General features: G+C 42.8%; 54 protein-coding genes (1 of these 54 running past the window's edge). 25 read left to right on the forward strand and 29 right to left on the reverse strand.

The genetic code is table 11. The features are described 5' to 3' along the window. From AS141_RS27130 to argJ, 5 genes are all read left to right on the forward strand, one after another. Positions 1-249: hypothetical protein (locus AS141_RS27130; RefSeq protein ID WP_232424956.1), on the forward strand; the 249-nt coding region annotated here is incomplete at its 5' end. A gap of 293 nt (positions 250-542) precedes the next feature. Next, positions 543-1,355: an acetylglutamate kinase gene (gene argB, locus AS141_RS17570; RefSeq protein ID WP_057939005.1), complete on the forward strand. Its 813-nt coding sequence runs from the start codon at positions 543-545 to the stop codon at positions 1,353-1,355. A 5-nt stretch (positions 1,356-1,360) separates the two neighbouring features. After that, positions 1,361-2,554 carry an aspartate aminotransferase family protein gene (locus tag AS141_RS17575; RefSeq protein WP_057939006.1) on the forward strand — a complete coding sequence of 398 codons (1,194 nt, stop codon included), beginning with the start codon at positions 1,361-1,363 and terminating at the stop codon, positions 2,552-2,554. Position 2,555: 1 nt separating this feature from the next. Next, positions 2,556-3,599, forward strand: coding sequence for an N-acetyl-gamma-glutamyl-phosphate reductase (argC, locus tag AS141_RS17580; protein ID WP_057939007.1), 1,044 nt, complete (start codon positions 2,556-2,558; stop codon positions 3,597-3,599). Between the two features lie 10 nt (positions 3,600-3,609). Next, positions 3,610-4,821 carry a bifunctional glutamate N-acetyltransferase/amino-acid acetyltransferase ArgJ gene (gene argJ / locus AS141_RS17585; RefSeq protein WP_057939008.1) on the forward strand — a complete coding sequence of 404 codons (1,212 nt, stop codon included), beginning with the start codon at positions 3,610-3,612 and terminating at the stop codon, positions 4,819-4,821. Between the two features lie 107 nt (positions 4,822-4,928). Here the strand turns inward: argJ and AS141_RS17590 are convergent, their stop codons facing one another. The 5 genes from AS141_RS17590 to AS141_RS17610 form a co-directional block, all read right to left on the reverse strand. Beyond that, on the reverse strand, positions 4,929-5,537 hold the full coding sequence (locus tag AS141_RS17590; protein ID WP_057939009.1) for a Uma2 family endonuclease: 609 nt from the start codon (positions 5,535-5,537) through the stop codon (positions 4,929-4,931). A 70-nt stretch (positions 5,538-5,607) separates the two neighbouring features. Beyond that, positions 5,608-6,855, reverse strand: coding sequence for an NAD(P)/FAD-dependent oxidoreductase (locus AS141_RS17595; RefSeq protein WP_057939010.1), 1,248 nt, complete (start codon positions 6,853-6,855; stop codon positions 5,608-5,610). Positions 6,856-6,937: 82 nt separating this feature from the next. After that, a complete protein-coding gene (locus tag AS141_RS17600) occupies positions 6,938-7,942 on the reverse strand; it encodes a 4-hydroxyproline epimerase (protein WP_057939011.1) in 1,005 nt (334 codons plus the stop codon). Between the two features lie 167 nt (positions 7,943-8,109). Next, positions 8,110-9,564 carry an aldehyde dehydrogenase (NADP(+)) gene (locus AS141_RS17605; protein ID WP_057939012.1) on the reverse strand — a complete coding sequence of 485 codons (1,455 nt, stop codon included), beginning with the start codon at positions 9,562-9,564 and terminating at the stop codon, positions 8,110-8,112. 75 nt (positions 9,565-9,639) lie between these two features. Beyond that, positions 9,640-10,530: a dihydrodipicolinate synthase family protein gene (locus tag AS141_RS17610; protein ID WP_057939013.1), complete on the reverse strand. Its 891-nt coding sequence runs from the start codon at positions 10,528-10,530 to the stop codon at positions 9,640-9,642. 131 nt (positions 10,531-10,661) lie between these two features. Here AS141_RS17610 and AS141_RS17615 point away from each other — a divergent pair, with 131 nt between their 5' ends. The 4 genes from AS141_RS17615 (at position 10,662) to AS141_RS17630 (ending at position 14,511) form a co-directional block, all read left to right on the forward strand. Then, on the forward strand, positions 10,662-11,528 hold the full coding sequence (locus tag AS141_RS17615) for an AraC family transcriptional regulator (RefSeq protein ID WP_057939014.1): 867 nt from the start codon (positions 10,662-10,664) through the stop codon (positions 11,526-11,528). Positions 11,529-11,728: 200 nt separating this feature from the next. Beyond that, positions 11,729-12,262 carry a hypothetical protein gene (locus AS141_RS17620; RefSeq protein ID WP_057939179.1) on the forward strand — a complete coding sequence of 178 codons (534 nt, stop codon included), beginning with the start codon at positions 11,729-11,731 and terminating at the stop codon, positions 12,260-12,262. Between the two features lie 111 nt (positions 12,263-12,373). Beyond that, positions 12,374-12,583, forward strand: coding sequence for a hypothetical protein (locus tag AS141_RS17625; protein WP_057939015.1), 210 nt, complete (start codon positions 12,374-12,376; stop codon positions 12,581-12,583). A gap of 245 nt (positions 12,584-12,828) precedes the next feature. Further along, positions 12,829-14,511: a DUF885 family protein gene (locus AS141_RS17630; RefSeq protein WP_057939016.1), complete on the forward strand. Its 1,683-nt coding sequence runs from the start codon at positions 12,829-12,831 to the stop codon at positions 14,509-14,511. A 114-nt stretch (positions 14,512-14,625) separates the two neighbouring features. Here the strand turns inward: AS141_RS17630 and AS141_RS17635 are convergent, their stop codons facing one another. From AS141_RS17635 to gltX, 6 genes are all read right to left on the reverse strand, one after another. Next, on the reverse strand, positions 14,626-15,393 hold the full coding sequence (locus AS141_RS17635; protein WP_057939017.1) for a Spy/CpxP family protein refolding chaperone: 768 nt from the start codon (positions 15,391-15,393) through the stop codon (positions 14,626-14,628). A gap of 13 nt (positions 15,394-15,406) precedes the next feature. Further along, positions 15,407-15,718 carry a hypothetical protein gene (locus tag AS141_RS17640; protein WP_057939018.1) on the reverse strand — a complete coding sequence of 104 codons (312 nt, stop codon included), beginning with the start codon at positions 15,716-15,718 and terminating at the stop codon, positions 15,407-15,409. Further along, entirely contained in the window at positions 15,705-16,202 is a 498-nt protein-coding gene (locus tag AS141_RS17645; RefSeq protein WP_057939019.1) for an RNA polymerase sigma factor, read from the reverse strand. Before AS141_RS17645 ends, AS141_RS17640 begins: the two co-directional genes overlap by 14 nt. A gap of 90 nt (positions 16,203-16,292) precedes the next feature. Next, a complete protein-coding gene (locus AS141_RS17650; protein ID WP_057939020.1) occupies positions 16,293-16,967 on the reverse strand; it encodes an outer membrane beta-barrel protein in 675 nt (224 codons plus the stop codon). Between the two features lie 127 nt (positions 16,968-17,094). Next, positions 17,095-17,298 (reverse strand): hypothetical protein, encoded by a 204-nt coding sequence (locus AS141_RS17655; RefSeq protein WP_057939021.1) that lies wholly within the window; start codon positions 17,296-17,298, stop codon positions 17,095-17,097. An 11-nt stretch (positions 17,299-17,309) separates the two neighbouring features. Further along, positions 17,310-18,851, reverse strand: coding sequence for a glutamate--tRNA ligase (gltX, locus tag AS141_RS17660; protein ID WP_057939180.1), 1,542 nt, complete (start codon positions 18,849-18,851; stop codon positions 17,310-17,312). Between the two features lie 365 nt (positions 18,852-19,216). Between gltX and mfd the strand changes: the two genes are divergently transcribed. Both mfd and gldJ read left to right on the forward strand, forming a co-directional pair. After that, positions 19,217-22,570, forward strand: coding sequence for a transcription-repair coupling factor (gene mfd, locus AS141_RS17665; protein WP_057939022.1), 3,354 nt, complete (start codon positions 19,217-19,219; stop codon positions 22,568-22,570). 176 nt (positions 22,571-22,746) lie between these two features. Further along, positions 22,747-23,973, forward strand: a complete 1,227-nt coding sequence (gldJ, locus tag AS141_RS17670) for a gliding motility lipoprotein GldJ (RefSeq protein WP_057939023.1) — start codon at positions 22,747-22,749, stop codon at positions 23,971-23,973. Between the two features lie 124 nt (positions 23,974-24,097). Here the strand turns inward: gldJ and AS141_RS26660 are convergent, their stop codons facing one another. Further along, positions 24,098-24,313 (reverse strand): hypothetical protein, encoded by a 216-nt coding sequence (locus AS141_RS26660; RefSeq protein WP_157243523.1) that lies wholly within the window; start codon positions 24,311-24,313, stop codon positions 24,098-24,100. A 76-nt stretch (positions 24,314-24,389) separates the two neighbouring features. Here AS141_RS26660 and AS141_RS17675 point away from each other — a divergent pair, with 76 nt between their 5' ends. Next, positions 24,390-24,833 carry a DoxX family protein gene (locus AS141_RS17675; protein WP_057939024.1) on the forward strand — a complete coding sequence of 148 codons (444 nt, stop codon included), beginning with the start codon at positions 24,390-24,392 and terminating at the stop codon, positions 24,831-24,833. A 149-nt stretch (positions 24,834-24,982) separates the two neighbouring features. Here the strand turns inward: AS141_RS17675 and AS141_RS17680 are convergent, their stop codons facing one another. After that, on the reverse strand, positions 24,983-25,585 hold the full coding sequence (locus tag AS141_RS17680) for a DUF1684 domain-containing protein (RefSeq protein ID WP_057939025.1): 603 nt from the start codon (positions 25,583-25,585) through the stop codon (positions 24,983-24,985). 206 nt (positions 25,586-25,791) lie between these two features. On the opposite strand from AS141_RS17680, the gene AS141_RS17685 reads away from it, so the two are divergent. Together AS141_RS17685 and AS141_RS17690 are read left to right on the forward strand one after the other, a co-directional pair. Then, on the forward strand, positions 25,792-26,781 hold the full coding sequence (locus tag AS141_RS17685) for an SH3 domain-containing protein (protein WP_057939026.1): 990 nt from the start codon (positions 25,792-25,794) through the stop codon (positions 26,779-26,781). A 212-nt stretch (positions 26,782-26,993) separates the two neighbouring features. After that, entirely contained in the window at positions 26,994-27,554 is a 561-nt protein-coding gene (locus tag AS141_RS17690; RefSeq protein ID WP_057939027.1) for a type 1 glutamine amidotransferase domain-containing protein, read from the forward strand. A gap of 73 nt (positions 27,555-27,627) precedes the next feature. Here the strand turns inward: AS141_RS17690 and AS141_RS17695 are convergent, their stop codons facing one another. Continuing rightward, entirely contained in the window at positions 27,628-28,410 is a 783-nt protein-coding gene (locus AS141_RS17695) for an undecaprenyl-diphosphate phosphatase (RefSeq protein ID WP_057939028.1), read from the reverse strand. Positions 28,411-28,679: 269 nt separating this feature from the next. Between AS141_RS17695 and AS141_RS17700 the strand changes: the two genes are divergently transcribed. Next, positions 28,680-30,557 (forward strand): DUF4139 domain-containing protein, encoded by a 1,878-nt coding sequence (locus tag AS141_RS17700; protein ID WP_057939029.1) that lies wholly within the window; start codon positions 28,680-28,682, stop codon positions 30,555-30,557. 145 nt (positions 30,558-30,702) lie between these two features. After that, positions 30,703-31,437 carry a DUF4328 domain-containing protein gene (locus AS141_RS17705; RefSeq protein WP_057939030.1) on the forward strand — a complete coding sequence of 245 codons (735 nt, stop codon included), beginning with the start codon at positions 30,703-30,705 and terminating at the stop codon, positions 31,435-31,437. A 21-nt stretch (positions 31,438-31,458) separates the two neighbouring features. Here AS141_RS17705 and AS141_RS17710 read toward each other — a convergent pair whose 3' ends face one another. The 3 genes from AS141_RS17710 to AS141_RS17720 are packed head-to-tail and all read right to left on the reverse strand — an operon-like array spanning position 31,459 to position 32,861. Next, the gene (locus AS141_RS17710) at positions 31,459-31,968 is read right to left on the reverse strand and encodes a hypothetical protein (RefSeq protein ID WP_057939031.1); all 510 of its coding nucleotides are present in this window, start codon (positions 31,966-31,968) and stop codon (positions 31,459-31,461) included. Between the two features lie 43 nt (positions 31,969-32,011). After that, positions 32,012-32,299, reverse strand: a complete 288-nt coding sequence (locus AS141_RS17715; protein ID WP_157243524.1) for a winged helix-turn-helix domain-containing protein — start codon at positions 32,297-32,299, stop codon at positions 32,012-32,014. After that, positions 32,286-32,861, reverse strand: a complete 576-nt coding sequence (locus AS141_RS17720; RefSeq protein ID WP_157243525.1) for a hypothetical protein — start codon at positions 32,859-32,861, stop codon at positions 32,286-32,288. The genes AS141_RS17715 and AS141_RS17720 overlap by 14 nt, the downstream gene beginning before the upstream one ends. A gap of 117 nt (positions 32,862-32,978) precedes the next feature. On the opposite strand from AS141_RS17720, the gene AS141_RS17725 reads away from it, so the two are divergent. The 4 genes from AS141_RS17725 (at position 32,979) to AS141_RS17740 (ending at position 35,155) form a co-directional block, all read left to right on the forward strand. After that, entirely contained in the window at positions 32,979-33,431 is a 453-nt protein-coding gene (locus AS141_RS17725; protein ID WP_057939034.1) for a hypothetical protein, read from the forward strand. Beyond that, positions 33,428-33,796, forward strand: a complete 369-nt coding sequence (locus AS141_RS17730; protein ID WP_057939035.1) for a VOC family protein — start codon at positions 33,428-33,430, stop codon at positions 33,794-33,796. Before AS141_RS17725 ends, AS141_RS17730 begins: the two co-directional genes overlap by 4 nt. Positions 33,797-33,905: 109 nt before the next feature. Beyond that, positions 33,906-34,520: an energy transducer TonB gene (locus AS141_RS17735; RefSeq protein WP_157243526.1), complete on the forward strand. Its 615-nt coding sequence runs from the start codon at positions 33,906-33,908 to the stop codon at positions 34,518-34,520. 176 nt (positions 34,521-34,696) lie between these two features. After that, positions 34,697-35,155 (forward strand): copper resistance protein NlpE, encoded by a 459-nt coding sequence (locus AS141_RS17740; protein WP_057939037.1) that lies wholly within the window; start codon positions 34,697-34,699, stop codon positions 35,153-35,155. Positions 35,156-35,157: 2 nt separating this feature from the next. Here AS141_RS17740 and AS141_RS17745 read toward each other — a convergent pair whose 3' ends face one another. Further along, positions 35,158-36,090 (reverse strand): hydrogen peroxide-inducible genes activator, encoded by a 933-nt coding sequence (locus AS141_RS17745; protein WP_057939038.1) that lies wholly within the window; start codon positions 36,088-36,090, stop codon positions 35,158-35,160. A 178-nt stretch (positions 36,091-36,268) separates the two neighbouring features. On the opposite strand from AS141_RS17745, the gene AS141_RS17755 reads away from it, so the two are divergent. Genes AS141_RS17755 through AS141_RS17765 form a run of 3 tightly spaced genes read left to right on the forward strand, consistent with a single transcriptional unit; the run spans position 36,269 to position 39,314 of the window. Next, complete coding sequence (locus AS141_RS17755; RefSeq protein WP_057939040.1) at positions 36,269-37,579, forward strand: Gfo/Idh/MocA family protein; 1,311 nt, start codon at positions 36,269-36,271, stop codon at positions 37,577-37,579. Positions 37,580-37,607: 28 nt separating this feature from the next. Beyond that, positions 37,608-38,825, forward strand: a complete 1,218-nt coding sequence (locus AS141_RS17760) for a redoxin domain-containing protein (protein WP_057939041.1) — start codon at positions 37,608-37,610, stop codon at positions 38,823-38,825. A gap of 60 nt (positions 38,826-38,885) precedes the next feature. Next, positions 38,886-39,314 carry a MarR family winged helix-turn-helix transcriptional regulator gene (locus tag AS141_RS17765; RefSeq protein WP_057939042.1) on the forward strand — a complete coding sequence of 143 codons (429 nt, stop codon included), beginning with the start codon at positions 38,886-38,888 and terminating at the stop codon, positions 39,312-39,314. A gap of 73 nt (positions 39,315-39,387) precedes the next feature. Here the strand turns inward: AS141_RS17765 and AS141_RS17770 are convergent, their stop codons facing one another. Further along, positions 39,388-40,026: an energy transducer TonB gene (locus AS141_RS17770; protein WP_057939043.1), complete on the reverse strand. Its 639-nt coding sequence runs from the start codon at positions 40,024-40,026 to the stop codon at positions 39,388-39,390. Positions 40,027-40,251: 225 nt separating this feature from the next. Next, complete coding sequence (locus AS141_RS17775; RefSeq protein ID WP_057939044.1) at positions 40,252-41,229, reverse strand: NADPH:quinone oxidoreductase family protein; 978 nt, start codon at positions 41,227-41,229, stop codon at positions 40,252-40,254. Positions 41,230-41,332: 103 nt separating this feature from the next. On the opposite strand from AS141_RS17775, the gene AS141_RS17780 reads away from it, so the two are divergent. Together AS141_RS17780 and AS141_RS17785 are read left to right on the forward strand one after the other, a co-directional pair. After that, positions 41,333-42,718, forward strand: coding sequence for a dipeptidase (locus AS141_RS17780; protein WP_057939045.1), 1,386 nt, complete (start codon positions 41,333-41,335; stop codon positions 42,716-42,718). Between the two features lie 48 nt (positions 42,719-42,766). Continuing rightward, complete coding sequence (locus AS141_RS17785) at positions 42,767-44,878, forward strand: protein-disulfide reductase DsbD family protein (protein ID WP_057939046.1); 2,112 nt, start codon at positions 42,767-42,769, stop codon at positions 44,876-44,878. A gap of 2 nt (positions 44,879-44,880) precedes the next feature. Here the strand turns inward: AS141_RS17785 and AS141_RS17790 are convergent, their stop codons facing one another. From AS141_RS17790 to nirB, 9 genes are all read right to left on the reverse strand, one after another. Further along, positions 44,881-46,152 (reverse strand): alginate export family protein, encoded by a 1,272-nt coding sequence (locus AS141_RS17790; RefSeq protein WP_057939047.1) that lies wholly within the window; start codon positions 46,150-46,152, stop codon positions 44,881-44,883. Between the two features lie 147 nt (positions 46,153-46,299). After that, positions 46,300-47,742 carry a rubredoxin gene (locus tag AS141_RS17795; RefSeq protein ID WP_057939048.1) on the reverse strand — a complete coding sequence of 481 codons (1,443 nt, stop codon included), beginning with the start codon at positions 47,740-47,742 and terminating at the stop codon, positions 46,300-46,302. 180 nt (positions 47,743-47,922) lie between these two features. Next, complete coding sequence (locus AS141_RS17800) at positions 47,923-51,444, reverse strand: molybdopterin-dependent oxidoreductase (RefSeq protein WP_057939181.1); 3,522 nt, start codon at positions 51,442-51,444, stop codon at positions 47,923-47,925. A 104-nt stretch (positions 51,445-51,548) separates the two neighbouring features. Next, complete coding sequence (locus tag AS141_RS17805) at positions 51,549-52,973, reverse strand: MFS transporter (protein WP_057939049.1); 1,425 nt, start codon at positions 52,971-52,973, stop codon at positions 51,549-51,551. Between the two features lie 147 nt (positions 52,974-53,120). Beyond that, positions 53,121-53,783: a response regulator gene (locus AS141_RS17810; RefSeq protein ID WP_057939050.1), complete on the reverse strand. Its 663-nt coding sequence runs from the start codon at positions 53,781-53,783 to the stop codon at positions 53,121-53,123. 59 nt (positions 53,784-53,842) lie between these two features. Continuing rightward, positions 53,843-55,654: an ATP-binding protein gene (locus tag AS141_RS17815; protein ID WP_057939051.1), complete on the reverse strand. Its 1,812-nt coding sequence runs from the start codon at positions 55,652-55,654 to the stop codon at positions 53,843-53,845. A gap of 4 nt (positions 55,655-55,658) precedes the next feature. Then, on the reverse strand, positions 55,659-56,237 hold the full coding sequence (locus AS141_RS17820; RefSeq protein ID WP_057939052.1) for a DUF4202 domain-containing protein: 579 nt from the start codon (positions 56,235-56,237) through the stop codon (positions 55,659-55,661). Positions 56,238-56,249: 12 nt separating this feature from the next. After that, entirely contained in the window at positions 56,250-56,627 is a 378-nt protein-coding gene (gene nirD / locus AS141_RS17825) for a nitrite reductase small subunit NirD (protein ID WP_057939053.1), read from the reverse strand. An 18-nt stretch (positions 56,628-56,645) separates the two neighbouring features. Beyond that, a protein-coding gene (nirB, locus tag AS141_RS17830) for a nitrite reductase large subunit NirB (RefSeq protein ID WP_057939054.1) crosses the window boundary here: on the reverse strand, positions 56,646-57,671 show its final stretch. The gene runs 1,485 nt beyond the window's last position; 1,026 of the gene's 2,511 nt are visible here — the last part of the coding sequence; its start codon lies off the right edge, out of view; it ends in the stop codon at positions 56,646-56,648.

Below are 57,671 nucleotides of genomic sequence, written 5' to 3' on the forward strand. Positions count from 1 at the left end.
GGGTTTGCCTGGTTAAAAGAGGTGAATAGCCAATCATTACAGGCATCTATCAGAAACTTGGATACTGCTTACAAGAATTTATTAACAAGCAGAATAGGTTCCCAAGACTTAAATCAAAGTACGGTAAGCAAAGGGAGCGAAAAATCTAAAGTCAGGTTTCCATCTACTTTTACTACAGCATACCCAAAAGCTACTCTTGAGATTATCACACCAAAGAATATTGAGGGGGGGATAGAATTTGAGCTATAGATTTTCACACCACGACTGACAGCCTGTCACCCTTAAAAGCCAAATAATTAATTGTCATTTGGCTTTTAAGGGTTTTATGTTTCACTATTCCAACAACATTGTACGAATCAGCGAAATATCCTCTTTCGGTACGAAGGTTGTTTAAAATGTGTCAGGTTAAATAGTTAAACCTGTATTTATCAAGTTTTCAACATTTAAAAACTGTAATTCAATTCTGATTTGTTCTTATTTCTGACAGTCCATAAGGGAAAGTCGGGTTAGGAAAAAATCAATTTATTATAAAAATAACAAAAATGTCTAAGCAAAGAATTCTCATCAAATATGGTGGGAATGCGATGATCAACCCCCGGTTGCAACAGGAAATTGCGACACAGATTTTGAAACTTCAAGAAGTGGGAATTGAAGTTATCATGGTGCACGGAGGTGGGCCGTTTATCAATAAAGCACTAGAAAAAGCAGCCATCAAATCGCAATTTGTAGATGGCCTCAGGGTCACAGAAGCAATAGCTTTTGCAGAAATCCAAAAAGCACTGGTCGGAGAAGTGAATGCCAACTTAATATCCGTGCTTAATCAAAATAAATTAAAGGCCATCGGTCTATCCGGGAAGGATGCAGGGATGGTTCAGGCAAAAAAGTATCTTCACAAACAAGCTGATGGAAGTAGTGTTGATCTAGGTTTGGTAGGAGACATTACGACTATAGATAATCGACTGATCAATTTGCTTTGCGAAGCAGGATATGTGCCTGTGGTCGCATGTGTGGCTGATGGAGCAGACGGAACTTCTTATAATATCAATGCTGACACTTTTGCAGGGAAACTTGCAGCGGCAGTGAATGCCGACCAGCTCATCGTATTGACAGATGTAGATGGCCTTTTTCTCAATTATCCAGATCCTGATTCGATTATTCACGAGCTTAATGAAAGCTCCGTCAAAGGACACATGGATACCACAATTCAAGGAGGGATGATCCCGAAAATCCAGTCCTGTATGCTGGCGTTGAATGAAGGAGTCAAAAAAGCAATCATCCTCAATGGTACAAAACCAGCGCAGATTTCTGAATACGTAATCGAAAACAAAAAAATTGGAACCACTTTGACTTTATAAAAACTATGACAAATCAAGATTTATATACCAAAGACAAAGAGAATTACCTTCCGACTTTTAACCGCTTTCCTTTAGCCTTTATCAAAGGCAAAGGAAGCAGACTCTGGGATGCGGATGGTAAGGAATACATAGATTTATTGGCTGGAATTGCCGTAAACAATGTTGGACACTGCCATCCAAAAGTTGTAAAGGCGCTTCAGGAGCAAGCTGCTCAGTTAATGCATATTTCCAATTTCTTCGTAAGTCCTCAACAGGTGGCACTAAGTGAATTGCTGGTGAAAATCTCTGGTTTAGACCGGGTTTTCCTAACCAATAGCGGTGCTGAATCTGTGGAAGGAGCGATTAAGATTGCCCGACGCTATGCTCATAAACATGGTAAAGGAGGAAAAATTATTTCTATGCACAATTCATTTCACGGAAGGACTTTGGCCACTATAGCAACAGGTCAGGAGAAATATCAGCAGGGATTTGGCCCTATACCAACAGGATTTGCCCAAGTTCCTTTTAATGACCTTACGGCGGTGCAAACTGCAATTGACGAGGATACGGCAGCGGTGATCGTGGAGCCGATCCAAGGGGAAGGAGGAATAGTTCCTGCAGAAAAGGCTTATTTGGAAGGGCTGAGAAAGCTTTGTGACGAGAAAAGTGTTTTGTTGATTTTTGATGAAATACAATGTGGCATTGGCCGTACTGGAAAATGGTTTGCAAAAGATCATTTCGGAGTGCAGCCTGATATTATGACGTTGGCCAAAGGCCTGGGTGGCGGAGCACCGATCGGCGCTGTGCTTTGCAATGAAAAAGTGGCCAGCGCTATTGAGTTTGGTGATCACGGAACGACTTTCGGCGGAAATCCGCTGGTGGCAGCATCGGCGATAGCGACTATTGAAGTAATCAATGAGGAGCAACTCTGCAAAAGAGCAACCGAAACAAGCGAGTGGCTGAGAGGTAAATTGGCAGAGCTGATACTAAAGCATGATGAACTAGAATCCGTAAGAGGCATGGGGTTGATGCTTGGGATAAAAATGAAATCTGAAGCCAAGCCTATTGTATTGCGTTTGCTGGAAGAAGGAATCGTGGCAAATGCAACTGCGGTAAATATTCTGAGACTGGTGCCAGCACTGAATATCAGCAGAGACGAGTTGAATATTTTCCTCGAAAAGCTTGATGAAATCTTGATAGAAACCAAAGTGACCGCCTGATATGAGCAATCAAAAAATAAAAGTAGCCATAGTCGGGGCCTCTGGATTTACAGGTTCTGAATTGGCAAGATTACTTCTCAATCACGAAGAAGTTTCGATAGAAATGATTACTTCTGAGTCGCATGTAGGCAAGCCGTTTTCGGAGTTGCATCCGCAGTTTTTTGATAGGCTGGACATTCCCTTAGTGAGTGCGGATGAAGTGGAGAAGATAAAACCAGCAGTTATTTTCTTGGCTCTTCCACATGGGGTTTCCATGGATTTTGTAGCTAAATGGAAGGATACTGGAGCGAAAATCATCGATTTGTCAGGTGATTTTAGGCTTTCTTCAAAGGAAGTCTATGAAGAATGGTATGACAAAAAGCATTCGTATCCTGAAGGATTTGAAACGGCTATTTATGGGTTACCAGAGCTTTTTGCTGAGCAAATCAAGAAAGCAACTTTAGTTGCAAATCCAGGATGCTATCCTACTGCTTCTATTTTAAGTATGGCACCGCTTTTTGCTAAGCGGCTCGTGCAAGAGAAGTCTTTGATTATAGATGCGAAGTCAGGACTGACTGGAGCAGGCATAAAAGCCAATGCCACAACTCATTTTTCCAATGTAAATGAGAATTTCAAAGCATATGGAATAGCGGGACATCGGCATACCATTGAGATAGAGGAGCAACTTGGTGCTTTGACAGGAAGCCAGGCGATAGTTCAGTTTACCCCGCATCTACTTCCTGTGGACAGGGGGATTTTGGTGACTGCTTATGCCAAGGTAAACCAAGATATGAATCAGGAGAAATTGACTCAGATCTATAAGGATTTTTATCAGAACAAGCCTTTTGTCAGGTTAAGAAATCAAGCTCCGGGAATCAAGGATGTACGCGGAAGTCATTTCTGTGATGTTTTCCCGGTGTGGGATGAAAGGACGGAACGTGTGATTGTGATCTCTGTAATAGATAACTTGCTCAAAGGCGCGGCAAGTCAGGCGGTTCACAATATGAACTTAATGTTCGGTTTGACCGAATCGGAAGGGTTAAGCCAAGTGCCATTAAAACCATAATTAGAAAAAAATGATTAAAAATATTACAAACGTCCGCGGCATCAAATGCTGGGGTGCACATACAGGGGTGAAGTCCATGAAAAGGGATTTGGCCATAATATACTCAGAAGTACCAGCGGCGGCAGCGGGTACATTGACCCAAAATAAAGTGCGTGCCGAGCCGATCAAAATCTCAGAAAGGAATCTTGCTAACAATAGAGCGCAGGTCATTATCTGCAACGCGGGAAATGCGAATGCGTGTACAGGAGATCAAGGCAAAGAGGGCGCTGAAGCGATGGTGAGAACGACCGCGCAGATGTTGGAAATCGCTGAAGATGATGTCATTGTAGCTTCTACTGGTATTATAGGAGTGGAGTTTCCCACAGAAGATGTAGTTGAAGGGTTGAAAGTAAATATTCCCAAGCTAAGTAACGAACTGAAGGCTGGATCATTCGTTGCCAATGCTATTTTGACGACTGACACGTTTGCAAAAGAAGGATTCGTAGAATTTGAGTATGAAGGAGTCAAGGTGAATATGGGTGGAGTGGCCAAAGGCTCAGGAATGATCCATCCAAATATGGCAACCATGCTGGCTTTTGTAGTGACTGATTTCCACATTGATGAGAAATTGTTGCAGGAAGCAGTTAGTTACTGTGTGGATCGTTCATTTAATATGATCACTGTAGATGGTGATACTTCTACCAACGATATGGTGGCCGTGATGGCAAATGGATTGGCTGGAAATAGGAAAGTCAATAGCAAAGAAGATCCTGGGTACGAGGTGTTTCTGGAAAAGCTTTTGGAGATCTTGACTCATCTGGCGAAACTGATCGTTTCGGATGGAGAGGGAGCTTCTAAATTTATAGAATATAAAGTGACCAATGCGCGCACTGAAGCCATCGCCAGAACGCTTGTTCGTGCGATATCGGATTCTACCTTGGTGAAAACAGCCATGTTTGGACGTGATCCCAACTGGGGAAGGATCATTGCTGCGGCCGGAAACGCCGGAGTGCCATTTAACTATAGAAAAGTAAACTTATTTATCGGGGACCAAAATCATTTGGTGCAGGTTCTTGATAAGGGAAATCCTGTGGAATTTGAGAAATCCTACATGAAAAAACTTCTTCGGGAGTCTCATATTAAGGTATTACTCGAACTGAACACCGGCGAGGAAGAAGGCGTAGGTTGGGGGTCTGATCTGACGACGGATTACGTGATGTTCAATTCGGTTTATACGACCTAGCCGACTTGGTTTTTATGTCAAATTATTATCCTGCTTCTCTTGAAGCAGGATTTTTTTTATCCCGATAAATTTATTTTCTGGCTACAACCAATACTATGAAACTGAAATCAATCTATCTTCCCAAAAAACTCCTCCAGATCCAGTTCAAAACCTACAATTACTTCTGATGTAATGATGTCACCGTGTGAAAAAAGTCGGGAAGGCTGATACTTTCCGTCAATCAGTTTATAGATGAGCAACGTTTCTTCGTAAGGATGAATAATCCAATATTCCTGGACAGCGGATTCCTCATAAACTTCATATTTGCTGCTTAGCTCTTTCTTATTATTTCCAGGAGAAAGTACTTCAACAATTAGGTCCGGGGCTCCAACACATCCGGCATCATCCAATTTTGACCGGTCACAAACTACACAGATATCCGGCTGAACTACCGTAAAGATTTCTTCATTCCTTCTTGACTTTACTGGCAATCGCACGTCAAAAGGGGCAATGAATGCTTCACATGATTTACTATCAAGGAAATTTAAAAGTTTTGCTCCTAGTTGTAAAACAATTTGTTGATGCTTTCTTTTAGGAGCTGCAGCTGCAGACCGAAATACCTTTCCCTTGATGAGTTCGACCATTTCATCGATCTCCCAAGTCAGATAATCCGCATAAGAATATTTTCCATATTCTGTAAATGGCTCTTTTACAAGGGGTTTGTCTTCATGATCCATGCTGGTAATTTACTGAAATTGCGCAGGAAAAATATATAAAGTCGTTTGAGATTTTCAAAATTCAACCGGCTCACATGTATCGGTCAACTTCAAAACCCTTCAGTTCCAAAGCTGTATCCTTTTGCTGATGCAATTCACTGATGATTTTACCTGAGGCGGGAGCTAGGCTGATGCCCATCATAGAATGCCCGCTATTTACCAGCAGGTTGGAATATCCCGGGGCAAAACCAATGTAAGGAAGCCCATCAGGGGAGCACGGTCTCAGACCTTTCCAGATTTCGGTTTCTTGTGGGAATTTCGCTTCAAAATCAGGATAATATCTGTTGATTGCTTCAAAAATCCCTTTTACCCGATTCAGGTTTATTTTTTGGTTTGTACCGGCGATTTCCATGGTTCCTCCGAAGCGGATTTGCCTGCCATATGGACTCACGGCAACTTTCATTTCAGTCAAAATCGATGATTGTTTGATTTCAGGCTTATTTTCCTGTAAAAAGGAATATCCTTTTCCACCCATCATCGGAAGATTGAAGCCCAATAGACTTGCCAATTCCCCTGACCAAGAACCCCCGCATAGAATTACTTTGTCTACGTCAATTTTTCCAGCATCAGTAATCGCAGCATTCACCTTCTCTCCTTTTTTTTCAAATCCCATCACCTTCGTATTGGGAAGGAACTTTACACCTTTGTCTTCCAAATAGCTTTTTAGAAAACCATATAACTTCCCCGGATCCAAATGTGCATCACCTGGAAAGCGAACTGCGCCACGTGCTTTCACTTCCAGGTTTGGCTCAAAGGTGCGGATATCATCAGCATTCAGAACATCCGCCTGCAAGCCGTTTGCATTGGCGAGACGGGCAAATTCAATTTCTTCTTTTTCAACTGCTTCAGTCTGGTAGATCATCATCAATCCCTTTTCCTGCAGTCCGATCGCAGATTCAGGATGTTCATCCCTGAATTCCTGGTACAATGCTTTACTGAGTAAACTCAGATTCTTTAATATTGGAACACTTCGCTGTACATGAGTAGGGTTGGCAGCTTTATAGAATTGATAACACCATTTTATAAGTTTGGCATCTACTCGAGGATGGATATAAAATGGGCTTTTCGAAGAGAACATCCAAGAAATTCCCTTGCTGATCATGCCTGGAGCAGCCAAAGGGATAATGTGGCTGGGTACAATCATTCCTGCATTGCCCGTGGAGCAATTTACCAGCATATCACCTTGATCGATTACCTGTACTTCTATTCCTTCTTTCTGAAGGAAGTATGCGGAAAATAAGCCTATTACTCCTCCGCCGATGATGAGAGTTGGTTTCATTTTTAAGAATCAAGATTTTAGCGCCTAAAGACAAGATATAGAGGAAGAACATACTTGGTTCTTGACTCTTTGCTCTTTCTTCTTAGATGACTTGGAATCCATGTACATATGGGTCATCCTCATCAAGGATTATAGTGTTATAGCCATAGACTTTTGCCCAGCCTTCTATACTTGGAATAATTGCAGGACGGCCGGCAATCTCTGCCTCTTCCTCAATTCTTCCTATGAATTTGGAGCCTATAAAGCTTTCGTGAACAAAATCTTGGCCTGGTTTCAAAAGACCTTTGGCATACCATTGCGCCAGCCTGGCAGAAGTTCCAGTACCACATGGTGAACGGTCAATAGCCTTATCACCGTAGAATACTGCATTTCTTGCAGTACTGGTGGGATCCAAAGTTTTGCCCGTCCAAAGTATATGAGAAAGTCCTTTGATAGCGGGATGCTCCGGATGCACAAATTCAAATTTCTCGTTCATCTTCTTGCGAAGAGAACGAGCCATAGAGATTAATTGCTCCGCTTTGAAATGTTCCAATCCGGGGAAATTCTTCTGAGGATCTACAATACAATAGAAGTTCCCACCGTAGGAAACGTCCACCGTCAAAATCCCCAACTCCTCAAATTCGATTTCCAAACCTTCAGCTGCCAGAAAACTTTTGACATTCGTCAGCTTTACGGATTTGACCTTTTTTCCTTCTTGTTTGTATTCTACCAATACTAAGCCGGCTGGAGTTTCCAGTCTGAGTTTTCCGGGGATTTTTGGATAGATCAATCCCTCCTCAATAGCGATGGTCACCGTGCCAATCGTACCATGGCCACACATTGGCAAACATCCGCTGGTCTCGATAAAGAGTACCGCAACGTCATTTTCAGGATTGTGCGGGGGGAAAAGCAGGGAGCCAGACATCATGTCGTGACCCCGGGGTTCAAACATTAACCCCGTCCTGATCCAATCAAAATTTTCTAAGAAATATTGGCGCTTTTCAAGCATATTTTTTCCTTGCAAGAAGGGAACTCCGCCAGAAACCACCCGCACAGGATTGCCGCACGTATGTGCATCGATGCAGGAGAAAGTGTGTCTTGTTGACATGAACTAATTTAAAATTGGAATTACTTGTCCGTCGTGGTGGATTGAACTATTGGAAAATTAAGTTTTAGAGTTGCAAGGTGGTAAGATTTGAAAGTGGCTAAGCACTCACATTTAGCATTGAAAGATGGAGTTCAGCATATCTTAAATTACAAATCTGAAACCTATATTCACTTAATTTTCTCTACAGTAAACTTTCCATTTACCTGTCTGACAATATTCAATGGGTTTTCATTTTTCAACGCATCTGGAAGCAGGTCTGAAGGCATATCCTGAAAGGCTATCGGGCGTGCAAACCGTTTGATAGCTGCTGCACCCACAGAGGTAGACCTAGAATCTGTAGTCGATGGGTAAGGGCCGCCATGCTGCATAGCATAGCCAACTTCCACGCCTGTGGGAACACCGGAAAAGAGCAATCTTCCGCATTTTTCCTCCAAGACATTGATCAGGGCAGCATTTTGCTTAAGCTCCGGAATATCTCCCCAAATTGTGATTGTCAATTGGCCATGAAGTTTTTTGGCAGCTTCCATCAATTCATTGGGAGAGTCATAAACCACCATCAAAGCAAATGCGCCGAAAACTTCTTTTTGAAACACATCATCCACAAGCCAGTCAGCAACTTTGATTTCTGCCAAAGCTGGGCTACCGTTGATCAAATGTTTAGGGTCAGCTACTTTTATCCACTTGAGTTCGTTACGGCTCTGATAGTATTCTATAGAGTCATAATAGGCTTTTGTAATGCCGGGGTGTAGCATCGGCGAGCCGGAGATATCCTTGATTTCTTGCGCCATAGCAGCTTCAAATGCGGTGGCATGCGTGCTTGGCACGAATATCAAGCCTGGATTGGTACAGAACTGTCCAGAGCCAAGGGTAAGGGAGTTTACGTAGGATTGGGCAAGAGGAACCAGCTCATTTTCAAGTTTTTCCGGAAAAGTGAACACAGGGTTCACAGATCCCATTTCTGCATATACAGGAATTGGCTCATCTCGCTTGCTAGCCAGATCGAAAAGCGCTTTTCCTCCAATATGAGAGCCTGTGAATGCAACGGCTTTCGCCAAAGGATGCTGCACCAGTGCCTGGCCGATTTCGATACCGCCTTCTACATGGATGAAAACTCCTTCCGGTAAATGAGCGCTGATTGCAGCTTTATGAATGCATTCTGCGACTAGTTTTGAAGTCTCCGGGTGAGCTGGATGGCCTTTGTATACAACGGGGCAACCTGCTGCCAGGGCTGAAATGGTATCACCGCCGGCTGTAGAAAAAGCCAGAGGGAAATTGCTCGCACCAAATACAACCACAGGGCCTATAGGTGTGAGCATTTTTCGAATATCTGCTTTTGGCATCGGTTCCCGGTTTCTATCTCCTGGGTCTATCGTTGCTTCCAGCCAGCTTCCCTCTCTCACCATAGTGGCGAAAAGCTTGATTTGGCCTGTGGTTCTTCCAAGCTCTCCGTTGATTCTACCTTCCGGAAGGTTGGATTCCTTCACCGCTACAGGTACTATGGCAGATCGATTTGCTTCCAAGATCTCCGCGATGGTATCTAAGAAGTCTGCTTTTTGATTTGCAGGTAGGTTTTTGTACTGTAGGAAAGCCTCGTGTGCTGCATTGAAAATTTGATCGATCATAGGATTGTAGGTTTAAAAGGTTAATAGTTTGAAGATAGGAAAAAGGTGCAAGACAAATGCCATTTGCCTAAGGCTTTATAGCTGGGGTCTGTTGGCAATTCCGTCAGTAATGATTTTCTCAATGCGCGTGCGCTCTTCCCCGACCAAAGTCAGTCTTGGGGCTCTCACGTGCTCGCTTCCGATACCGCAATGTTGTTCGGCAAGTTTGATATACTGAACCAGCTTTGGATGGATGTCCAGTTCCAAAAGCGGTAGGAACCAGCGATAGATTTCTCTTGCTTCTTCGTTTTTTCCTTCGTTTACCAAGTTGAAAATCGTAACCGTTTCCTTCGGGAAAGCACATACCAAACCCGCTACCCAGCCATCTGCTCCCATGACCAATTCTTCCATGGCTAATGTGTCTACACCGCAAAGCAACTTGAAACGATCACCAAACCTATTCCTCATACGGGTCACGTTGGAAATGTCTCTTGTGGATTCTTTGATAGCCTGGATGTTTTCACATGCTGCCAATTCAGCAAACATATCAATTGTCACCAAAGTTTTGTAATCCACTGGATTATTATAGATCATAATCGGAAGATCGGTGCTGTTTGCAACAGCTTTGAAGTAAGCTACCACTTCTCTCGCATCAGCGGCGTACCTCATAGGTGGAAGAATCATCAAGCCGGCAGCTCCTAATTCTTTGGCCTTGGCGGCCCAAAACAGTGCATCCTGAGTAGCACCTTCGGCAATGTTCAAGATTACAGGCACTTTCCCGTCAAGATAGTTAACAGTTTCTCTTGTCAATTTGATTTTTTCCTCTTGGGATAGTACAGAGCTTTCGCCGAGCGTACCCCCTAGAATAATCCCGTGTACACCGGATTCTAGTTGGAAGTCAATGTTTTTGAAAAATAGCTCCATATCCAAGCTTCCATCGGCATGGAATTTAGTCGTCACAGCGGGGAATACACCTTTCCAGTTCATATCGTTTTTTCTTTCAAAATTAGTTTATGCGTGAACCGTAAGAAAGTTTTCTTTTAGTAAATAATGACTCTATTTTGACAAAAAAATGACTATAATTGGATAATAATCGTAATCCAAGCCTATTTTATCCTATGAGCAAAGTAATTTCCTTTCAGATACCCAAATCTGAAAAAACGTTTATTCAATACCAAGAAGATAGAGGGAAGCACTTTTATGATAAGCTTCATCAGCATCCACAAGCTCAGCTAACCTTGATCCTGGAAGGTAGAGGTCAATTTCTTGTGGGTGACTACGTAGGCCGATTTGAGCCGGGAGAAGTTTTCTTATTAGGGGAAAGCATACCTCATGTCTTTCGTAGTGATGGGGATTACTTTAAGAATGAGAGTGAGCTAACCGTGGCAGGAAATACAATATTTTTTGATTTTCAGGCATTGGGAAGCGCATTAAAAGAGGTGGAGGAGTTTCACGAGCTGGTCAAGATCAGTGAAAAAATCAATGGATGTTTTCAGTTGAAAGGAGATATACGAGCGAAAATTACCCGGTTGATCAATGGGTTTGGAGATGTCTCTGGGATAAATAAACTTCAGCAAAGTTTGGCAATTTTGAGTTTGCTGGATTTTACTTCAGAAGATGTGCAGCCTCTCAACAAGGTGCCTGTTCATCGGACAATGACCGAACGGGACGGGAGAAGAATGGATCAGGTGATGAGATTTATCCTTGATAATAGTACCAGACAGATCACTCTGGAGGAAGTGGCTGAGCAGGCGTATATGAGTAAAGAAGCATTTTGTAGGTTTTTCAAATTGCGGACGAGAAGGACTTTTACGCAGTATGTACAGCAATTGAGAATCACAGAAGCGAAGAAGTTGCTGCTGGAGACTGATATGGGTATTTCGGGGATTTCCTATCAAGTGGGTTTTCAAACATTGTCACATTTCAACAAAACTTTTAAAAATCTCACGGGGATGACTCCAAAAGAATGGAGAAAATTGGAGTAGATGATATCCTGGTTGGCGCTATTGAGAAAGATTTTCCCCAAAATCGGGTAATCCGATGTAGTTGTTTAATTCTCATTTTGCCACCCTAAACTATATAAAAAGCTATAAATGGGCTATAGCTAGGTGGTTAAGGAGTCATTTAATTGCTAAAATTCTTGATGGCATTGGGTTTGGCTATACAGTCGAAAACAAAGACAATTATGAAAAAATTACTCTTATCGTTTTCCTTCATGGTAGCAGTTTTTGCAGTTTATGCTCAGACAGAGCGCGATTTAGAAGATATCAACGAAGACAATTCTTGGCTGAAGCTAGGACTTAACATGGGAGTTCCTATAGGAGATATAGGGGATTATTCTTCATTTGCTTTTGGGTTGGATGCAGCGGGTCAATTTATGCGAACTGACAATTTTGGCCTTGGCGTAGTTACAGGCTATACTCAATATTTTGCAAAAGACGACCTGCCGGGTACAGAGAATTTTGGTGCTATTCCACTAGGTTTAATGTTTAGATATTATCCTGAGCCATCTGGATTCTTTGCAGGAACTGATGTAGGATATACTTTTTTGACTAACGGATTCCCAAGTGATGGTGGCTTTTATATACGTCCGCAGGTAGGTTATCATAACTATGACTGGAATATCTTCGCTTTTTATAATCAAATTTTCACCTCCGATCCAACTGCTGATATTCAGTCAATTGGTGTGGCGGCAACATATAATATTAGATTCAAATAAATATTAAAATATCATGAAATCGAGCATGACTCAAGGCACAAACTAAGATAATTATAATGCATGCAAGATTCCATACGGCCTTTAAATGATAAAATATAAACAGATGAACAAATGAAAGACCAATTGAAAAAGTATTCGGGAAGCGTGTTCTTATTTCTTATCTCCATGATCTTTTCAGTCACTGCATTTGCCCAGGACGGAGGGTTAGATATAGATGTTGACTTAGGCAAACCGGAATGGTATGAGCAGCCTTGGGTATGGGTAGTAGGAGGAGCTGTGTTTATTTTGATTCTGGTAGCAATACTCAGAAAGAGGAAATAACAAGTTTGCGCATAGTGAAAAGGTCATCTCGGTCGGGATGACCTTTTTCTGCTTATTCCCCTAAATATTATTCACATATGGACATAATTATAGGGCATCCAGCATCATTGCCCTAGAGTCACTGGGAGGTCAGGGGTATATTTTACCGCTGATCAAAGATTTCTATCCGGGTATATAATGAAGCATCTCTTTTGAGTATTTATATGCAAATGGATTTAATTTAAGGTTTCACTTTCATCATCCTTATGAAAAAAATCTACCTGCCACTGATTTTTTGTTTAATCTCTACGCTGGGCTTTTCAACCGAGTTAGTCCAGACGATTCAAGCCTACCAAGCCGATTACGGTGCTTTGAGGAGGTTATATTCTAATCCACTTTCAGATGAGTATTTTTCCAGAATCCTGGAATTCAACCGTGAATATTTGTCTGTTTTGGGCAAAGTAAATTATGATTCCCTCTCCGAAGACGGTAAAATTGACTATGTCCTTTTTCGGAATTTTCTCGAAAAAGAGCTTGCTGAATTGTCTATAGAAAAGGAATCCTTTGATGAAGTTTCGGGAGTTTTGGCTTTTGCCGAACCTCTGAAAGAATTTTCTCAGGGAAGGCGCAGAGCTAAAAAGCCTGAACCTCAAGTGCTCGCAGCTACTTGGAATGAAGTGGCAAAACAAGTGGAGGACCAGCTGAAGAACCTCGCCTCAAGTCCAAAGTATACTAGTTGGCAGAAAGCTGATTTGGCAGCAAGTGCTGTGGAATCGATAGCTAAAGTGACCAGGGAGGCTTATTCTTACTATTTTGATTACGATCCCATGTTTACGTGGTGGATGCCTGAGCCTTGGAAGAAGCTCGACGAGAGCATGAAAGCATATGCGGAAGGGTTACGTGAACACTATGCAAATTCAGTGAAAGATGACGGAAGTGGAATTATAGGAAGGCCGATCGGGAGAGATGCCCTGGAAAAGCAATTGGCTTTTGAGATGATCGCTTATAGTCCAGAGGAATTGATTGCAGAAGCGGAGAAGCAATTTGCTTGGTGCGAGAAAGAAATGCTAAAAGCTTCCAACGAATTGGGGTTTGGTGATGATTGGAAAGCTGCGTTGGAAATGGTGAAAGAATCCTATTTGCCGGCAGGAGAGTGGCCAACCGAAGTGATCCGCTTGGCGGAAGAAGCTACTGATTACGTAGAATCTAATGATCTTATCACGGTATCTGCGTTGGCAAAAGAAACTTGGCGGACAGTCATGATCTCAGCGGAGCGCCAGCGGGTAAGTCCATTTTTTCTGGGAGGAGAATCGATCCAGATTTCGTATCCTACATCTGAGATGAGCCATGAGGACAAAATGATGAGTATGCGCGGGAACAATCCACATTTTTCACGTGCGACAGTTCATCATGAACTGATTCCGGGACATCATTTGCAGCAGTTTATGAACCAGCGTAACATGACTCATCGACGTATGTTTGGAACTCCATTTTGGACGGAAGGATGGGCGTTATACTGGGAGTTTATCCTGTGGGACAAAGATTTCCCCAGAGATGCCAAGGATAAAGTCGGGATGCTTTTCTGGAGAATGCACCGCTGTGCACGGATCATTTTTTCGTTGAATTATCACCTGGAGAAGATGACCCCTCAAGAATGTATTGATTTATTGGTGGATAAAGTCGGCCATGAGCGGGCAAATGCGGAAGCGGAAGTGCGAAGATCATTTGAAGGTGGATATGGACCTTTGTACCAAATAGCCTACATGATCGGTGCCTTGGAATTTTACTCTTTGAGAGATGAAATGGTCAACTCAGGTAAACTGAGTGAGAAAGAATACCATGATCTGATCATGAGCCAGAATGCCATGCCTGTGGAAATATTGAGAGCTAAAGTCACTGGCCAGCCACTCAAGAAGGATCACAAAGCGAGTTGGAGGTTTTTGAATTGAAGAAGCTCCTCCTAACTCAACTGTATCTCTTTGCCATACTTTTGTGCTCAGCGACTAAATCAAAAAAGGAGTCCGAACCGCGGACTCCTTTTCCTATTGAAACCATTAACAGTATTACTTTTTAAGGTCTTTTTTCAACTTTATGATGATTACGCCATTTTTTCCTTTTTCACCATAGAGGTCGACTGCAGATTTGTCTTTTAGCACATTAATGCTCTCAATATCATCAGGATTAATGCTATTGAATTCTTTTATCTCTTTATTGCCATCTTCTGTATCAAGGATATAAAGGGGAGCATTTTCCTGACTTGAACCCAAGGACTGAACGATTACTTTTGGACTGGAAGAGGAGCTAACTCCTGGGGTTCCGACAAGTGGCTTCCCTTTCATGACCAATTTGCCTCCTGAAGTAGAGCTGACTGAGTTTACGCCATATCCGGTAATACTTATACCGTTTACAGTTTGAACCCTAGGTGTCTGTAGGATTTCCTGCTGCTCGAAGCTTAGTTCATTTTTGATTGCCACCATGGTGCTCAGCTGCTGTTTTTTCAGTGAGTTTTCTAAGGCCAGTACCTTGTCCATTTGTTTTTGGACGGCAACTTGATCGATTTTTGTTTCGTCAAGAAGCACTTTAAGCTTTTTGGTTTCATCGTCTAAATCCCACTTCATGGTGCTGAATTTGCCTGCATTTTCACTGTGGATTTTTTTGATTTTGGTAGCCTGTGCCTCGCTGAGATCAAGTTCATCTCTCAGTTCCATCACCCGATCGGCAGAGAAGAGATTCTTTTGGAAGAGGTCTTGATTCTGTCCCACAGTAGCTACCAATTGTCCGTTGGCAACGGTGGCGCTGAGGGCCAAAAAGAGAATAAGTAAGTATTTCATAGTAGTTTTTCTTTTAATATTCTGTCAATAATGAAGCAGTAGGCGATTCCCATGTATCAAGGAAAGTGCGCTCTTCGATGGTGAAATGTTGATTGTGATTCCCGTCCTGCTGCAAGGTGATGATCACCACCTCTGGGGATGCGGGTTTTATGGGCTCAGGTTTTTGAATGAATAGAAAGGCAAAGACCATAGAAGCAGCTATTCCCGCAGGAATCCAAAAACCGAATTTCCTTGTTTTGACTTCTGGAAAAACCGGGATATCCAATTGTTCATCCTGCTTTTTCATCTGGTCAAAAAACCGTTCTATTTGTTCATTGTTTTCCATAGTCTTCTTGGATTTGAACTTTAGTAATTAATTCCTTGAGTTTCTTTTTTCCACGATCATAATGCGTTCTGGCGGTTCCTATACTTATTTGTAGGATTTCAGCACTTTGAGCGATGGTCATCTTATGGTAAAAAACCATCAGGATAACTTCCCGCTGCATCTCGGGTAAATGCTTGATTATTCCCTCATAATCCGTCCGGTCTACTTCCTCGTGAATATCAACCGGATCATAGGAATCTGATAGAGAAACTATCTTGCCAGCCTTTCTCAGTTCATCTATTGCGGTGTATCTAATGATGGAGAAGAGCCATGTTTTTACCTTGGATTCATCCTTCAGCTTTGCCTGTCCTTCCAAAATCTTCAAATATGTCTGCTGAAGCACATCTTTGGCCATTTCATCTTTAAAGGAACAACATTGCCTAGCCCAGAGGTATGCATCCCGATGATGGGCTTTTAAGATATGATCAAGCTGGTTGTGATTCATTTATACCGATTAGTCGGGGAAAGAATCCAATATATGACAAGGAAGTTTAAAAAGTTTTAAAGATGTAAGGTTGGAGGGTTTACAACTTCTTTACTTTACAACTTTTGAACTCTTTGATTCTTTAATCCTGAACAGGTACGCTAAAGTAAACTCTAAGTTAGTAGAGCTCATGTCAAAAATACGTTCTTGCCCCTCAGGGTTGGTGAAATCATAAGCAAACCGCACTTCTCCTGCTAAGGTACTTTTGCCAAAAAGCTTTGAAATTCCTGCACCGGCAGTGAGGCCATACATTATTTTTCGAGGATTATCACCGGCTCCTCCATAAGTCGGGATTTCAGCAGGAGTTGTATCTGAAAATTCCCGCGTGATATCTTTAGCCTGAAGCATATAGCCTAGATGTGGTCCCAATTTGATCTGAAACCTTCCGGATCTTCCCAGAAAAAAACTTGATAAAATCGGTACCTTCAGGTAGTCAAACTGCGTTTCATTAGTTCTGACCGGATCGGATTCTTCTTCGGTTTGCGAAAAACCAAGTCTGAGAAATTGAAGGTTGACTTCGATTCCTGCATTTTTGGCATTAAAATGCTCAAAAACCAAGGCAAAAGTTGGAGCCCCAATCCCATCTACAGAAGTGCCCCGGTTGCTTGGGGAAGGTCGATAAGAATAGCTAGAGGTTGCATAGCCACCACGGATTCCGACACTGGTCTGAGCCAAAGTTGCAAAAGATATCAGAATGAAAATAACCGTGAGGAAAACTCTGTTCATATCCAAAAGTAACTATTTCCCAATTTTCTCGAGGGGTTTTAATGATTTAATAGGTGTATCAAAAAAGAAGGTGTAGCTATGCTACGCAAAGAGCTCCACAAGGGAGCTCTAGTTTACTTGCCCGGCTTTAGGACTCCTTTTCCTTTTCATCAGATTTCAAATCGTCTCTGTCCTTCAGTTTTTTGTCCTCTACGTTCTTATTGAGAAACTCGTTGATTTTATCAATAGAAAAGGAAGAGGAAATCTCACCAAAGGAATTGATATCCATTTTGAAACCACTTAAGTCTTCGTGAACTTTCGGGTCTTCGTTTTTCTTTTTCTTCTTTGTCATAGCTTGTGTTTTTAGCCGATCACTTCTAATGTGGCTAACGCAAATCTAATTCGTTTGGCCACTTCTTCAGTTCCTAAAATAGCAAAAATCTCCATCAAATCCGGTCCGGCACCTACACCGGTTACGGCCAGGCGTACCGCTTGCATTACTTTTCCCAATTTGATTTCCTTAGCTTCAGCCGCTTGTCCTAGCATGCTTTTAGCCGTATCTGCATCGAATATAGTGCCATTGAATGCTTCTAGGTCTTCTGCATAAGCGGTCAGCAGGGACACTGCGTCAGTGTTCCACTTTTTGGAAGCTATATCCTGATCAAATTCCGCAGGAGCAATGACTACAAACTTGCATCCTTGCCAGATTTCAGACGGGAAAGTGACGCGACCCTTCATTAAGGAAGCTATAGCCTCGGCTGTTTCAGGTAAGATTGTAATATTTTCTGCAGTGGCATCAACAACAACGTAAGTGGCAAGTTCTGCATTTGACTTTTCACGCAGGTATTGCTCGTTGAACCATTTTGCCTTGGCAATATCAAACTTAGTTCCAGCCTTCCCTATTCGTTCCACAGAGAATGCATCGACCAGTTCCTCCAATGAGAAGATCTCCCGCTCGCCTCCAGGGTTCCAGCCCAAGAATGCCAAAAAATTCAAAAATGCATCAGAGAAATAGCCTTGCTCACGGAAACCCGCTGCCTTTTCGCCGGTTTCCTTGTTTTCCCAATTCAATGGGAAAACTGGGAAGCCTAATTTATCACCGTCACGTTTGGAAAGTTTCCCATTCCCATCGGGCTTCAGAAGTAAAGGCAGATGGGCAAACTCAGGCATGGTGTCAGTCCAGCCAAAAAACTTGTATAGCAATACGTGCAAAGGTGCCGAAGGAAGCCATTCTTCTCCCCGGATCACGTGCGTGATATTCATTAGATGATCATCCACGATATTTGCCAAATGATAGGTAGGCATGCCGTCAGACTTCATCAGTACTTTATCGTCAAGTGTGGAGGAATGCACCATTACCCAGCCCCGGATCATATCGTTCAGACGAACTTCTTCTTTACGCGGGATTTTGACCCGGATTACATAGGGCTCACCAGAGGCCAACCTTGCCTTCACTTCATCTTCTGGAAGCGTCAATGAGTTTTTCATCTGTGTTCTGGTGATGCTGTTGTATTGCGGCTGAACCACCCGTGCAGCTGTCAGTCGCTCACGCATGTCCTCCAGTTCCCCCGGGGTATCAAACGCATAATACGCATGTCCGGCTTCCACTAAATCAAGTGCATATTGCATGTAGCTAGTCTTGCGCTCAGACTGTCGATAAGGGGCACTGTCGCCGGGTTTCCAAGGGCTTTCATCAGGAGAAATACCCAGCCATTCCAGAGACTCCTTGATGTAATCCTCGGCTCCGGGTACAAAACGGTTCTGATCTGTGTCTTCGATTCTTAGAAGAAACTTACCGCCCATTTTGCGGGCAAAAAGGTAATTATAAAGTGCGGTTCTTACCCCGCCGATATGTAATGGCCCCGTGGGCGATGGAGCAAATCTTACGCGAACTTCTTTACTCATGGATTTCTGTGTCAACACCCCTGCCAGTAAAGCTGAGGGTTTGTTTTTATTTTTATGATCAGGCTGCAAAGATAGGAAATTGTGATGGATGCGGATGGATTCTGCTAGCTTACTCAGCGAAAAAGGCAGATCCTGATATCTTTAATCTTTCTCTTTTTCCAGTTTGCGTATTCATTTTTTAGCCCATGGTTAAAAAAATGAATAGCTACACTAGAGGGAAAGTCAATAGAAACGCCGTCAATTGATTCTGAACTCTTATCGTCTCCCTGTGTTTATTAGCAGGGAAAAGTAGCTAGAAGTCAATCATTGGAATTCATAAAGCACTAACTTTGTCCCACCAACCTAAGTATTAAAACCACACGCTTTTGGATCGCCAGGATTTTCTTTCCATTTACCAATCAGACCCTATTTTTCAGACCATCGCCCATGAGATTTCAAGTGGTGATAAGCGCACACACCAGATTAAGGGCTTATCCGGAAGCTTGGATATGGTACTGTTCGCTTCCATTTACCAGTCAAAAGGCGGGTTTCACCTCATTGTGGCTCAGGACAAAGAGGAGGCTGCCTATTTAAATTCTGATATTCAAAACCTGCTGAACACTGAGGAGCACATGATCTTCCCGTCCAGTTTCAAGCGGGCATATCAGTATGAGGAAATTGATAATGCCAATGTCCTCATGCGGTCGGAGATTCTAAATCTAGTGCTGGAAGAAAAAGGGAAATCCCGCATTATAATTACCTATCCTGAGGCCATTTATGAGCGGGTGATCAACAAGCGCTCTCTTCAGGAGAATACCTTTTCGGCCAAAGTAGGAGAGCAAGTAGACATGGAATTTGTGTCGGAAATCCTGGCTAGCTATGATTTTGAGCGTACTGACTTCGTCTATGAACCAGGACAATTTGCCATTCGTGGTGGGATTTTGGATGTTTTTTCGTTTTCAAATGAGCACCCTTACAGGCTGGAACTTTTTGGCAAAGAGATAGAGAGCATACGGACCTTTGATCCAGAGACACAACTATCTATTGTCAGTGTGGACCAAATCGCACTGATCCCAAATGTGCAGACCAAACTGCTTCAAGAAGTAAGACAGTCATTTTTGGGTTTTCTTCCTGAGCATACAATAGTCTGGATCAAAGATTATCAACTGACTTTGGACGTGATGGACGAGTGCTTTCACAAAGCTTCTCTTGCGTTTGACCAGATTGCCAAAAAAACGAATAACACAAAGACAGTCCTTAGTCCTGAGGATTTATTTGATAAGGGAGTTGATTTTGCGACGTCGTCAGCCAATTTCTCAAGAGTAGAATTTGGGAAGCAGTTTTATTTGAAAAATGCCAGACAAACCACGTGGGAATCGCAGCCACAGGCTTCTTTCAATAAAAACTTTGATTTACTGGTAGCCCAGCTTTCGGAGAATGAAAAGAAAGGATTTGTCAACGTATTGACTGCCGAAAATGCCAAGCAAATCGATAGACTTCTCGGGATTTTCAGAGAATTGGACCCGACGCTTCAAGTGCAATCCATGCTCCTCGGTCTGAGGGAAGGATTTGATGACAAGCAATCAAAAATTGCATGCTTCACAGACCATCAGCTTTTTGAGCGCTTTCACCGTTACAAGACCCGGGATAAAGCCAGCAAATCCAAAGCGCTGACAATAAAAGAATTGAAAGCATTGCACCCTGGGGATTACATCGTCCATGTGGATTATGGGGTAGGCAGATTTGCAGGGCTTGAAAAAGTAGATGTGGCCGGCAAAATGCAAGAAGCGGTTCGATTGATCTTTAGAGATGATGATTTGCTTTATGTGAACATCCACTCCCTGCATAAAATCTCCAAGTTTTCTGGGCAAGAAGGCACCGTTCCTTCCATGTCCAAACTCGGGTCACCGGACTGGGAAAACAAAAAATCCAGAGCAAAGAAGCAGGTTAAGGATATTGCTAAGGATTTGATCGCGCTTTATGCGAAGAGAAGATCAGCAAAAGGCTTTGCCTTCAATCCAGATTCTGTACTGCAGATTGAGCTGGAATCGTCCTTCATCTATGAAGATACACCAGATCAAGCTGTCGCAACGCAAGATGTGAAATCGGATATGGAAAAGTCCTATCCTATGGATCGCTTGGTCTGCGGGGATGTGGGATTTGGCAAAACCGAGGTAGCCATCCGGGCGGCTTTCAAAGCTGTGAATGACAGAAAGCAAGTGGCTGTGTTGGTTCCTACGACCATTCTGGCTATGCAGCATTTTCAAACTTTCAGCGAGCGCCTGGAAAATTTTCCTGTGAAAATTGAATACATCAACCGCTTTCGTACTGCAAAGGAAATAAAGGAAATTATATCCCAGGTGAAAACCGGAGAGATTGACATCCTTGTTGGAACCCATAAAATTGTCAATAAGGAAATTGTTTTCAAGGACTTAGGGCTTTTGGTGATAGATGAGGAACAGAAATTTGGGGTGAAAGTAAAGGATCAGCTGAAAAACCTCCGTGTAAATGTAGATGTGCTGACTTTGACGGCTACTCCGATTCCAAGGACGCTGCATTTTTCCTTGATGGGGGCAAGAGATTTGTCTGTGATCGCTACACCGCCTCCTAACCGTCAGCCTGTAACTACAGAAGTTCAAACATTCCAAGAGGAGGTAATTCGGGATGCGGTTTCTTATGAATTGAGGAGAGGGGGACAGGTTTTCTTTGTGCACAATCGGGTGGGAGAGATCGATTCTATCGCCAACCTGATCATGAAGCTGGTACCCGATGCGCGTGTAGTAGGTGCCCATGGTCAGATGGATGGGAAAAAGCTGGAAAAAGTAATGGTGGATTTTATCCATCACGAATACGATGTATTGGTGTCCACCAACATCATTGAATCAGGTCTTGACATTCCAAATGCCAATACGATTATCATCAATCGTGCGCACATGTTCGGAATGAGTGATTTACATCAGATGCGTGGCCGGGTGGGGCGTAGTAATAAAAAAGCCTTTTGCTATTTGCTTACACAGCCAATGTCTGGTTTGACAGCGGAAGCCAGAAAGCGCATGCAAACATTGGAGGAATTCTCTGATCTGGGTGATGGATTCAAAGTAGCGATGAAAGATCTGGATATCCGGGGTGCGGGGAATCTTTTGGGAGCCGAGCAAAGTGGATTTATCACGGATTTGGGCTTTGAAATGTACCACAAAATCCTGGATGAAGCTGTCCAGGAATTGAAGGAAAATGAATTTGCAGCCTTGTTTGAAACGGATCTTGCAGAGAAAGTCAAAGTGCTTGTCCAGGATTGCACCATAGAAACAGATCTGGAACTTCTTATTCCTGAAGAATACGTGGGGAATATCAGCGAAAGATTAGGACTTTATTCGAAGCTGGATACGATCAAGAATGAAGAGGAGTTGACTAAATTCTCTACGATGCTTTCGGATAGATTTGGGCCATTGCCTGCTTCGGTGACTGATTTGATGGAAACTGTTCGTTTGAGATGGAAAGCAGAAAAGCTTGGGATAGAGAAGCTTGTGTTAAAAGGAGGGGTGATGAAATGTCATTTATTGCCCTCAACGCGTGACGATTACTATTCTTCAGATATTTTCCAGAAAGTTATGCGATTTGCCCAGATGAATAGTAAACTTTGCAAAATAAAGGAGTACAAGAATCGTTTGATTCTTACATTATCGAGTGTTTCGACAATTTCCAAAGCCCAGACTAAGCTGAAAGAGATGGATGAAGCATGATTTTGAAATATTTTAATGGCATAAAAATTGCAGATTTGCCTATCGATTTTGTTGATTTTCTGGGATTTTGGTAATTTTTCACCAAAGGGAATCTTGGGACTTCACATGAAATCATTGGAAGTGCCTGACATTGCATTTATATTAGCACACTGAAAAAGACCTAAAACAATACATATATGCGTCTGAGTAACAAATCATGGGGGATGTGGGTAGCAGCTTTCGCAATAGTGGGAAGCTCTATTTTAACCTCTTGTAATAAAACTCCTGGCTACGGTAGAAGAACTGCCAACAAGCCTGGCAAAAAAAGTGCTACAACTGGAGCAGAGTTTAGTTTTGACGAAAACGATTCAACCCAATTTTTTGTAGCCAAGAATGCTGAGCAAATCCCCGGTCCTAATTTGAAATTTATCCAAGGAGGAAGAGCTGTGTTGGGTTCGCAAGAAGAGGATGTGATGGCATTTCGGGATAACCAGGAAAGAACAGTAACACTTGCAAATTTTTATCTGGACGAAACAGAAGTCTCTAATAATGATTACCGGGAGTTTCTTTTTGATATGAAGAAAAATGTGAGTGCTGATTCCCTGCTTAAGCTTGAGCCAAAGGACAATGTTTGGGCTGGCGGAGAGATGACTTTCAACGATATGTACCAGTCCTATTATTTTAGATTTCCAGGCTTTAACTTCTATCCGGTGGCTGGTGTGTCATGGAATCAAGCTAAGGCATATTCCAAGTGGAGAACTGAATATGTGCAGGAAATAATCAGAGAAGATAGAGGAATAGACTCATCTTTTACCAAAAACCAACTTGTCGAAAGGGGAGTGGCACTTGCCGACTACAGATTGCCTACGGAAGCGGAATGGGAATACGCTGCCAAAGCTATGATCGGTACGCAATATCTGGATGAAAACCAGGAATATGGAAGGATCTACCCATGGGATGGCAGAGGAGTGAGAAATCCGTATAATGTAAAAAGAAAGGGCAAGCAAGGGGATATGCTCGCCAACTTCAAAAGAGGCAGAGGTGACTACGGCGGGATAGCTGGTAGCCAATCAAACGACGGTGATATCATTCCTACAAACGTGTATGATTATGCACCAAATGATTTTGGCCTATACAATATGGCAGGAAACATGAACGAATGGGTTCAGGATATTTACCGACCACTGTCATACCAAGATATGGATGACCTTAATCCAATAAGAAATTCAGGTGTAGGAGATGAAGAAGATACTTATGGTACTTCTATGCTGACTGACGAGCTTAGAGTGTATAAAGGAGGTTCTTGGAGAGATGTTGCGTATTGGCTTGCCCCAGGTACCAGAAGATTTATGCACCAAGATTCTGCTACCAATCACATTGGCTTCAGATGTGCAATGATCTCTATCGGAGAAAAAGGTAAGTAATAACTATTCAACTCAGTGTAAGCCCTGTCAATATATTTTGATGGGGCTTTTTTATGTGCGCCTAGCATGGGCGATAGCTATAGGGTGCAAGTCCCGAACCTTGCAATTAGGCAGTAAATGAATGTTACCGGAAGAAGAGGATCAGATGCTCGAAACGAGGCTCCTTATCAAAGGAATAGGACGGAATCCGAAGCATAGTTAAGAGTGATTCTATAGAAGGAAAACTGGAAACAACTCCAAATACGCCTTTGTAGGTGCAAAAGCAAGGAACCGCCCTATTGACTGAATTGCCAAAGCAGGTCAAAGGTTGCTGAATTTCCTGTGTCAAGTATCTTCTCATGATTTTAATGCCTTATATGTCAATGTAATACGTTTGTTTTTTTGTAACTTAATAGGACAATAAAAACCCGGATAGCATGGAAACTATAGCAAAAATTGAATCTTGGGCAGATAGGCATCATCCTCAGTGGATAGACTTCCTCCGAATAGTATTAGGGTTATTTATCCTTTACAAAGGCATTCTATTTATTTCCAATACCAATGCTTTAATGGAGCTGATGAAAAACAAGGATCTTCAGTTCTTCAATCTCGGCTTAGCACATTATGTAGCTTTTGCCCATCTGGTAGGGGGAATTCTTATTGCTTTAGGATTGGTAACCCGGATTGCAGTTCTTTTTCAAATCCCAATTCTTTTAGTGGCGGTATTCTTTGTGAATATTGACACTGGATTTCTTTCTGTCTCGAATAACCTGGAGTTTGAACTCTCCCTGCTTGTATTGATCTTACTCATCGTGTTCCTGATATATGGTTCAGGTAAATTCTCGCTAGACAATTATATGAAGAAACATCCCAGATGGTAGCCTCATTAGTTTAACTAGTATAGAAATTTGCCAAGAATGTGACCGCTGAATAGGTTGTCTGAGTAGCAGGGAATGCTGTGTCAGATCGGTTCTTGTCTGTATACAACATCCTTGATCAATGTCTTAAGTTCGTCATATTTTGGCCGATACTATTTATGTTTCATCACCCCCGCTTTAATTGCCACCTGTAAATCATTTTCCTTTGGTGGGATAGGACAGGCGTAGCCACTTGCATAGGCACAGTAGGGATTGTAGGCCTTATTAAAATCAAGCTCTATGATGTCTCCAACAGGAATAGCCAAAGCCATGTACCTTCCCCCTCCATAGGTTTCATGCCCATTGGTTAGATCTGTGAAAGGGAGGAAGAGGTAATCTTTGTATTTCTCCTGAGTCCTTAACTGATGACTTTGATAGATGTTCAGCTGGTATTCCTTTCCTTCCAATGTAAACGTCGCGATCCCATATACATCGTAGTCTTTAATTGTGTTTGCGGTAGTTTTCATTTGAAAAAGACTTTGTGCAGGAAGCTTTTCAAACTTTGCTACTACATGGTATTTTTCGTCGATGGGATAAAAATGATGCCCTTCGAACGTATTCCTTTCTTCGGTAGACAATGGAGATTTATCAGGGTTTTTGTATTCCTCATTCAGTTCATGCTGAAATGCTAAAATAGAGGCCTTATAATTCCCTTGCGCATACAGCTGTAGCGAAATTACAATATGGGTTAAAGCTATGACCAGAAATTTTTTCATGATGGGTAAGCAGGTAGAATAAAGGGTTGGTATGTTTCCAAATAGAACTATTGGTCAGTCCGTGCAAGAGGGATCCAGTAACAATTTTAGCAAATTTTTTAGTCGCATTCAGGTTCAAGCGAAATTTTAAGCAGTTCATTTTCAATGCTTAGCCAAATCTGGTTAAATTCATAATCTGAATTTTTCACTTTTAACATCTATTTATCATGGAAAGTAAAAATGGTTTTTTGAAAATGAATATCGCTGAATTTATCCCATGGCTTCAATCTCAGCGGGTTGCCCGGACGGTTATCACTTTGCAGCAGCACCATACTTGGAGCCCAGATTACACGCATTTTAACGGAAGTAATCATTTCGAAAGGCAGCTGGCGATGAAAAATCACCATGTGAGAAATAATGGTTGGAGTGATATTGGGCAGCATTTCACCAGCTTTCCTGATGGAACCATCGTCACTGGAAGGTCCCTGGAATCGACTCCGGCATGCATTTTTGGGGCGAATCGTGATTCAATTTGCCTAGAACATCTGGGTAATTTTGATAAAGATGGGGATACAATGACTACCGAACATCGGCTAGCTATTATCCAGATGACGGCTGCGTTGTGTGATAAATTCAGGCTTCCTGTAAGTACGTTTAGCATCATTTACCATCACTGGTTTGAGCTGAGTACCGGGAAAAGAAACAATGGTACCGGGGGGAATAAATCCTGTCCGGGTACTAATTTTTTTGGGGGAAATAAAGTTGAGGATTGCATTGCCAATTTCCTACCGCTGGTAGAGCAGCAGCTGCAAAGAGCTTCCATTCCTAACCCGCCCGTTGGAATTGAAAAATATGTCGCAGTAACGGCAGATTCACTAAATGTCCGTACTGAACCACGGGGATCCGCCTCCAAAGCCCCGGACAGAGAGCCTGCCCAGTTGGGTGCAATATTGAGGATTTATGAGGAATCAAATGGATGGCTCAAAATCTCAAATAGCCAATCTCATTGGGTATATGGAAGATATACCACAGATGTAAGAAGAGCCACAGTAAATGCCAACGTACTTCGGGTAAGAAGTGGTCCGGGTACTGAATATGCCATTGTAGATAATTTAATGAAGTCTGAGGATGTCTTTATCTCCGAAGAAAAAAATGGCTGGTGCAAAATGAGCCTGGAGGAGAAGTGGTTGAGCAAAAGCTATCTGGATTTTAGCTAATTGAGAAGAGAGAAACTACATTGTCTTCCCGATTACGAGCGTTGATTTCTCAGATTGTGGAAATAATGCAAGCGTCAGAAACTTAAATCCCGTCTATCATCAGGTAAGGTGGTATTCATCTTTTGGAATAGAGTTGGTGACTTAATTAATGCTTCCAAACCGAAGCTACTTTCCCAATAAAGAAAGTATTTACCAACTTAACCACTAGTATCATGAGTTTATTAAAAGATATTCGGGTAGCTATCCTTGCTACGAATGGATTTGAAGAGTCAGAACTGATAGAGCCAAAAAGAGCCCTTGAAAAGGAAGGGGCGGAAGTAGTTGTAATTTCCCCTGAAAACGGAGAAATCAAAGGATGGAAAAACGGGGATTGGAGCGATACGATTAAAGTAGATGCACGAGTGGATCAAGTGAGTTCCAAGGATTTCGATTCTTTACTTCTACCAGGAGGGGTAATTAACCCAGATTTATTAAGAAGGGATCCAGCCTCAGTAGAATTTGTGAAGAGCTTTTTCGAAGATCATAAACCGGTGGCGGCTATCTGTCACGGTCCACAAATGCTTATAGAAGCAGGCGTGACCAATGGTAGAACGATGACTTCTTTTACATCCGTAAGAAAGGATCTGGAAAATTCAGGCGCTAATTGGGTGGATGACGAGGTTGTTGTTGACAGCGGATTGGTCACTTCGAGAAGCCCTAAAGATTTGCCAGCATTCAATAAAAAAATGGTGGAGGAGTTCCGTGAAGGGAAACATGCAGGACAGACAGCGTAACCAAAAGAGTCCGGTTAAGCTGCTTAACCGGACTCTTTTTTTGCCTTTAAAAAACGAGTGACAATTGATGGGTTTATCCCAAATCCGTTCCCCACATAAAGATCAGAAACAATACTCCAATCACAATTCTATAGTATCCAAACGCTGTAAATCCATTTTTTGAAACAAATTTCAAGAATACTTTCACTGCGAACCAGGCCGTGATGAAGGCTACTAAGCTGCCTATTCCCAGGAGCGTAAGTTGATGATTGGTAAAGGCCAAATCAGTCTTCAATAAATCATACCCTGAGGCTGCCATCATAGTAGGCACTGCCAAAAGAAATGAAAATTCCGTTGCCTGCTTTTTGTTTAACCCATTGAACACCCCGCCGATGATCGTAGCAGCAGCTCGGGATGTACCCGGTACCATAGAAAGGCACTGGAAAAGCCCGATAAAAAAAGCATTTTTATAAGACATGTCCTCCACCTCAGCGATAGTTGCTTCGGAGTTTACCACTTTTTTGTCGATGAAAATTAGAATAATACCACCAACTATTAAGGAAACTGAAACTACAATAGGATTGAACAAATATGCCTTGATGTAATCATAGGCAAGCAAACCTATGATTGCAGTCGGCACAAATGCTGCAAATAACTTGAGGTAGATATTAATTCCCTTAAGAAAGCGCTTGATATACATTAGCGCAATAGCTAGAATTGCTCCTAACTGGATGAAAATCTCGAAGGTTTTCACAAATTCATCGTCGTGGATATTCATGGCAGCCGATGCCAAAATCATATGTCCGGTGGAAGAAACTGGCAAAAATTCAGTTAAGCCTTCAATGATGGCAATGATAATACTCTGTGTGATCGTCATCCAAAAACAGGGGAAGTCAAATGATTAGTTAAGTGCGCAAAGATAATAAACCAGTGAAGACGGGACGGAAAATAATTTGAGAATCGATACGCTTTTGATTTCTTAACATATCCAATCGGAACATTGAATTTCATAAAGCGTTAAATTTTTACTTCATTAATAGTTCAAACCCCGACACATGAAATCGAGCATGTCGAAAATGACACACACCGGGATGATTATAATGCATGCGAGATTCCATATAGTCTTTAAAGACAAATTATATTTATATGAAAAAATTTACTCTTTTGCTCACATTCTCTATTCTCTCTTTTTTCAGCTTTTCTCAGGAAATCAAAGAATCAATCTTCAAATCGGAAATTCAGGAAGTGACAGTATTCCTGTCAGGTGCCCAAATCTTTGAGACAGCCTCTGGGCAGCTCTCCGCTGGGGAATCATATATTTTGATCAAGGGACTCTCTCCGTATCTGGATGAAAAGAGTATCCAGGTAAAAGGTATGGGTGATTTCACTATTCAGGCAGTGAATAAGCGTTTAGATTATCTCTCTGAGCAGAAAATGAGTGAAAAGGTCCAGGTTCTTCAGGATTCTATTTGGGGTATTCAACGAAATAAAAGTATTGAACATGCCCGGTTGGAAGTGCTGAAGGAGAAAGTCGGTTTGCTGAATGCCAACAAAAATATCGGAGGTACCCAGAATGGCTCGAGTCTGGCCGAATTGAAGCAGGCGATGGATTTTTACGATGCAGAACTTACAAAAATCAAGGCTGAAGAATTGAAAATCCAGGCTAATCTTCAAAAAGAAGAGGAAGAAATCAGCAGGCTCGGCAACCAGATCGCTACGATGCAAGAATCATCCAATGAAGCCACTTCCGAAATCAGAATCCGTGTGAAATCCGTACGTGCTGGCAGCGCAGATTTTGAAATAAACTACCTGGTCGCAAATGCTGGATGGTATCCAAAATATGATGTGCGGGTAAAAAATGTAAGTTCTCCGCTTGCCCTTACGTACAAAGCTGAAGTCTATCAAAATACCGGAGTGGACTGGAAGAATGTGAAGCTGAGATTTTCCAATGGCAATCCAAATCAAGGAGGGCAAATTCCTGATTTAGAAAAGTGGGAGCTGAATTTTGCCCGATTGACCACCTTCAATCCTAGAACTCAAAACTTCGGTTCGGTTTCTGGCAAAGTCATCAGTGCTATGGACGGTAGTCCACTTCCAGGAGCAAGTATTTTGGTGGCAGGTACTACCATAGGAACAGTGTCTGATTCAGAAGGGAATTACTCCCTTACCTTACCGTCCGGCGCTAATCGATTGATAGCTAGTTTTATCGGTTTTCAATCCAGGGATATTGCTATCAATTCATCTAACCTAACTATTTCACTGCAGGAAGATACTCAGGCTTTGGAAGAAGTGGTTGTGGTTGGTTATGGCGAACGGCAAAAGGAATCTATAACTGGGGCAAATGTACAGATAAGAGGAGTGAGTTCGATGGATGCCGTTGCGGCAAGCCCACTCCAAACCTCGGTTGTAGAAAACCAGACTACTGTGGAAATAGAAGTTGCTGAGCCATACTCTATCAAGTCGAATGGAGAGAAAACTTTGGTAGATCTCAAAAAGTACCAAGTGGATGCTTCCTATCGTTACTCAGTTGTGCCAAAGCTGGACAATGATGCCTTCTTGATTGCTGAGATAGCGGATTGGGGGCAGTACAGTTTGCTCGAAGGCGAAAGTAATCTATACTTTGAAGACGGCTTTGTAGGAAGGTCGATATTGAATGGGTCTGCCCTTCAGGATACGCTAGAGATCTCTATGGGGAGGGATAGAAGTATTGTGATACAGCGGGAGAAAAATGATGAGTTTTCCAAAAAGCGGGCAATCGGATCCAATATCACCGAAAGCAGAGAGTATAAGATCACTGTGAAAAACAATAAGTCCCAAGCGGTGACTATCAATGTGGAAGACCAAATACCTGTGTCGGTAAATTCGGATATTACCGTAGAAGCATTGGGACTTTCCGGCGGGAAGCTAGATCCCCAAACCGGAAAAGTGGTGTGGACAATAGCACTGCAGCCTGGAGCCCAGCAAGAACTCAAACTCCAGTATGAAGTAAAATATCCTAAGCGGGAAAAGGTGATCTTGGATTAAAGGGATTAGCTGATTTTTTATCAACTATTGTATTATTGATAAATTTAATGGTAATTCCATGGATTAATTAGTTCATGGGATTACCGTTTTTAGGCGCTTCTAAGATCTTTTTAGGCAAGCGTAATAAAGTGTCAACATCATCTTTATGAAATCTTTTCGGGACAATGAGGAAAGAGGGAAGTGGGCTAAAATTGGCCTTTCCCTAATTATTGTAACTACGATTATCCTTACCATTTCCAATGCTTTTCAACTGGAATTACTCCTTAGATGGAATAATGGAGCCGAAGTCGATCTAGATGAAGCTGATATGAATGATTCTAGGCAATGGATAATCGTAATAGGATATTACATGTTTAGAATTGTGGGTGGAATTACATTTGTATTATGGTTTCGCCGGGCATATTTTAATTTGCATCAAAAATTAAAAACGTTGGAATTTGGCGAGGGATGGGCTGCAGGTTCCTGGTTTGTGCCCTTTGTTAATCTTGTCAGACCATATAAAATCATGAAAGAACTATTTACGGAGAGTTCTTTCTGGTTGAAAATGAAAGGGGTAGAGGGGAGCAAAAGCCAGGAACAATTAATTCTACCTTGGTGGATACTATGGATTCTTACTACAGTTTTGGGAAGAATAGTTGATAAACTACCCAGTGAAACGGTAGATGAATTGATAGAACTTACCCAATTCGCAATTGGAGCTGGAATTGTTGAAACTATTGCGGGGCTGCTGGCTTTTAAGCTTATAAACTCGTATATCAAGCGAGAACAGCTCATGATGGAGGTAGAGAAACAACTGGCTGGGCAGGCTGACTCCATAATTGCTACTGCCGAGCTGGCTGATAATCAAGGGACAGGTCCAGTTATTTCTCCTAGTGCATAAGTAATGGAGAAGTAAGCTTACTTAGTTGCCCTCTTTATTCAAGGTCATTTCAAAGAATTGATACCAGGTGCCTCCGGAATTTGCCTCTCCGATTTCATGCCATTGGCCTTGGTCATTAATAGTGATTATATATCGGACATTCTCCACAGGATACCAGTAGAAGACATGGTCAATCAGCTCAGCCTTGTACGTGCCCTGTTGATTGCTCTGAAGAAAAGAGTTGAATTTATAGTTCCCGTCGCTGTCTGCCACAGTAACTATTGCAAGAGCATTGTGGACGATTTTTCCTTCCGAAGTACCCTGGCCCTCAATCAGGAGTGCAGTGTCATTTAGTTTTAAGCTGACTTTTTCTGTTTGATCGAAAGTCATTTTCTGACCGCTCTGATTCATCATCCAACCGTTTCCTTTCCATTGTCCCACCAAGAATTCGATTTTCCGAATCTCTTGCTGAGCCTCTATATTCGTTTCAAAATTTTGTGCCTTAGTGAATAGCGGCAGACAGATCAGGCAAATTATAAGTAAATTTTTCATGATATAAAATAGTTTATATTATAAACTTAATGTTCAAATTTTTTTATGTGATGTAATTTTTAAGTGTGAGGACGTATTCTTCAAAAGCCCTGATACCATGTGCTGTAATTTTGGCGGTAGTCAAGGGTCGTTTTCCGCGAAATGATTTTACGATTTCTAAGTACCCGGCTTTTTCAAGCTTGTCAAGCTGCACACTAAGGTTCCCTGCTGTTGATTCGGTTTTCTCTTTTAGAAAAGTAAATTCAGCCTCCTCCACACTGATCAGCAGAGACATCACAGCCAGTCTAAGTTGGGAATGCAAAAGAGGATCTAAAGGTTTAAACTCGCCCACGGTAGCTATTTTTCAGATAATACCCAGGAACCAAATAACCTAATATTATTGCGATAGCAGCAACTAGGTTCTGTTCAACTACAGGTAATTGGAATGCAATAATAGCCCCAATAGCCAAAACTACCGCGCCGTAGGTAAAAAGGGCTGTCCTAATAATACATCCAGTTGTGTACATCCCGACAGCTGTCAGGAGGAGAATTACAGGATTGTGGTTAAATCCAAGAATTGGCATAGCACTGAGTACCACCAGTATTGCAACAAAAACAGCAATCCAGACACGGTTGACCATAGTTCCTAGGTGAGATTTAACCTGACTGTTTTTACCCTTTAAATAACCCCATCTTACACTCAGGAAAACAGTGGGTACCAGAACTAACCAAACCAAGTATGGTTTCTCAAAATCCAGTTTCTGTAGGATGTATTGACCCACATTGCAAAGGGAAACAGCCCACCCCCAAAGCAATAACTGATAACTCCCGTCTCCGGATGTTTCTCTTTTGGCTTTAGAGATCATCTCTGTGATGATAGCCAACGATTCGGCACTACTTAGACTTTTTTCCATATTCATTAATTTTTTGTAATTATAAACTAGTTTATTTTATAAACCAAATGAAAATTTAAAATTTCATGATTTACAGGACATTGATTAATTTAGGTTCCATCCAATGAGTCATTCATTATGAAAAATATTTTTCACCCTCAGATTACACAAGAGCTTATCGATCGTATAAATAAGCTTACCCCAGAGACTACGCCGCGCTGGGGAATTATGCGTGTAGATCAGATGATGGCGCATTGCTCTGTCGCCTATGAAATGGTTTATACCGATAAGCACAAGAAACCGAACGCATTCTTGAGGTTTATTCTGAGGACATTTGTAAAAAATGGCGTGGTAAATGAGAAGCCTTATCCTAGAAATGCACGAACAGCACCAGCTTTTGTGATAGCTGAGCGTAGGGATTTCGAAACCGAAAAGGCCATTCTGATAGGTTACCTAGAAAAAACAAGGGATTTGGGAATTCCGTATTTTGAGGGGAAAGAATCTCTTTCCTTTGGTCCGCTTACGGCACAGGAATGGAATAGTCTGTTTTATAAGCATCTAGATCACCATCTTACTCAATTTGGCGTATGATACACCCTGCTAAGTCAATCAGAACTTTTATTGGAGCAAAGAATTACCAGGAAAGTACCCACTTCTATGAGGTACTTGGTTTTAAGGTGCAGTCTGTAGGAGAAAAAATGTCTGTGGTAACTGTGAGAGAAAATATCGCATTCTACCTTCAGGATTATTATCTGAAATCCTGGTGCGAAAACTCGATGATTTTTCTTGAGATAGAAGATGACCTTGAATCCTATTGGGAAGCTATCAAAGTCCTGGGCCTACCGGATAAATTTCCAGGCACCAAGCTTAGTGCTATCCACTACAACGATTGGGGCAGTGAGTTCTTTCTCCATGACCCAGCGGGAAATCTCTGGCATTTTGGGGTATTCAAGTAATTTGTAATTGAGGGAAAATGAGTGAAAACTAATTTTTCAAAACCTCTAGTCTGCTAAGTACGTTCACAATGAACAGATTACTATTCAGAACCCTTTAACCAAAAGCTTTATGAAAAAGTTAACGGCATTATTTTTATCCCTCTTCATTTTTAGCATGGGTTTTACTCATGCTCAAACGTCTACTCATTCTAATGAGGACATGAATAGATTTCTTTCCCATACCCTGAGATATCCTGCTGAACTCCGGGAAGCAATGACAACTGGGCCAGTGATGGTTTCTGTTCAAATAGACGAAGCTGGCTATATGACCGGAGATGTTGAATTTCTTTCTGGGGATAAGGCGTTTGAAGATGAGATAAATAGAACAATGAATCTCTTGAAGGAGAATTGGAGCCCCTCATTTTTGGAAGGCAAAGCCTATGGTCAAGAATACCTCATGGGCTTTGAGTTCAGAATTGACAACGGTTCCCGGTTTTCTTCAGATCCTGTTGCCACAGCATCTGACAAAGTGAAACCAAGTACGCCGCTAGAAGCTGTTAATAATGCATTGGAAGAAAACCCGTATTCCCCCAAACTCCTTAACAAAAGGGCTGAAATCTTGGCTCAAGATGGCAAGAAACTCCTATCAGATATGGATGTAAATCAGGCTAATTTCCTTAAGGATAAAATGTTGACTGAAGTAGTAATTGTTGGTTATTTACCAGCAGGGCCAAAATCACTTTAAGTGAATCATTAATAGATATGAATAGAATAGGAAAGGAGATGACATTGGTTATCTCCTTTTTCTTTGGTAGTCCGAAAAATGTATTTGGCAGGACGCCTGAAAGGGCTAAAAATTTGCGAAAGTGCTGCAATCGGTCTAATTCTTGATATTTTTGGGCTGAAAAGAATTTCCGGACCATGAACAAAAACATACTCTTTCTCTGTCTTATCGCCTCATTGAAAACGCTGTCTGCTTGCTCCAATACGCAGGAAAGTACTGATAGCCAGGAAGAAGTCACGGTAGAGGAGATGAAGCAGTACACTTCAGACAATTCTGCTACCTCGCTGGACTGGAATGGAACTTACAAAGGCACGGTGCCTTGCGCCAGTTGTGAAGGGATAGAAACTACCTTGACGCTAAATACGGATCTTACTTATAAAATCGTGACAAACTACCTGGGCAGAAACGATGCCTTGGAGCAAGAAAATACGGGATCTTTTACCTGGGATGAAACTGGTTCAATAATCACATTAGAAAAGGTTGCTCAAGGCCCAACGAGATATAAAGTGGGCGAAAACCGAATTTGGCAACTCGACATGGAAGGAAATATGATCACCGGCGAATTGGCGGATCACTACATCCTTACCAAGAAATAACCTTATTTAAACCGTACAACTTTACCATGGGCCTTTGAGGTCATTTCCTGAGGAATAGAATCAGTGATTTCCTTGAATAGCAACTCCACTAGTTTTTGCTTGAGGAAACTTCGGTTTAAAATAATACTCACCTCTCTTGTAGGGGAAACGCCATCAAATGGTCTTAATCTGGTTTTTTCTTCCTCAGAAAGCTCAAGTGTCGCCAGTTCTGGCAAAAGCGTTACTCCTTTGTACCGATTGACCATGTTTTTAAGCCCTTCCAAAGAACCGCTTTCGTAATGAAAATTCTTAGGTCCGCTGAGGCTTTGATCACAGAGATTAATAACTTGATCCCGAAAACAATGCCCTTGCTGCAACACCCAAAAATCCTCCTTAATCACTTTTTCTGGATGGAAAACATGGTCTTTTAATAAGGGATGGTCTTTTGATAAATAGGCATAAAATTTCTCATAAAACATCGGTTTTTCTACAATTCCAGCTTCATGCAGAGGAGTCACAATTATACCTAGATCCAACTCGTCATTTTTTAGCTTTTTCACCACATCCTCAGTTACCATTTCCTGTACTTCCAGTTTTACATGAGGATATTTTTCCAAGAATTTTCGAATGAAAAGATGCAATAAGTAAGGAGCAAGTGTAGGGATGATTCCCAGCTTGATCACACCTGAAATATCTCCCTTCATATCTGCGACCAATTCAAAGATCCCTTTGCTCTCGGAGACCACTTTTTTGGCTTGTTGGATTATTTGAACCCCCATTTCTGTGGGGATCACGGGCATTTTACTACGATCAAAAAGTATAACACCCAGATCCCGTTCCAACTTACTTAGTTGGGCACTCAGGGTAGGTTGGGTCACAAAGCAGCTTTCTGCTGCATGTCCAAAATGTCTGTGCTTATCGACAGCTATAAGATATTCCAGTTGTTGTATCGTCATAAGAAAAGTATTCTCTGAGTCAAAAGTAGAAATTTCTCAAAAGAGTTTCTTCCCTTCTTTTCCAAGAGTGCTCCCACTGGTAAAATAGACTCTTGAATATTTTTCAATCCTTCAGAAAATAAGTACTTTATTTCACTAAAACCATATAACCCATTAATAATCTCAACATCTCTTTCTAATGAGCAAAACAAATTTTTCCAGAAGGAAGTTTTTAAGCACTTCTATTCTAAGTACAGTCGGCCTAGGTACTATTCCTGTCCTAAGCTTTGGTAAAACTACTGCTGCAATTCCAGATTCTTCTAAAATCCGGCTTGGTTTCATCGGCGTTGGACGACAGGCAATGGGGTTGCTCAGCAACATGATGAAAAACCCAAGCGTTGATGTGGTGGCAGGAGCTGATGTCTATGAAATTAAACTGGAGAGATTCAAAGAACGTGTGACAACGCATTATGCCGAAGGAAAAAGAGAAGCCCCTGCACTAAAAGTTTATGCTGATTACAAAAAGTTACTTGCAGATCCAGAAGTAGATGCCGTAGTGATTGCTTCACCTGATCACTGGCATGCGATGATGGCGATCGATGCCTGCCATGCGGGCAAGGATATTTACCTGGAAAAACCGCTCACTTTCACCGTTCACGAGGGGCAGGATTTGGTCAAGGCGGTTCGTTCTAACGGGATTGTGTTAGCTGTAGGTAGTATGCAGCGATCAGGAGCGAATTTTCAACATGCTGTACGAATGGTTCAAAAAGGAATGCTGGGCAATATCAAACAAGTATTGGTAAATGTAGGAACTCCACCCCATCCCAAGCGGTATGATTTGCCGACTCAGCCCGTTCCAGAGGGATTAGACTGGAAAACATGGATAGGCCCACTTCCGGATATACATTATAATGAAGAATTAAATCCTCCTATCAGCCTGAATCCTGAGCAAAATGAAAAAGTCTGGGGAGCATGGAGATGGTACAAAGAAACAGGCGGCGGATTGATGACAGACTGGGGAGCGCATATGATTGATATCGCTCAGTGGGGACTGGGAATGGATAGAAGCGGTCCATCAGAAGTTATTCCGGGTACTGATACCGCGCCTTTGACTTATAACTATGCCAATGGAGTTGAAATGATTATTGCCCCTTTTGACGAAGGAAGGCAAGGAGTAAAATTCCTGGGGGATAAAGGCTGGATCAAAGTTTCCAGAGGGCAGTACGACACGGATGTGAAAGCCTGTGAGCGAAAATTCTCCGACGAAGAACTAGGGTATGGAGCCCATCATGTTGATTTTATTGATGCTATTATAAAGCGAAGAGATCCAGTCGTCCCGGTAGAAATCGGCCATAGTTCTTGCACCGTTTGTACAATAGGAAACATTGCCCATGAATTGGGAAGACCACTCAAATGGGATCCGGTAGCACAGGTTTTTGAAGATGATTGGGAGGCTAATACCAAGCTTCATTATACATATCAACATGGCTATTCATTGAAGACTGTGTAGTCTAATTAGACCTCAACCCTAAAAGCCTATGAACTCTAAATTCAAACTCGTCCTTTTATTCGAGGCTATCTTAGGAGCAACGCTCTTACTTAGCCAATGCACCAATACTCCCAAGGAAACTAGTGAAACTACGGCAGAAGTAACTTCAGATGCAGTATTCGTGGCCAATCCGATTGTGGTGGAGGAGCAACCAGTTGGAAAATTGGAAATTGGTGATCAGGCACCTCCATTCAAGCTGCCAGGAATTGACGATAAATTTCACAGGCTGGAAGACTATGCTGATTCAGATGTACTTGTAATCAACTTTACCTGTAATCACTGCCCTACCGCACAAGCTTATGAGGACAGATTTATCGATGTGGTGGAAGATTACAAAGACAAAAATGTCTCTTTTGTGGCCATTTCTTCCAATAGCCCGATTGGAATTCTCCCCGAAGAACTAGGCTACACAGATCTCAGTGATACATTCGAGGAGATGAAAATCAGAGCAAAGGATAAAGCTTACAATTTCCCTTACCTCTACGACGGGGATACACATGAATTTTCGTTGGCCTATGGGCCTACGGCAACCCCGCATGTTTTTGTTTTTAATAAAGAAAGAAAACTTAGCTATTCGGGTAGAATAGATGCTTCGGAAAAACCGGGGACTGCTAACGCTGAGGATCTTAGAAAAGCAATAGATATGACCTTAGCTGGGGAAAGCCTTCCTGAGGCGGAGGCCCAGACCCCGGCTTTTGGATGCTCTATGAAATGGGCATGGAAGAATGAGTACACGATCAAAACCAACAAGGCCTGGAAGGAGAAAGAAGTAACTATCGAAAAGTTAGCACCGGATGCGCTGGCGGGTCTTTTGAAAAATGATACTGGAGAGTTGCTTTTGGTTAATTTCTGGGCTACGTGGTGCGGTCCGTGCATTATTGAATATCCGGAATTTGTCACGATTCAGCGCATGTATGGAGAGCGGGATTTTCAGTTTGTCTCCATTAGTATGGACAATCCGGACCAATCGGAAAAGGCACTGAAATACCTGAAAGGAAAAGCTTCAGCACTTCCCAATTACATCATGGATACTGATGATAAATACAAAGTAATCGATGTGGTAGGAAAAGAATGGGATGGTAGTCTGCCCATTACTTTACTCATAGAGCCGGGAGGAAATATCGCTTACCGGGTATCAGGAACAATTGATGCAAATGAACTGAAAAGAGAGATCGTAGATCATCCTTTGATTGGTAGATATTACTGACAGAAATACTTCTTATCTAAGATTATACGGTTAAATTGTATAAAATCTTAATTGAGTTTTATGTCACAGATTCATCAGCTATCGCTCTTACTTTATTCAAATTCCCGGTTACTTGTTCAGCTTATACAAAAAGAGTTGAATGGACTGAATTTGACCTATCCGCAGTTTCTGGTACTCTCCGTACTATGGGAAGTAGACGGGCTAAAAGTCAACGAAATCGGAAAGCTTCTCTATCTTGACTCGGGCACATTGACTCCCTTGTTGAAAAAACTGGAAGCAATGAATTATGTGAAGAGACAACGAAGTGAGACTGACGAAAGAACTGTCCACATCGAGTTGACCTATCCAGGAAAATCTCTCCAATCAAAAGCGGGACAAGTTATAAATTCGTTGAATGAAAAGTTTGTTGATAATTCAGAATCAAGCCTAACTGACCTGAACCGGTCTCTTGAAGTATTGTTAGCGCGTATTAATCACTTAAAGGTGTAGACTAAAATGGAAAAACTTGAAGTTGAGGTTACTGGCTATGTCAAAAGGAAGCCATTTCTGTAATCTTTATTTTCTATCGAACGCTTTGCGATTGGGCAATTTCCACCACCGCCAATACTTCCATATTCATTTTTTCAGCCATGAGTTCATCGGCTTTTGCACCATTCTCATCCCCGGTTTCTTTTTTGTACTTTGCTCTCATGGAATAGTAGACAGGCTCAAAAGGGTAATTCTTAATTGCGTCGGTGTAAGTTCTAACTGCCTTATCAGGCTTTCCTTTCTCTTCAAATTTTTTGGCCATCTCGTGGTAATCCAGAGGCAAAGCATTATAAAAAATCTTATAGCTGAATACCAGTAAATAGGTCCGATCGACCGGCTGGCCATGAACTTTACTTGGTGCCCAAGTGCCTGTCAGTCTTTTGATCGCCTCTTCGGCTTGCATGGCTAGTTCATCTGAAACGCGCTCCTTTGCTTCGTAGGAAATCAATTTCCCCGTCTTGTCTATTGTAAGGAGAAATATCACATCCCCTTCAGTTCCGTTTGCGGCAGCATCTTTAGGGTAAATCAACTCTTGTCCCAGGATGCTAATCAGATCTCCTTGGGAATAGGTTGCCTTCTCAAAATCTGTTTCAGTCTCGGGATTGAACGTAGTCTGGGAAAAGGAACTAAAAGTGGTACAGAATAATAGAGAGAAAAAGATGCTTCTAAGCATAACGAATAATTTGGTTTAAACTAAATAGGTACATCCACTTTCGGCCAGTAAGGAGACTAAGCATAGTAGCATTTGGTTAACACAAGCATTTAGGCTTCGGTCTCCCGGCTGCGGTCTGGTCAAACAAAGAAATTTTGGTTTCTGGCAACATGCTGTAGATAATCACATAAACTAAAGAGATATGTGTTCTTACGTAATAGATTTAAGTTATGTTTAGTTAATTGCTCAAGATATTCTCACAACACCTTTTTTAAAATTGTTTCTATTCTGAAGTGCCAGCATTGCAGTCTTCACATTTTTTAGATCATAGATTTCAACAGGATGCCCAGTTATTCTGGCCTCCAAAAACCACTGATAGAGCTGATTCATATTGCTCCGATTACTTTCAGCTTCCACTTTTGAAAAATTCCCCCAAAACACCCCAACAATAGAACAGCCCTTAAGCAATGGTAAATTCATGGGGATTTTGGGGATTTCTCCATCTGCAAAACCGACAATTAAATAGCGTCCTTTCCAGGCGGTCCCTCTCACTGCAAGTTCGGTATATTTTCCTCCTACAGGATCCAAAACCACATCTACACCTGTGCGGTTGGTAAGTTCTTTGATTCGGCCTTTCAGATCTTCAGCTACATAGTTGATAGTCTCATCCGCTCCTTTGCTTTCGCATAGCCTCAATTTTGCATGTGAGGAGGCCGCAGCAATGACTTTTGCCCCCATGGCCTTTCCCAGTTCCACCCCTGCCAAACCAATAGCTCCTGCCGCTCCCAGCACAAGTAGTGTTTCTCCGGCTTGCAATTGCCCCCGGTCTTTCAGGGCATACAAAGAAGTGCTATAAGAATAAAGAGAACTTGCGGCAGTCTCCGAAGAAATCCATGCAGGCAGCAAAAAAACGCGGTCAAAATCCACCGCTACCTTTTCTGCCAACCCTCCCCAGCGACAAAGGGCTAAAACACGATCACCCACTTTGAGGTTTTTTACATTTTTGCCTAACTCGATAATTACCCCAACGGCTTCACCACCCGGAGAAAAGGGGAGTTCCGGCTTGAATTGATACTTGTTTTGAATGATAAGCAAGTCCGGGTAACTGACTCCACATACGGCCACTTTAATCAAAACCTGATTTTTTCCAGGCTTTGGATCAGGCAATTCACCGGGTTTTAAATTCTCCAATGCCCCGAACTCTTCGCAAATCATTGCTCTCATAACTTACTATGTTGGTTTTTGTAGTGTTGAAAAGTAGGGATAAAATAGGCATTTCATGCTTAAAAGGATAATTTTGAGCCTTTACCAACTAATCCCCAGATATATGGCTGTTAATGATTTTATCCGCGATAATAAAGATCGCTTTCTCAATGAATTATTGGATTTGCTCAGAATCCCATCAGTAAGTGCTGATCCAAAATTCAAAGATAATGTCTTTGCAGCAGCAGATTTTGTAAAAGAGAGCCTGGAAAGGGCTGGTGCTGATGTAGTGGAAATCTGCCAGACTATGGGTTATCCTATTGTTTACGGAGAGAAAATTATTGATCCTGCTTTAAAGACAGTTTTGGTGTATGGGCACTATGATGTGCAGCCTGCTGACCCTTATGAGCTTTGGGATTCTCCACCTTTTGAGCCGGTTATCAAAAAGACCAAAATCCATCCTGAAGGAGCGATTTTCGCGCGGGGATCTGCGGATGACAAAGGGCAGTTTTACATGTATGTGAAAGCGTTTGAAGCTATGATGGCTTCAGGGGATTTGCCCTGTAATATCAAATTCATGATAGAAGGCGAGGAGGAAGTCGGTTCTGACAATCTGGACAAATTCGTCATCGAAAACAAAGAAAAACTCAAAGCGGATGTTATTCTGATTTCAGATACCCATATGATCTCTATGCAAGATCCCTCCATCACGGTTGGTCTTCGCGGCATGGCTTACATGGAGGTTGAGGTGACCGGGTCAAACCGTGACCTGCACTCAGGTACCTATGGCGGAGCTGTAGCCAATCCGATCAATGTGCTGTGTGATATGATTGCATCCATGAAAGATGAGAACGACCATATTACTATTCCTGGATTCTATGATAAAGTGCAGGAGCTTACTGCTGCGCAAAGAGAACGGCTCAATGAAGCCCCATTTGATCTAAATGAATACCAGGATAAACTGGATATCGAGGCTGTACATGGAGAAAAAGGCTACACAACCATCGAACGGGTCGGTATACGTCCCACGCTTGATGTGAACGGTATTTGGGGCGGATATACTGGAGAGGGTGCGAAGACTGTTTTGCCTTCCAAGGCGCATGCAAAAATCTCTATGAGACTAGTTCCCGACCAGGACTGGCACGAAATCTCTGAATTGTTTGAAAATTACTTCAAATCTATCGCACCGAAATCTGTGAGGGTGAAGGTCCGTGCACATCATGGGGGTGCTCCAGCAGTTGTTTCTGACTCTTCTGTTGGATATAAGGCTGCAGAGGCGGCCATGGAGGAGACTTTTGGAAAAAGACCAATTCCCACACGTGAAGGGGGATCTATTCCTATCGTTGCGCTGTTCCAGAAGGAATTGGGCTCTGATCCGATTTTATTCGGTTTTGGATTGGATACGGATGCATTGCATTCACCCAATGAACATTATGGTGTGAAAAATTACTTTATAGGAATAGAAACCATTGCCGCTTTCTTCCGTCAGTTTAGAAAGCTCAGCGAGTAATAAATCCCTTATTACTATTAATTCCCATTTCATTTGCAACCCAGCTTCATGACTAAAGTCCAAGGAAAATCAGGAAAACTACTGCTATTGGCATTGCTTTTCTTCAGTTTCTACACCCATGCCCAGATTATCGCTCCTCCAAAATGGACAATTTCCATTGATGAGAAAGCGCTCACAGTAGGTGAGGAAGGCACCCTTGTCTTTGTAGCTGAAATTCCAATCGGATGGTATATCTATGCCAATGATTTTGACCCGGATCTCGGCCCAATTTTGGCAACGTTGAACTTGGATGAACCAGAAGGATATGAGTTAAAAGGTGAATTCAGAGCGATCGGTCCCAAGACAAAGTACGAGGATATCTGGGAGGGGAACGTCAACTATTTCATAGGAAAAGGAAGGTTTGAGCAATCCTTTGTTCCCGGCACTACTTCGGGAAAAATTTCAGGGACTTTAGAATATCAGATGTGCTCTGACCTGACAGGCCAGTGTGTCAATTATGAGGAGGATATTTTGTTGAATTTTACAGCTAAGCTTGGACCAAAAAAATCAGCAACGAATCCAGTATCCCCTAATCAAAACAGTTCTTCCTTTGGGGAAGCAGCAAAGCAAGAAGTAAATAACCCGACAGCTGCTTCAGCTGACAGTGATGAAAATCCAATTAATGAGGCTGGAGTAGAAAATACCGATTCATCTTTTGGGATTGTTCCTATTCAAGAGAAAGAATCGCTTTGGGGTTTTATGGTTTTGGCATTCCTTGCCGGTCTGGCAGCCTTGCTCACACCCTGCGTTTTTCCTATGATCCCTATGACGGTGAGCTTTTTTACAGGTCGTGCAGGCAGCAAAGCTGCGGGAATAAGAAATGCAGCCCTATACGGCTTTTCCATCATTGCAATTTATACCATAGCAGGCACGGCGGTAGCGGCAATCCAAGGGCCTGAATTTGCCAATTGGTTGGCAACACACTGGCTTCCTAATCTTTTTTTCTTTGGGGTTTTTATATTTTTCGCATTGGCTTTTCTGGGCATGTTTGAGATTACCCTGCCTTCAGGATTGGTGAATAAAGTAGATGAGAAAGCAGAAAAGGGAGGGATGATCGGTGTTTTCTTTATGGCATTTACGCTGGTTTTGGTCTCCTTTTCATGTACTGGGCCCATTGTAGGGTCAATTTTGATCTCTTCGGCCGGAGGGGAATTACTGAAACCGATTTTGGGAATGTTCGCCTTTTCACTGGCTTTCGCGATCCCCTTTACGCTGTTTGCTATTTTCCCGGAATGGATGAACCGCCTGCCAAAATCCGGCGGTTGGCTGAACTCTGTAAAAGTGGTATTAGGTTTCCTCGAACTTGCATTGGCATTCAAATTCCTGTCCATGGCCGACTTGGTTTACCATTGGGGAATCCTGGACCGCGACATTTTCTTGATTATCTGGATTGTGATTTTCAGTGGATTGGGGCTTTATCTCTTAGGAAAAATCCGGCTTCCGCACGATTCTCCAACCGATACCATAGGTGTTCCACGATTGCTTTTGGCACTGGTTACGTTCATGTTCGTGCTTTACATGATCCCGGGGCTATTTGGTGCTCCGCTGAAATACCTAAGCGGTTTCCTTCCCCCCATGTCTACACAGCAGTTCAAAATGACCGGTGGTCTGGGTATGGTTGAAGCCGGGGAGAATATTTTGGGAGAACCTGTGAAGCATGCTGATATCCCATTGGAAATCCCTCATGGAATCCAAGGGTATTTCGACTATGAACAAGCCATGCGGGCAGCCAAAAAAGCGAATAAGCCACTTCTGATTGATTTCACAGGGCATGGCTGTGTGAATTGTCGGAAAATGGAGGAGAATGTCTGGGTGGACCCGCAGGTGTTGAAAAGACTCAAGGAGGACTTTGTGATGGTAGCCCTGTATATAGATGAGCGACTCGAACTCCCGGAAAGTGAATGGTACACTTCGGAATACGACGGAAAAATCAAAAAAACTCTTGGAAAGAAAAATGCAGATTTCCAGATCACACGCTTCCGGAACAATGCCCAACCTTACTATGTAATCTTGGACCATAATGAAAATCTCCTCGCCCCACCCCAAGGTTACGATACTGATATTCAGGCATTCGTTGAGTTTTTGGATGGAGCGAAGGAGAGGTTCAGGGGATCAGATTAATTCTACTTTAGCGTGTGTGTGAGTAACCTGGGATTGATGATCAGCTGTGCCCATCCCCAGTTGTTGGTGTTGTCTGAGGGGATTCCTCCTTTCACCGAGCTCATACTTTCGGTGGCAAACATCTGGGAATAGCCTACATTCATTTTAATGAATTTGGCGATGCTCTTAGAGAAAACAAGATCCAGTTCTGTGCCGAGATTTTGGCTTAGATCACTTGCCATTTCAGCATTTGCGAAGAACACATGGGTATTTAATCCCAACGTGGATTTTTCTCCGAGTGTTAAGGTAATCTTCCCATAGACATCATTCAGTCCGACGTTGTTTGCATGGTTTCCTACATAGAAATAGTCCATATATCCATTGAACTTGTGGTTAGTTCCGTAGAGCGGAAAGAAGGATTTGTTCTTTTCTTCTCTGTCTTGATCAGTTCCACTTAATGACTCAAAGCCGGCAATTACTGTTGTCTTTCCCAGACTATATTTTGCTTCCACCATATACTGGTAAGCGCTGAGGTCTGTTGAGGAATTTGCCTTTCCTGTTTGCAGATAGGCAGATCCTGTGATAGAGAAGACCGACAAAGGAAAAGTAAAATAGGTACCGGTAGTCTGTCGGTTATAAACACCGTCCGTCAGCGGCACAGGATCGCTGGTGTATTTTTGAAAACCGTTGTTCATAAACAAAAAGCTGAAGGAAGCCTTATCCCAGGTTTTCGTCACATGCGCCATCTGCATAGTCTTATAAGAAAATGCGCCCGTGACCGTGTAGTCCGTGCCGAGTGAATTCTGTGCTTCCTGATTGTATGCAAATGCCAGGTCCAATTTGAATTTGTTTTTGGAATATTGGATCATCGCTGCATCATGAAACCTCCCCTGCATCGCCCAATCCACTTCTCCCAATATCCGCTGATCGTCGTAGGAGATTGTCTGCCTGCCCAGTTTTAATGCCCAGTTTTCAGTGAATGCATAGCGGATCCATGCTTGAAATAGAGAAAAGGAATTGTTGTTATCTGAGCTGCTAAGCTGCTGGGTATCTCCCCAGGTGCTAACATCCTGAAAGCTGAGATAAAGGCTTAGCTTTTCGTCCTTAAAGCGCAGATTAAGCCTTGAGCGTTGCGTGACAAATGCTGCAGGGTTGCCTTCGTCGGGAAATAAACTTCCGAATCCGTGCCTGTATTCAAATCGTGGACGGATATCTGCATCCAGTGTAAATTCTTGAGCTTTCAGGTGGCTGCTAAGACATAACGAAAGCAAAACGAGTGTAAAAATTCTTTTCATAGTTCGAGTGTGGTAAAGTTAAACCCGAACGAATATACGTATATATACTTATTATTTCCTAGTGTATTACGTAGTATTTCTAAGTATTTTGGATGTTTGGTTACAGCCAGGTTTTTTTATCAGCTGAGTCTGACCATTTTTTGCTGATCATTCAATCTGTTTCTCAAAAATCTTTAAGGTAAACTTTGCCTTTGGAGCATCACATAAGGGACATAGGTATGTTTCAGGCAACTCTTCAAAAGGAGTCAATGCCGGAATATTCTGAACAGAATCCCCATACTGAGGATCGTATACCGTGAGGCAGTCCGAGCATTGATAGGCTTCTGTTTTGATCGTTTCTTTTGGGCTGGAAAGCTTTTTAGATCGTTCTGGTTTTTTCCCCAACTGCTCAAAATACATTTTGCTCAACTCTATCAACAGTCCGGGCAATTCAGCTTTATCGACTTCCTGTACATACACAATGTATTGCTGCGTATTAGGATCGAAGTTTTTGGCATAAAGCAAATTGTAGGTATTGCGGATTTTTATTCCATCCAGGCCAGGGGGAGGAAGATTTTTTTCTACAATAATGGATGTGAAATAGTATGCTTTTCTGGTATAATCTGTGATCCCGAAAGTCAATCCGTAGGTACTGATGTCTCTTTTATCAAAGTTCTCCACCAAGTACTCCTTCAGCTTGAGAGCCGATTTATTGTTGACAGGGAGGTGCCAGTTCAGCTCCAGCATGGAATGGCGAACGTTGATTCCGTAGCGGCCAAGCAGTCTTTCCCACTCGATTTTTGTGTTTTCAGGTATACCTTTGATAATGATTGATTTCCATGGTGTAATGGATATTTTACCTATGCGGCTGTCTGCACAGAGATCACAGAGAACTTTGAGAAAATCGGTATAGTACCTGTTGTTTCTCCAGTATAGGCCCAGCCAATAGCGGTCGTCACCTACGCGGTTGATTCCTTCATAGTAGGGAAATGGGTGGAAAGGTACCTCCAAGGGGCTATCCACTGTCCGATTGTTGGAATCAACAGCATCATTCACCAGCTCAAAAAGGAATTCTACATTCTCCGGTTCTTCTTGCAGTATAGCTTCGATGGCGGAAGCCACCTTTGCCATATCCCAACTGTAGATAAGGGCTGGATACATCATCGTGTCTTCCCATTCCGGTAAGCGTACATATAGGTACCAATAATCCTCATGTGCTGAGGCGATAAAATTCAGATGACCTGTAAACAGTGGAACTAGCCGCTGTTTGGGATCCGTGATATTTATTTTCAGATTTGGCTGAACTCGAAATTGTTCCAGGATATATAAGTATCGATCACCTGTCAACCAAGGAGTGTTCGGAAAAATATCTGCAGATACATAGGAAGAAACAATGTTTTCTGCCCCTATTTCATCAGGGGAGACCAGTTGAAATTTGTCTTGTGTATCGATCTGCAGATTGCCCTCCTCTTTGATAAAAAGGATATCCTGCCGGGAGCCAAAGGAAATGGTAGCCAGCCCTGCACTTTCCGCCAATTCCAAAATCTGTTTTAATTCTGCAGGCGATAACACACCGCCCTTCACCACTATTCTTGAATAGGTCTGTTTCATATGATTATAATTTGCTTTTAAAAGGCCATATGGAATCTCGCATGGTAGATAATCATCTCTCTGTGTGCTTCCTGCAACATGCTCGATTTCATATGATTATAATTTATCTTTTAAGGGGCATATGGAATCTCGCATGCATTATAATCATCCCAGTGTGTGGTTCTAGAGTCATGCTCGATTTCATGCGAGTACTTTTGATTGGTGAAGAATTTCCCTAACCTCCGTTTTGCAGCTGCCACAACCCAAACCTGCTCCTGTTTGCTGACAGAGTTCGGTGAAATCCGAACATCCACCAGCGATGGCTTCGGTGATATTCCCTTCTCCTACACGGCTACAGCTACAGACTAATTTGCCGATCACCGGACGCGTGTCCGAAGAACCCATCAGCAGAGATTTACGCTTTTCAGAAAGCTCTATTTTGTTTTCAATCAGGGATTTAAACTCAGCGAATTCATTTTTGTCACCCATCAATACCGCTCCGATCAGCAGATCATCCTTGACGATGCATTTTTTGTAATAGCGGCGGCTCATATCTGTGAAAATGATTTCCTCATAAGAATCATCATTTTCGGGAATCAGAATATCGCCGATACTGCAAAGTTCCAGATCCTTGAATTTCAAAATATTCATCAGCACTGAACCGGAGTATATGCTACTCACATCCCCTGCGATATAATTTGCCAAAACCATGGCCTGTTCTTCTGCTGCAGAAGTGATTCCGAAGAGTTGATTCTGAAATTCAGCGATTTCGCCTATGGCAAAAATGTTGGGATAATTCGTTTGTAAATGCTGGTTTACCTTAATTCCGCGGCCGCACAAAATGCCATTGTCCCGCGCGATTTTTATGTTGGGCTGCGTTCCAATGGCGTATACCACCGCATTGGCATAAATGATTTTACCACTCTTTAGTGTGATAGACAGGGATTTATTCTCTTCATCATCGAAAACGGTACTCACCTCATTATCGAAATATACGTGTATTCCCCGCTCTTGCACATCCAGTGATAGCAGCTTACTGGAAACTTCATCCAGCTGCCTTTCCATCAAGCGGGAAGCACGTTGCACGATGGTCACTTTCACATGATTGTGCTGCAATGCTGCCGCTAACTCCAGCCCAAGCAGTCCCCCACCGATAATTACCACATGCTGGTTTTCGGGAGGAAGTTTGGTAGAATCCAGGTAATCTTTAAATCTGTCTGCGTCTATCTTACTTCGCATCGTGAAGCGTCCCGGCAGATCAAGTTGGGCGTCTTTGGGGATAAAAGCGCGGCTTCCCGTGGCAAGGATCAACTTGTCAAAGGAATATTCTTTTCCTTCATCGTCCACCACCACCTGTTTTTCGGGATCAATTTTCTCTATTGAAAGTCCGGTGTGCAGGCTGATTTTCAATTTTTTCAGTTCCTGCTCTTTGATCTTCTGTAGCTGCTCCCAGGTCAGTTCCTCTGTCACGTACTCCGGCAAAAGCACCCGGTTATAAAATGGATGCGGCTCTTTGGAAAACACATGGATTTGGTCAGATTCATTATGCTCCCGATAATTCTGGACAAATCGGAATGCCGCTGCTCCGGCTCCTACTACCACGATTTTTTCCGGAGCTTTTTGGTATTTGGAAACGGACACTGTCGTGAATTTAAAATCCGGTTCTTTGGATTGGGGATCCATCACTGTTTTGGTCAGGTTATTTGCCCGGTTGAGATCACTTTGCAATTGCTTGCCCCAGTGCATTGGAAGAAAAACCACCCCCTCGCGGATGCTTTTCGAAAGTTTCGCCTTTACCCGAACTATCCCGTTCTTACTTTTCACTTCTACCACATCCCCGTCTTTCACTTTGTCCAGGTAAGCATCGATTGGGTTGATTTCAAGTACCGGACTGGGGTAATGCGTGCGTAGTCGGGATACTTTTCCGGTTTTTGTCATCGTATGCCACTGATCCCTGACGCGTCCCGTGGTAAGGATCAGCGGGTATTCTTTGCTTGTTTTTTCGGATGTGTTGGTAATCTGGGCGGGGATATTGAAAACCGCTTTTTGAGTAGGGGTATAGAATTTATTGTCCGCAAAAAGCCGTGGAGTTCCCGTATGTCTATAGGCTGGCACTGGCCACTGGAAGGTGCCTTCACTCTTGAGCCTGTCATAATTCAGAAAAGAGATATCTATGTTCGTGCCTTTGGTCATGGCGCAGTACTCTTCGTAGATTTCCTCCGTGTTGGCATAATTGAAGCCACGAAAGCCCATTCTACGTGCAAAATCACAGAGAATCTCCACGTCAGGTCTTGCCTCACCCGGAGGATTGATTCCTTTGTTTAAGTAGGAAATCCGGCGCTCCGAATTGGTCATGGTACCTTCCTTTTCCAGCCATCCGGCTGCAGGAAGTACCAGATCAGCGTAGTCTAGGGTGTCTGCTTTGTGAGAAATATCCTGCACAACCACAAATTTGGCGTTTTGAAGAGCCTTTTCGATTCTCTTCGAGTTGGGCAAACTCACCATAGGATTGGTGCAGATAATCCATACAGCTTTCATCTCCCCGCTTTCCAAGGCATCAAACATTTCTGTGGCTGTAAGCCCCGGCTCGGGAGAAATCTCATTCACTCCCCAAAAATTGGCGACTTCCTGACGATGTACTGGGTTATTCAGTTCCTTGTGCACTGCGAGTAGATTCGCCATGCCCCCAACTTCACGCCCGCCCATGGCATTTGGTTGTCCGGTGAGCGAGAAAGGACCATTTCCGGGCTTGCCGATTCTGCCTGTCACCAGGGACAGGTTCAGAAGTGAAAAGTTCTTGTCAGTACCGATGGCACTTTGATTCAAGCCCATCGCCCACATGCTGATAAATCCTTTGGACTCCCCGATGATCTCGGCCACTTTCTTAATATCAGCAATAGAAATCCCGCACAGTCTGGAAGCTTCTTTCAGGGAAGTTGCCATGACCTGCTTGCGGTATTTCAGGTAGTTTTCGGTATGTTTTTCTATAAATTCTTTGTCGGCCAGGCCTATATCGATGATTCTTCTGCCTATGGCATTGTACAAAATGATGTCTGTGCCCGGAATGAGTTGTAGGTGGATATCTGCGAAGGTGGCCGAATCGGTTTTACGTGGATCCACCACGATTATCTTCACATGTGGGTTTTTCTCTTTGTGTTTTTCCAATCTGCGGAATAGTATCGGGTGGCACCAGGCTGGGTTTGCACCTGCGATCAAAAAAGCATCAGCAAGCTCAATGTCTTCGTAGGAGATAGGAACGGAATCTTCACCGAAGGTTTTTTTGTAAGCTACCACGGCCGAGCTCATGCAGAGGCGGCTGTTTGTGTCGATGTTGTTGGTGCCGAGAAAGCCTTTAGTCAGCTTATTGGCAATGTAGTACTCTTCGGTCAGGCACTGTCCGGAGATATAGAACCCCACACTTTTTGGCCCGAATTTATGGATCAGGGATCTGAAAACGCCTGCTGCTCTGTCCAGCCCCTCATCCCAGCTTACTCTCTCCCGGGGATGGGACCGGCTCCAGCGCATTTCAGGGTAAAGAATTCTATCGGAAGTGTCATTGACAACATAGTGGAGGTTCATGCCTTTGGAGCAAAGCATGCCTTGGTTCACCGGATGATCTTGATCGCCTTCGACCTGTACTTTATTTTGAGTGTCCACACCAGCTACTATTCCACAGCCAACGCCGCAGTAGGAGCAAGTGGTTTTGACTTTTTTATCTGGGATCACAACTCAGAAATTACCATTGAAAATAGGTTTAGAACAAAATAGCTCATCTGCAAGATATGTGATTCATTGCAGAGGAGCTATTGTGGGGTTGATGATACAAGTTAATTATCTATTCTGACTAATTCAGGCTGTAGTTTGCTTAATTCTACTTCAGCTACTTTCTCATCTTCAGTGCTAAACCGGATAGCTAACGCCACCACGCCCGAAACTACGATCAGTCCTCCGATTATTAGATATCCGGCAGAAACGGCACTTGCAGCTGCTGCTGATTGAGCCACGGCGGCAGCTTCTGCCCCCAGTGTTTCGCTCGCAATAAGAGCGGCTTTTTCCGCTACAGCGGACTTTGAACTCAAGAAAAGCGCAGCCAAAAATGCGCCGAAATTCCCCCCGGCCCCTACGATTCCGGAGATGGATCCGATGGCTTTTCTGTTAACAAACGGCACAACAGAGAACGTTGCCCCCTCTGCCATCTGTACAGTCAAGCTGAATGCTACAAGTAATCCAAACCCAAGCGCCAGGCTGGTGGTCAGGGAAAATAAACTTAGCATCAGTCCCTCGGCAATCAAGATTGCAGCCAAAAACCAGACTCTACCTTTCAATCCTTTTGTTTTCCCATATTTGTCCCCAAAAAATCCGCCTAGTGTCCTGGCAAAAATATTCATCAGGGCAAAAGAGAGAACGATATTTCCTGCAGTAATCCGTTCGAGTTGAAACGTGTTTTGGAGGTAATCATCCATGGTGCCATATACCGTCAGTTCTATTCCAAAGCATGCAGCATAAACGATGAAAAGCAACCAGACACGGTAGTCTTTCACCGCTTCCATAAATCCGACTTTGTCCTTTTTAGCGGAAGGTACTTTCATGCCTCTTGCCTCTAATTCTTTGAAATTGCCCTCGGGAGTGTCTTTGGTAAAGAAATAATATACTAATCCCATCCCAAAGCATACAATTCCGGCTATCACCATAGAGTATCTCCAGGCATCCGCTTCCGCAACTCCCAAGCCAATTACTATAGCTGCGATGATCGGCATGCCCAATCTGTTTGCGCCCCCGCCGAGATTCCCCCATCCGGCAGAAGTGGCATTGGCTGTTCCTACCACATTGGATGCAAACATCAGGGAAGTATGTACCTGGGTAATGACAAAAGAAGCTCCGATGAATCCTGTGAGCAGTCTGCAAATGTAAAATTGCATAGGAGTCTGTACCAGGCCGCTAAAAATCACCGGAATAGATCCTAGGATAAGTAGCCAGGTATAGCAAAGCCTTGGGCCATATTTATCACATAGCTTGCCGATCAATAGCCTGGCGAAAACAGTTCCCGCTACTGCAAGAACGGTTGCGTTCCATTTTTGTGCAGGAGTTAGGCCCAGGTCCTTGACTACGTCTGGCATGAAAGGCACAATGCCGAACCATGCAAAAAAGCAGATGAAGAATGCGATGGAAGTGATCCAGAAAGTCCGGATCGAAACAGTTTTAAAATCCAATAGATTTAACCGTGTTGCTTTGTGTGTAAGTAGTGGTTGCATAATACTTATTTTTATCTTGGTTAAAATTAAGTATTAATACGTAATTACAATACTGAATACGTAATTTTTTTAGATAAAAATTAAAAAAAACCACTTAGTATGGCTTTAAGTGGTTTTTTTGACTACGTATAAAATCGGGTACTCTACTTAGATTAGATTTAATTCTCTGGATTTTGTGGTCAGCTCAACGAGGTTCTTAACATTTAATTTTTTCATCAGATTGAAGCGGTGTACTTCAGCAGTTCTCTTGCTGATTTCCAGAGCATCTGCAATTTCGTTGTTTCCTTTTCCTTCAAGTATTTGCTCTAGGATCTGTTTTTCTCTGTTGGTCAGATTGGCCAGTTCTTCTGCGTAAACATCACTTTTGCTGGATGGTTTGGCTTTTCCACTGACAAAATTATTGATGATGTAGGCAGAAACATCCCCGGCAAAAAATTTCCCGCCACTTGAAATCGTATGTAAGGCCTTCAAGAACTCACTTTTAGACGAGCCTTTGAGTAAATAGCCATCAGCTCCAGCTTGAATAGCTTCCACCACATACTCTTCTGAGTCATGCATGGATAACACCAGTTTTTTGATGTTGGGAAAGGTTTTGGTCATTTCCTTGACCACTTCAAGGCCATTCATCTTTGGCATACGAATGTCCACTATCAATAAATCAGGGTTTCTGGCTGCTATTACCTCGAGGGCCTCTTCACCGTTAGCCGCTTCATCGATTACCTCAAACTCTTTTTCACTTTCTAATAACGACTTGATTCCATCACGGACCAATTCATGATCATCTGCTAAAACTATCTTAATTGGGTTCATATGCGTTTAAGTAAATACGTAGTAAAGAAACTGAATTTACGTATAAAAATCTAGGAAATCTAAGTTAAAGGTACGTTGAGGGTAACTTTGGTTCCTTCGTTGGGAGAGGAGTTGATGAAGAGTCTTCCGTTAATGTATTTTACCCGCTCTTTCATAAAAGTGAGCCCCATGCCACCCTCTTCATCCGGCTTGGACTTAAGTTTTGATTTATCAAAACCCTTTCCGTTATCATCGACGATAATGCTGAGAATATTCTGGCTATGGGAGACCGTAACGATAATATGGGATGATTCAGCGTATTTAATCGCATTGTTGATGGCTTCCTGTGTGATGCGGTAAAGGTTGATTTCCACTAAAGAATCCAGCCGCTGGTTGAAATCAGATTTATTGAATAGCACAATATCCTTTCCTGTAAGCTTAGAAAGTTCCTGGGTCAGTTCTGTAAGGGCGGGAACTATGCCATAATCTTTTAATTCCGGAGGCGTCAGGTTGAAAGTCGCTGTTCGCACTCCTTTGATAATATTGGATGTGAGTTCTTTGAGTTTTATAATCTTGGCTTCGGCCTTCTCAGGATCAGAAGAGTCCACACTCTCAAGAAGGTATTTCAATCCGGTGAGCATCTGGCCGATGCCGTCATGAATGTCTTTTGCAATGCGGTTTTGCTCATTTTCCTGATTCTCGATGATTTGTCTTGAAATTACCTTTTGTTGGTGCATTTTCTCCTCAAAACTCTCCTTAGTCAACTGCTCTACCTGATGCATAAACTCTTTTCGCTTGGTGATATCCAGGCAGATCAAGATCAATTCGGATTTGTCTTCCGCCGAATTGAAGGGAATCATGGATACGTCAAGCCAGATGTCTTCCCCTGTTTGGGAGGTGGTTTTTAATTCACCTTCCCATCCTGCTTTTTTGTTTTCTGCAATAATTCGGTCAATGGTAAGTTTCTCATTCTCCAAAGGAGAGAGAACATCAGAAATTTTAGCATGGATACTGAATTTTTGGGCTTTGAAAAGCCTGCTGAAGCGCTCTCCCATATGGGTGATGTATCCTTCGGGAGTTATTCTGGCAAACAGCAGAATCTGATCCATGGCTTTGCTAAGGGCTTGCAATTCCCTGACAGACTTTTCTTTTGACTGACTGAGAATATCTGCATTTTTGGCCATTTGGATTGCTTTTTCCTCAGCACTCATCAGCTCGTGAATACTTGCTTTCATGGCTTTTGCGGAAGGCCAAAAGATGATCAAAAACTCGCCGACCAAGACCAGAAGTGTAAACAATGTGATGAGCAGTTCCAGACGCTGCAGGCTTGCGACCTTTTCCTTGGCCTCATGATCGTACTGATTCACAATCTCATCCATTTTGGTGAGAAACCTATTCGCATTAGACTCAATAATCTTCAATTGCCCGGCGATGGCGGTGGAATCATCAGAAGTATTGGATTTGAGAAAAAGGAAATTCTGGGTTGCCTCAGACACCTGATTGAAATCAGGATTGATCTGCTCAAACATTTTTGAGACTTCCGGACTGTTGTCCACAAAGAAATCCTGGGATTCATCTCCACGCTGCAGAACCTGGTGGGCTTCTGTCCATCGGTTCAATGTATGTTGGACTGAGTCTATCAGTGCGCTGGAGGTCTCGGCAGACTGTGCATGGGAAAGTAAGAGCACTTCCTTATTCAGCTTCTGGCTGAGCATGCGCTGGCGGCCGGCCACATTGACCAGGCGGCTGTCATTTTCCTGATCATTCAGGTATTTTCTGATGAGAATCTGGCTTGCAATCAGTGAGATGGCTATTGCCCCCAGGGCAATGATGTAGAGTCTGCGGAGACGATTAAAAGTTTCTTGATCCAGCGATCGCGATGTACCGGTCATTTGATTAGGTAATGGCTTCTTTGACTAATTCTATGCTTTCAGGAGATAATGGTAATTGCAGTGCGGCACGATGTCCTTTGTCAGACATTTTCGCCCAGGTTTTTTTAAGGATATCGATAACTTTGGCAGATTCATGTTTGGAGGCAAATTCTTCGAAATAATATTCGAGAAATACCAGGCAAATGACATCTTCCATGGTTTGGGTTTCAGGATCCGTTTTAAGTTGCTTCTTTCTGATCAGGAATTTTGTCCGCTCGATGACTTCCTCTTGGAAGCCCACTTCTTCCAAAATAGTGGCAGCCATGTCGGCATGCATTTTTTTTAATTCTTCCCGCCACTTGAGATACCCCACTCTATCCATGGGGTAATCAGACCTGGGGATCTTCCATCTTCCGATATGCTGTGCCCTCACGGCCAGCTGCATAGCTTCGGAAGCCTCGGGTTCAAACAGATCTAGCTTCTCTGTCATTCGGATGGAGTAAAGCAGTTCTTTTGCTATCTCTTTGCCGTCTACTACTTCTTTTATAGGGTCTTCCGCGTTGACCTGGTCGATCAGCGAGATCGCTTTCTGGAATTTGTTCATGTATATATTGGATTAATCTGCGAATCCAATATATACATTTCCCTCTTGAATCCTGACCGGATAGGTCGCAATGCTGTATTCTTCACCGTTCAAATTGCTGCCGTCTTCCAGAGAAAAGGTCTTCTTATGAAGTGGACAGGCAACTTTTGGGATTCCCTGAAAATCGCCGATCATACCCCGGGAAAGGACCATTTCCATCTTATGGGGACATAGATTTTGACAGGCATACCAGGAATTTGTCCTGGTAAAATGATAAACCGCGATTTGCTTGGAGTTGTATTTCACACAGGCCCCTGCATTCTCTGGAAAGTCTTCTGTCTGACCTACTTTAATCCAATGAATAGCTTGCTGCTCGGCTACGGATTGATAGTTTTTTAATAATTCTTCCATAATCTTATTCTTGTTGGATTACCAGGGTCTAGGCATTTTTTGATCCCGCATCGGCACAAACACCAAGCTTTCGTCAGTTTCATCGGAATTGACAAATGGCTTAAACCGCTTCATCATCTGGGGGTCCTCAATGGCTTCCTTCCATTCACAGGCATATCGCTGAACCAGTTCGTCCATTTCTGCTTCAAGTTCTTCGGCAATTCCTAAACTGTCTTCTACGACCACTTTTTTCAAGTATTCTATTCCGCCTTCCAGCTTATCCAGCCATGGGGCTGTGCGCTGCAATGGAGCGGCTGTTCTGATGTAATAAACCAGGAACCTGTCCAGGTATTTGATGCAGGTTTCATCATCTAATTTTTCGGCAAGAAGAACAGCATGCTTCGGTGTAGCTCCCCCGTTACCACATACAAAGAGGTTCCAACCGCCTTCTACGGCGATCACGCCAAAGTCTTTTCCGCGGGCTTCTGCACATTCGCGGATACAGCCCGATACGCCGCCTTTTAGTTTGTGGGGGGAGCGAAGTCCTTTGTAGCGCTCCTCGATCCGGATCGCAAAACTCACGCTGTCGTGCAAACCATAGCGGCACCATGTTGATCCCACACAGCTTTTGACAGTTCTGAGTGATTTGCCGTAGGCATGCCCGCTTTCGAATCCTGCATCGATAAGCTCTTTCCAGATCATAGGTAGCTCATGAAGCTGAGCTCCGAAAAGGTCTATTCTTTGTCCTCCGGTAATTTTGGTGTAGAGATCGTATTTCTTGGCTACCTGTCCCAGCACCATTAATTTATCAGGAGTGATCTCTCCTCCTGGGACTCTTGGTACCACTGAGTAGGTGCCGTTTCGCTGGATATTGGCCAGAAACCTATCGTTTGAATCCTGAATGGGAGCCTGGCGATTGGCCGTTTCCATATAGATACTGGCGAAAATTGAAGCCAGCACGGGCTTACAAGTCTCACAGCCGTGTCCTTTTCCATGCCTATCCAGTGCTTCGTCAAAATCCATAATACTGTGGAGCTTTACCAAATCATACATTTCCTGGCGGCT

The organism is Algoriphagus resistens, from assembly GCF_001442615.1.
GTDB classification, from domain to species: Bacteria; Bacteroidota; Bacteroidia; order Cytophagales; family Cyclobacteriaceae; genus Algoriphagus; species Algoriphagus resistens.

Bases quoted from the DNA above. Each gene is read 5' to 3' on its own strand.
- argB (WP_057939005.1), top strand. From the start codon at position 543: ATGTCTAAGCAAAGAATTCTCATCAAATATGGTGGGAATGCGATGATC.
- AS141_RS17575 (WP_057939006.1), top strand. From the start codon at position 1,361: ATGACAAATCAAGATTTATATACCAAAGACAAAGAGAATTACCTTCCG.
- argC (WP_057939007.1), top strand. From the start codon at position 2,556: ATGAGCAATCAAAAAATAAAAGTAGCCATAGTCGGGGCCTCTGGATTT.
- argJ (WP_057939008.1), top strand. From the start codon at position 3,610: ATGATTAAAAATATTACAAACGTCCGCGGCATCAAATGCTGGGGTGCA.
- AS141_RS17590 (WP_057939009.1), bottom strand. From the start codon at position 5,537: ATGGATCATGAAGACAAACCCCTTGTAAAAGAGCCATTTACAGAATAT.
- AS141_RS17595 (WP_057939010.1), bottom strand. From the start codon at position 6,855: ATGAAACCAACTCTCATCATCGGCGGAGGAGTAATAGGCTTATTTTCC.
- AS141_RS17600 (WP_057939011.1), bottom strand. From the start codon at position 7,942: ATGTCAACAAGACACACTTTCTCCTGCATCGATGCACATACGTGCGGC.
- AS141_RS17605 (WP_057939012.1), bottom strand. From the start codon at position 9,564: ATGATCGATCAAATTTTCAATGCAGCACACGAGGCTTTCCTACAGTAC.
- AS141_RS17610 (WP_057939013.1), bottom strand. From the start codon at position 10,530: ATGAACTGGAAAGGTGTATTCCCCGCTGTGACGACTAAATTCCATGCC.
- AS141_RS17615 (WP_057939014.1), top strand. From the start codon at position 10,662: ATGAGCAAAGTAATTTCCTTTCAGATACCCAAATCTGAAAAAACGTTT.
- AS141_RS17620 (WP_057939179.1), top strand. From the start codon at position 11,729: ATGAAAAAATTACTCTTATCGTTTTCCTTCATGGTAGCAGTTTTTGCA.
- AS141_RS17625 (WP_057939015.1), top strand. From the start codon at position 12,374: ATGAAAGACCAATTGAAAAAGTATTCGGGAAGCGTGTTCTTATTTCTT.
- AS141_RS17630 (WP_057939016.1), top strand. From the start codon at position 12,829: ATGAAAAAAATCTACCTGCCACTGATTTTTTGTTTAATCTCTACGCTG.
- AS141_RS17635 (WP_057939017.1), bottom strand. From the start codon at position 15,393: ATGAAATACTTACTTATTCTCTTTTTGGCCCTCAGCGCCACCGTTGCC.
- AS141_RS17640 (WP_057939018.1), bottom strand. From the start codon at position 15,718: ATGGAAAACAATGAACAAATAGAACGGTTTTTTGACCAGATGAAAAAG.
- AS141_RS17645 (WP_057939019.1), bottom strand. From the start codon at position 16,202: ATGAATCACAACCAGCTTGATCATATCTTAAAAGCCCATCATCGGGAT.
- AS141_RS17650 (WP_057939020.1), bottom strand. From the start codon at position 16,967: ATGAACAGAGTTTTCCTCACGGTTATTTTCATTCTGATATCTTTTGCA.
- AS141_RS17655 (WP_057939021.1), bottom strand. From the start codon at position 17,298: ATGACAAAGAAGAAAAAGAAAAACGAAGACCCGAAAGTTCACGAAGAC.
- gltX (WP_057939180.1), bottom strand. From the start codon at position 18,851: ATGAGTAAAGAAGTTCGCGTAAGATTTGCTCCATCGCCCACGGGGCCA.
- gldJ (WP_057939023.1), top strand. From the start codon at position 22,747: ATGCGTCTGAGTAACAAATCATGGGGGATGTGGGTAGCAGCTTTCGCA.
- AS141_RS26660 (WP_157243523.1), bottom strand. From the start codon at position 24,313: ATGAGAAGATACTTGACACAGGAAATTCAGCAACCTTTGACCTGCTTT.
- AS141_RS17675 (WP_057939024.1), top strand. From the start codon at position 24,390: ATGGAAACTATAGCAAAAATTGAATCTTGGGCAGATAGGCATCATCCT.
- AS141_RS17680 (WP_057939025.1), bottom strand. From the start codon at position 25,585: ATGAAAAAATTTCTGGTCATAGCTTTAACCCATATTGTAATTTCGCTA.
- AS141_RS17685 (WP_057939026.1), top strand. From the start codon at position 25,792: ATGGAAAGTAAAAATGGTTTTTTGAAAATGAATATCGCTGAATTTATC.
- AS141_RS17690 (WP_057939027.1), top strand. From the start codon at position 26,994: ATGAGTTTATTAAAAGATATTCGGGTAGCTATCCTTGCTACGAATGGA.
- AS141_RS17695 (WP_057939028.1), bottom strand. From the start codon at position 28,410: ATGACGATCACACAGAGTATTATCATTGCCATCATTGAAGGCTTAACT.
- AS141_RS17700 (WP_057939029.1), top strand. From the start codon at position 28,680: ATGAAAAAATTTACTCTTTTGCTCACATTCTCTATTCTCTCTTTTTTC.
- AS141_RS17705 (WP_057939030.1), top strand. From the start codon at position 30,703: ATGAAATCTTTTCGGGACAATGAGGAAAGAGGGAAGTGGGCTAAAATT.
- AS141_RS17710 (WP_057939031.1), bottom strand. From the start codon at position 31,968: ATGAAAAATTTACTTATAATTTGCCTGATCTGTCTGCCGCTATTCACT.
- AS141_RS17720 (WP_157243525.1), bottom strand. From the start codon at position 32,861: ATGGAAAAAAGTCTAAGTAGTGCCGAATCGTTGGCTATCATCACAGAG.
- AS141_RS17725 (WP_057939034.1), top strand. From the start codon at position 32,979: ATGAAAAATATTTTTCACCCTCAGATTACACAAGAGCTTATCGATCGT.
- AS141_RS17730 (WP_057939035.1), top strand. From the start codon at position 33,428: ATGATACACCCTGCTAAGTCAATCAGAACTTTTATTGGAGCAAAGAAT.
- AS141_RS17735 (WP_157243526.1), top strand. From the start codon at position 33,906: ATGAAAAAGTTAACGGCATTATTTTTATCCCTCTTCATTTTTAGCATG.
- AS141_RS17740 (WP_057939037.1), top strand. From the start codon at position 34,697: ATGAACAAAAACATACTCTTTCTCTGTCTTATCGCCTCATTGAAAACG.
- AS141_RS17745 (WP_057939038.1), bottom strand. From the start codon at position 36,090: ATGACGATACAACAACTGGAATATCTTATAGCTGTCGATAAGCACAGA.
- AS141_RS17755 (WP_057939040.1), top strand. From the start codon at position 36,269: ATGAGCAAAACAAATTTTTCCAGAAGGAAGTTTTTAAGCACTTCTATT.
- AS141_RS17760 (WP_057939041.1), top strand. From the start codon at position 37,608: ATGAACTCTAAATTCAAACTCGTCCTTTTATTCGAGGCTATCTTAGGA.
- AS141_RS17765 (WP_057939042.1), top strand. From the start codon at position 38,886: ATGTCACAGATTCATCAGCTATCGCTCTTACTTTATTCAAATTCCCGG.
- AS141_RS17770 (WP_057939043.1), bottom strand. From the start codon at position 40,026: ATGCTTAGAAGCATCTTTTTCTCTCTATTATTCTGTACCACTTTTAGT.
- AS141_RS17775 (WP_057939044.1), bottom strand. From the start codon at position 41,229: ATGAGAGCAATGATTTGCGAAGAGTTCGGGGCATTGGAGAATTTAAAA.
- AS141_RS17780 (WP_057939045.1), top strand. From the start codon at position 41,333: ATGGCTGTTAATGATTTTATCCGCGATAATAAAGATCGCTTTCTCAAT.
- AS141_RS17785 (WP_057939046.1), top strand. From the start codon at position 42,767: ATGACTAAAGTCCAAGGAAAATCAGGAAAACTACTGCTATTGGCATTG.
- AS141_RS17790 (WP_057939047.1), bottom strand. From the start codon at position 46,152: ATGAAAAGAATTTTTACACTCGTTTTGCTTTCGTTATGTCTTAGCAGC.
- AS141_RS17795 (WP_057939048.1), bottom strand. From the start codon at position 47,742: ATGAAACAGACCTATTCAAGAATAGTGGTGAAGGGCGGTGTGTTATCG.
- AS141_RS17805 (WP_057939049.1), bottom strand. From the start codon at position 52,973: ATGCAACCACTACTTACACACAAAGCAACACGGTTAAATCTATTGGAT.
- AS141_RS17810 (WP_057939050.1), bottom strand. From the start codon at position 53,783: ATGAACCCAATTAAGATAGTTTTAGCAGATGATCATGAATTGGTCCGT.
- AS141_RS17815 (WP_057939051.1), bottom strand. From the start codon at position 55,654: ATGACCGGTACATCGCGATCGCTGGATCAAGAAACTTTTAATCGTCTC.
- AS141_RS17820 (WP_057939052.1), bottom strand. From the start codon at position 56,237: ATGAACAAATTCCAGAAAGCGATCTCGCTGATCGACCAGGTCAACGCG.
- nirD (WP_057939053.1), bottom strand. From the start codon at position 56,627: ATGGAAGAATTATTAAAAAACTATCAATCCGTAGCCGAGCAGCAAGCT.